The 50269-nt window shown below is 70.8% G+C and carries 42 protein-coding genes and 4 tRNA genes; 35 read left to right on the top strand and 11 right to left on the bottom strand.

Annotation, left to right across the window (positions count from 1 at the left end):
- The 8 genes from ACTIDRAF_RS34415 to ACTIDRAF_RS0207405 form a co-directional block, all read left to right on the top strand.
- The coding region (locus ACTIDRAF_RS34415) for a hypothetical protein (protein WP_026065872.1) at positions 1 to 232 on the top strand (232 nt) is incomplete at its 5' end.
- Positions 219 to 785 carry an NADH-quinone oxidoreductase subunit NuoI gene (nuoI, locus tag ACTIDRAF_RS0207435; protein WP_016698088.1) on the top strand — a complete coding sequence of 189 codons (567 nt, stop codon included), beginning with the start codon at positions 219 to 221 and terminating at the stop codon, positions 783 to 785. The genes ACTIDRAF_RS34415 and nuoI, both read left to right, overlap by 14 nt.
- The gene (locus tag ACTIDRAF_RS0207430; protein WP_016698087.1) at positions 782 to 1810 is read left to right on the top strand and encodes an NADH-quinone oxidoreductase subunit J; all 1029 of its coding nucleotides are present in this window, start codon (positions 782 to 784) and stop codon (positions 1808 to 1810) included. The genes nuoI and ACTIDRAF_RS0207430 overlap by 4 nt, the downstream gene beginning before the upstream one ends.
- A complete protein-coding gene (nuoK, locus tag ACTIDRAF_RS0207425) occupies positions 1807 to 2106 on the top strand; it encodes an NADH-quinone oxidoreductase subunit NuoK (RefSeq protein ID WP_016698086.1) in 300 nt (99 codons plus the stop codon). Before ACTIDRAF_RS0207430 ends, nuoK begins: the two co-directional genes overlap by 4 nt.
- A gap of 10 nt (positions 2107 to 2116) precedes the next feature.
- Positions 2117 to 4099, top strand: coding sequence for an NADH-quinone oxidoreductase subunit L (nuoL, locus tag ACTIDRAF_RS0207420; protein WP_016698085.1), 1983 nt, complete (start codon positions 2117 to 2119; stop codon positions 4097 to 4099).
- A gap of 142 nt (positions 4100 to 4241) precedes the next feature.
- Entirely contained in the window at positions 4242 to 5831 is a 1590-nt protein-coding gene (locus ACTIDRAF_RS0207415) for an NADH-quinone oxidoreductase subunit M (protein WP_157162905.1), read from the top strand.
- Between the two features lie 7 nt (positions 5832 to 5838).
- Positions 5839 to 7440 (top strand): NADH-quinone oxidoreductase subunit NuoN, encoded by a 1602-nt coding sequence (gene nuoN, locus ACTIDRAF_RS0207410; RefSeq protein WP_169533958.1) that lies wholly within the window; start codon positions 5839 to 5841, stop codon positions 7438 to 7440.
- Positions 7441 to 7474: 34 nt separating this feature from the next.
- Positions 7475 to 8494: a polyprenyl synthetase family protein gene (locus tag ACTIDRAF_RS0207405; protein ID WP_026065870.1), complete on the top strand. Its 1020-nt coding sequence runs from the start codon at positions 7475 to 7477 to the stop codon at positions 8492 to 8494.
- A 657-nt stretch (positions 8495 to 9151) separates the two neighbouring features.
- On the opposite strand, the gene rarD is transcribed toward ACTIDRAF_RS0207405, so the two are convergent.
- Complete coding sequence (gene rarD / locus ACTIDRAF_RS0207400) at positions 9152 to 10132, bottom strand: EamA family transporter RarD (protein ID WP_016698080.1); 981 nt, start codon at positions 10130 to 10132, stop codon at positions 9152 to 9154.
- Between the two features lie 346 nt (positions 10133 to 10478).
- On the opposite strand from rarD, the gene ACTIDRAF_RS0207395 reads away from it, so the two are divergent.
- Positions 10479 to 11942, top strand: coding sequence for a hypothetical protein (locus ACTIDRAF_RS0207395; protein ID WP_026065868.1), 1464 nt, complete (start codon positions 10479 to 10481; stop codon positions 11940 to 11942).
- A gap of 175 nt (positions 11943 to 12117) precedes the next feature.
- Here the strand turns inward: ACTIDRAF_RS0207395 and ACTIDRAF_RS0207390 are convergent, their stop codons facing one another.
- From ACTIDRAF_RS0207390 to ACTIDRAF_RS0207380, 3 genes are all read right to left on the bottom strand, one after another.
- Positions 12118 to 13182 carry a 2-oxoacid:ferredoxin oxidoreductase subunit beta gene (locus ACTIDRAF_RS0207390; protein WP_016698079.1) on the bottom strand — a complete coding sequence of 355 codons (1065 nt, stop codon included), beginning with the start codon at positions 13180 to 13182 and terminating at the stop codon, positions 12118 to 12120.
- 94 nt (positions 13183 to 13276) lie between these two features.
- Positions 13277 to 15220 (bottom strand): 2-oxoacid:acceptor oxidoreductase subunit alpha, encoded by a 1944-nt coding sequence (locus tag ACTIDRAF_RS0207385; protein WP_016698078.1) that lies wholly within the window; start codon positions 15218 to 15220, stop codon positions 13277 to 13279.
- A 342-nt stretch (positions 15221 to 15562) separates the two neighbouring features.
- On the bottom strand, positions 15563 to 16027 hold the full coding sequence (locus ACTIDRAF_RS0207380) for an Lrp/AsnC family transcriptional regulator (RefSeq protein WP_026065867.1): 465 nt from the start codon (positions 16025 to 16027) through the stop codon (positions 15563 to 15565).
- Between the two features lie 74 nt (positions 16028 to 16101).
- Between ACTIDRAF_RS0207380 and ddaH the strand changes: the two genes are divergently transcribed.
- On the top strand, positions 16102 to 17031 hold the full coding sequence (gene ddaH / locus ACTIDRAF_RS0207375; RefSeq protein WP_157162904.1) for a dimethylargininase: 930 nt from the start codon (positions 16102 to 16104) through the stop codon (positions 17029 to 17031).
- A 140-nt stretch (positions 17032 to 17171) separates the two neighbouring features.
- Here the strand turns inward: ddaH and ACTIDRAF_RS0207370 are convergent, their stop codons facing one another.
- Positions 17172 to 17417: a hypothetical protein gene (locus ACTIDRAF_RS0207370; RefSeq protein WP_016698075.1), complete on the bottom strand. Its 246-nt coding sequence runs from the start codon at positions 17415 to 17417 to the stop codon at positions 17172 to 17174.
- A gap of 255 nt (positions 17418 to 17672) precedes the next feature.
- On the opposite strand from ACTIDRAF_RS0207370, the gene ACTIDRAF_RS0207365 reads away from it, so the two are divergent.
- The 5 genes from ACTIDRAF_RS0207365 to htpX all read left to right on the top strand — a co-directional run bounded on the left by ACTIDRAF_RS0207365 (position 17673) and on the right by htpX (position 20669).
- Entirely contained in the window at positions 17673 to 18038 is a 366-nt protein-coding gene (locus ACTIDRAF_RS0207365; protein ID WP_016698074.1) for a VOC family protein, read from the top strand.
- A gap of 97 nt (positions 18039 to 18135) precedes the next feature.
- A complete protein-coding gene (locus tag ACTIDRAF_RS0207360) occupies positions 18136 to 18642 on the top strand; it encodes an NADH-quinone oxidoreductase subunit B (RefSeq protein ID WP_016698073.1) in 507 nt (168 codons plus the stop codon).
- A complete protein-coding gene (locus tag ACTIDRAF_RS34410) occupies positions 18639 to 19226 on the top strand; it encodes an NADH-quinone oxidoreductase subunit C (RefSeq protein WP_016698072.1) in 588 nt (195 codons plus the stop codon). The genes ACTIDRAF_RS0207360 and ACTIDRAF_RS34410 overlap by 4 nt, the downstream gene beginning before the upstream one ends.
- Positions 19223 to 19759 (top strand): 4Fe-4S binding protein, encoded by a 537-nt coding sequence (locus tag ACTIDRAF_RS34405; RefSeq protein WP_245533465.1) that lies wholly within the window; start codon positions 19223 to 19225, stop codon positions 19757 to 19759. The genes ACTIDRAF_RS34410 and ACTIDRAF_RS34405 overlap by 4 nt, the downstream gene beginning before the upstream one ends.
- A gap of 40 nt (positions 19760 to 19799) precedes the next feature.
- A complete protein-coding gene (gene htpX / locus ACTIDRAF_RS0207345) occupies positions 19800 to 20669 on the top strand; it encodes a zinc metalloprotease HtpX (RefSeq protein ID WP_016698070.1) in 870 nt (289 codons plus the stop codon).
- A 46-nt stretch (positions 20670 to 20715) separates the two neighbouring features.
- On the opposite strand, the gene rfbA is transcribed toward htpX, so the two are convergent.
- A complete protein-coding gene (gene rfbA, locus ACTIDRAF_RS0207340) occupies positions 20716 to 21594 on the bottom strand; it encodes a glucose-1-phosphate thymidylyltransferase RfbA (protein ID WP_026065865.1) in 879 nt (292 codons plus the stop codon).
- 197 nt (positions 21595 to 21791) lie between these two features.
- On the bottom strand, positions 21792 to 22283 hold the full coding sequence (locus ACTIDRAF_RS0207335; protein ID WP_016698068.1) for a YajQ family cyclic di-GMP-binding protein: 492 nt from the start codon (positions 22281 to 22283) through the stop codon (positions 21792 to 21794).
- 284 nt (positions 22284 to 22567) lie between these two features.
- On the opposite strand from ACTIDRAF_RS0207335, the gene ACTIDRAF_RS0207325 reads away from it, so the two are divergent.
- Together ACTIDRAF_RS0207325 and ACTIDRAF_RS0207320 are read left to right on the top strand one after the other, a co-directional pair.
- A tRNA-Tyr gene (locus tag ACTIDRAF_RS0207325) sits at positions 22568 to 22648 on the top strand.
- Between the two features lie 690 nt (positions 22649 to 23338).
- Positions 23339 to 24025, top strand: coding sequence for a haloacid dehalogenase type II (locus tag ACTIDRAF_RS0207320; protein ID WP_016698067.1), 687 nt, complete (start codon positions 23339 to 23341; stop codon positions 24023 to 24025).
- A gap of 99 nt (positions 24026 to 24124) precedes the next feature.
- Here the strand turns inward: ACTIDRAF_RS0207320 and ACTIDRAF_RS0207315 are convergent, their stop codons facing one another.
- The gene (locus tag ACTIDRAF_RS0207315) at positions 24125 to 25081 is read right to left on the bottom strand and encodes a quinone oxidoreductase family protein (RefSeq protein ID WP_026065864.1); all 957 of its coding nucleotides are present in this window, start codon (positions 25079 to 25081) and stop codon (positions 24125 to 24127) included.
- Positions 25082 to 25719: 638 nt separating this feature from the next.
- On the opposite strand from ACTIDRAF_RS0207315, the gene ACTIDRAF_RS0207310 reads away from it, so the two are divergent.
- The 6 genes from ACTIDRAF_RS0207310 (at position 25720) to ACTIDRAF_RS0207285 (ending at position 29981) form a co-directional block, all read left to right on the top strand.
- A complete protein-coding gene (locus tag ACTIDRAF_RS0207310; RefSeq protein WP_016698065.1) occupies positions 25720 to 28338 on the top strand; it encodes a putative bifunctional diguanylate cyclase/phosphodiesterase in 2619 nt (872 codons plus the stop codon).
- A gap of 80 nt (positions 28339 to 28418) precedes the next feature.
- A tRNA-Thr gene (locus tag ACTIDRAF_RS0207305) sits at positions 28419 to 28494 on the top strand.
- Between the two features lie 62 nt (positions 28495 to 28556).
- Positions 28557 to 28632 (top strand) — tRNA-Met (locus ACTIDRAF_RS0207300).
- A 72-nt stretch (positions 28633 to 28704) separates the two neighbouring features.
- On the top strand, positions 28705 to 28869 hold the full coding sequence (rpmG, locus tag ACTIDRAF_RS0207295; protein ID WP_016698064.1) for a 50S ribosomal protein L33: 165 nt from the start codon (positions 28705 to 28707) through the stop codon (positions 28867 to 28869).
- 201 nt (positions 28870 to 29070) lie between these two features.
- Positions 29071 to 29556 (top strand): MaoC family dehydratase N-terminal domain-containing protein, encoded by a 486-nt coding sequence (locus tag ACTIDRAF_RS0207290; RefSeq protein WP_026065863.1) that lies wholly within the window; start codon positions 29071 to 29073, stop codon positions 29554 to 29556.
- Positions 29553 to 29981, top strand: coding sequence for a MaoC family dehydratase (locus ACTIDRAF_RS0207285; RefSeq protein WP_016698062.1), 429 nt, complete (start codon positions 29553 to 29555; stop codon positions 29979 to 29981). Before ACTIDRAF_RS0207290 ends, ACTIDRAF_RS0207285 begins: the two co-directional genes overlap by 4 nt.
- 66 nt (positions 29982 to 30047) lie before the next feature.
- Here the strand turns inward: ACTIDRAF_RS0207285 and ACTIDRAF_RS0207280 are convergent, their stop codons facing one another.
- Positions 30048 to 31289: a pyridoxal phosphate-dependent aminotransferase gene (locus tag ACTIDRAF_RS0207280; protein WP_016698061.1), complete on the bottom strand. Its 1242-nt coding sequence runs from the start codon at positions 31287 to 31289 to the stop codon at positions 30048 to 30050.
- A 310-nt stretch (positions 31290 to 31599) separates the two neighbouring features.
- Here ACTIDRAF_RS0207280 and ACTIDRAF_RS0207275 point away from each other — a divergent pair.
- The 4 genes from ACTIDRAF_RS0207275 (at position 31600) to rplA (ending at position 33770) form a co-directional block, all read left to right on the top strand.
- A tRNA-Trp gene (locus ACTIDRAF_RS0207275) sits at positions 31600 to 31672 on the top strand.
- 34 nt (positions 31673 to 31706) lie between these two features.
- Positions 31707 to 32099 carry a preprotein translocase subunit SecE gene (secE, locus tag ACTIDRAF_RS0207270; protein ID WP_016698060.1) on the top strand — a complete coding sequence of 131 codons (393 nt, stop codon included), beginning with the start codon at positions 31707 to 31709 and terminating at the stop codon, positions 32097 to 32099.
- Between the two features lie 72 nt (positions 32100 to 32171).
- Positions 32172 to 32957: a transcription termination/antitermination protein NusG gene (gene nusG / locus ACTIDRAF_RS0207265; protein WP_016698059.1), complete on the top strand. Its 786-nt coding sequence runs from the start codon at positions 32172 to 32174 to the stop codon at positions 32955 to 32957.
- A gap of 93 nt (positions 32958 to 33050) precedes the next feature.
- Positions 33051 to 33770: a 50S ribosomal protein L1 gene (rplA, locus tag ACTIDRAF_RS0207260; RefSeq protein WP_016698058.1), complete on the top strand. Its 720-nt coding sequence runs from the start codon at positions 33051 to 33053 to the stop codon at positions 33768 to 33770.
- Positions 33771 to 33863: 93 nt separating this feature from the next.
- Here rplA and ACTIDRAF_RS0207255 read toward each other — a convergent pair whose 3' ends face one another.
- Both ACTIDRAF_RS0207255 and ACTIDRAF_RS0207250 read right to left on the bottom strand, forming a co-directional pair.
- Complete coding sequence (locus ACTIDRAF_RS0207255; RefSeq protein ID WP_016698057.1) at positions 33864 to 34298, bottom strand: hypothetical protein; 435 nt, start codon at positions 34296 to 34298, stop codon at positions 33864 to 33866.
- Between the two features lie 97 nt (positions 34299 to 34395).
- Positions 34396 to 35643 (bottom strand): hypothetical protein, encoded by a 1248-nt coding sequence (locus tag ACTIDRAF_RS0207250; RefSeq protein WP_016698056.1) that lies wholly within the window; start codon positions 35641 to 35643, stop codon positions 34396 to 34398.
- Between the two features lie 407 nt (positions 35644 to 36050).
- On the opposite strand from ACTIDRAF_RS0207250, the gene rplJ reads away from it, so the two are divergent.
- The 8 genes from rplJ to fusA all read left to right on the top strand — a co-directional run bounded on the left by rplJ (position 36051) and on the right by fusA (position 50221).
- Positions 36051 to 36584, top strand: a complete 534-nt coding sequence (gene rplJ, locus ACTIDRAF_RS0207245) for a 50S ribosomal protein L10 (RefSeq protein WP_016698055.1) — start codon at positions 36051 to 36053, stop codon at positions 36582 to 36584.
- A gap of 69 nt (positions 36585 to 36653) precedes the next feature.
- On the top strand, positions 36654 to 37037 hold the full coding sequence (gene rplL, locus ACTIDRAF_RS0207240; protein ID WP_016698054.1) for a 50S ribosomal protein L7/L12: 384 nt from the start codon (positions 36654 to 36656) through the stop codon (positions 37035 to 37037).
- A 673-nt stretch (positions 37038 to 37710) separates the two neighbouring features.
- Positions 37711 to 41205 (top strand): DNA-directed RNA polymerase subunit beta, encoded by a 3495-nt coding sequence (gene rpoB, locus ACTIDRAF_RS0207235; protein WP_016698053.1) that lies wholly within the window; start codon positions 37711 to 37713, stop codon positions 41203 to 41205.
- Positions 41206 to 41283: 78 nt separating this feature from the next.
- Positions 41284 to 45195 carry a DNA-directed RNA polymerase subunit beta' gene (locus ACTIDRAF_RS0207230; RefSeq protein WP_016698052.1) on the top strand — a complete coding sequence of 1304 codons (3912 nt, stop codon included), beginning with the start codon at positions 41284 to 41286 and terminating at the stop codon, positions 45193 to 45195.
- A gap of 157 nt (positions 45196 to 45352) precedes the next feature.
- Positions 45353 to 46585: a sensor histidine kinase gene (locus ACTIDRAF_RS31845; RefSeq protein WP_016698051.1), complete on the top strand. Its 1233-nt coding sequence runs from the start codon at positions 45353 to 45355 to the stop codon at positions 46583 to 46585.
- Positions 46586 to 47185: 600 nt separating this feature from the next.
- On the top strand, positions 47186 to 47560 hold the full coding sequence (gene rpsL / locus ACTIDRAF_RS0207220; RefSeq protein WP_016698050.1) for a 30S ribosomal protein S12: 375 nt from the start codon (positions 47186 to 47188) through the stop codon (positions 47558 to 47560).
- 2 nt (positions 47561 to 47562) lie between these two features.
- Complete coding sequence (gene rpsG, locus ACTIDRAF_RS0207215; RefSeq protein ID WP_016698049.1) at positions 47563 to 48033, top strand: 30S ribosomal protein S7; 471 nt, start codon at positions 47563 to 47565, stop codon at positions 48031 to 48033.
- An 88-nt stretch (positions 48034 to 48121) separates the two neighbouring features.
- Entirely contained in the window at positions 48122 to 50221 is a 2100-nt protein-coding gene (gene fusA, locus ACTIDRAF_RS0207210) for an elongation factor G (protein ID WP_026065862.1), read from the top strand.
- The last annotated feature ends 48 nt before the right edge of the window (positions 50222 to 50269 follow it).

Raw genomic sequence — 50269 nt, 5'->3', positions numbered from 1 at the left:
GGTGCCCGAGCGGCCGAAGCGGCGGCCGGCGGCCACCCGGACCCGCGAGCGCGCCGCGCTCGGTGCGGGCACCCCGGCGGCCGGGACCGGTACCGCGCTCGCCGACGACGAGCCCGCGGGCGGCGACGACACCGAGGGCACAGCAGCCGACCGGCCCGGCGCCGGTCAGTCCGGAGTTGGCACGCGGGATCGCGCCAGCTCCGCGAAGGAGGACGGCAATGGGACTGTTTGACCCCCTCAAGGGCTTCGGGGTCACCTTCTCGACGATGTTCAAGAAGGTCGCCACCGAGGAGTACCCGGAGGTCCCCAAGATCCCGGCGGCCCGCTTCCACGGCAGGCACCAGCTCAACCGGCACCCGGACGGGCTGGAGAAGTGCGTGGGCTGCGAGCTGTGCGCGTGGGCCTGCCCGGCGGACGCCATCTTCGTCGAGGGCGGGGACAACACGGAGGAGGCCCGCTACTCGCCCGGCGAGCGGTACGGGGCCGACTACCAGATCAACTACCTGCGCTGCATCGGCTGCGGCCTGTGCGTGGAGGCCTGCCCGACCCGGTCGCTGACGATGATCACCGACTTCGAGCTGGCCAACGACAACCGCCAGGACCTGATCTACACGAAGGAACAGCTCCTCGCTCCGCTGCTGCCCGGGATGGAGCAGCCACCGCACCCGATGCGGCTCGGCGAGGACGAGCAGGACTACTACGTCCACGGCCCCGAGCTGGCCAGGCGGGCGGGTGTCCCGGAGGGAAGCACTGTGGAGACCGGCTCTGAGGAGGCCCGGCGGTGAGCCTGGCAACACTCGCGAGTCAGCTCGGCGCGGCGGTGTCCGCGCCGGGCCCGCTGCTGGCCCAGGCCGGGACGCCGGCGTCCGGGCCCGAGGTCATCGGAATCGGCGAGACCATCGCGTTCTGGATCCTCGGTCCGCTGGCCCTGGCGGGCGCGCTGGGCATGGTGTTCGCCCGGAACGCGGTGCACTCCGCGCTCTGGCTGGTGCTGACCATGCTCTCGCTCGGTGTCGTGTACATGGTGCAGCAGGCCCCGTTCCTCGGGATCGTGCAGATCATCGTGTACACCGGCGCGATCATGATGCTGTTCCTGTTCGTGCTGATGCTGGTCGGCAGGGACAGCGCGGACTCCGTGGTCGAGGTGATCCGGGGTCAACGCCTGCTCGCGACGCTGTTCGGCGTCGGCTTCGCCGTGCTGGTGGTCGGGGCGGTCGCCCGGTCCCTCGGCACCGTCGAGTCGGCGGGGCTGGGCGCGGTGAACGCCGTGCAGGACGGCAACGTGACCGGGCTGGGCAACCTGCTCTTCACCGACTACGTGTTCCCCTTCGAACTCACCGGCGCCCTGCTGGTGGTCGCGACGGTGGGCGCGCTGATGTTCGTCCTGGCCGACAAGCGGTCGGCGCCGCCGCGCAAGTCCCAGCGCGAGCAGGCCGACGAACGCTTCCGAGGTGACCGGCCGCGTGTCTCGCCGCTGCCCGGGCCCGGTGTGTTCGCCACCGCCAACTCGGTCGCGGTGCCGGCGCTGCTGCCGGACGGGTCGGTCGCGCCGGAGTCGCTCTCCGAGATCATCGAGTCCACCGCGGTGCGCACCCTCGACGCGGACCGGGCGAGCGTCGCCGGCGGTGCCGGCGAGCCCGGCGCCCGCGCCCTGGCGACCGGCTCCCCCGAGGAGGCGGACGCCGGGGACGGGGACGCCGGGAGCACGGAGCCGACGGGGGCTGACGCGGCGGGGCCGGAGGCCCCGACGGCGGAGGACACGGACCGGAAGACCGGCTCCGACACGGGGAAAGAGGAGGGTAGGGCGTGACACCGACGTACTACCTGCTGCTGTCGGCTCTGCTCTTCACCATCGGAGCCGTCGGCGTGCTGGTCCGGCGCAACGCGATCGTGGTGTTCATGTGCGTGGAGCTGATGCTCAACGCGGTCAACCTGTCGCTGGTGACCTTCGCGAGGATCAACGGGGAGCTCGACGGCCAGATCATGGCCTTCTTCGTCATGGTCGTCGCGGCTGCCGAGGTGGTGGTCGGACTGGCGATCATCATGTCGATCTTCAAGACGCGCCGGTCGGCCTCGGTCGACGACGCCAACCTGTTGAAGTACTGAGGGGTCGACGTTGGAGACGTTCCTGGCTGTCCAAGAGCCGCTCGCCGCGTCGGGCGTGGCCGAGTACGGCTGGCTGCTGATCGCGCTGCCGCTGTTCGGGGCGGCGGTGCTGCTGCTGGGTGGCAGGCGGACCAACGCCTGGGGCCACCTGCTCGGCTGTGCCACCGTCATCGCCGCCTTCGTCTACGGGCTGGCGTTGTTCCTGTCGATGACCGGGCTGCCGGCCGACGAACGCGTGCGGGAACTGCACCTGTTCGACTGGATCCCGGTGAACGCGCTGAACGTCGAGTTCGGCCTGCGCATCGACCCGCTGTCCATGGTGTTCGTCCTGCTCATCACCGGCGTGGGTGCGCTCATCCACATCTACTCCGTCGGTTACATGAGCCACGACCAGGCGGGGCGGACCGGAGCGGAGAACACCGAGCGCCGCCGCTTCTTCGCGTACCTGAACCTCTTCGTCGGCGCCATGCTCGTCCTGGTGCTCGGCAACAGCTTCGTGACGCTGTACCTGGGCTGGGAGGGTGTCGGACTCGCCTCCTACCTGCTGATCGCGTTCTGGCAGCACCGGCCCGCCGCCGCGACCGCAGCGAAGAAGGCCTTCCTGATGAACCGGGTCGGCGACGTCGGCCTGGCGCTGGCGATCTTCCTGATGTTCGCCGAGCTGGGCACCACCCAGTACACCGAGGTCTTCGCCAGGGCCGGTGAGATGCCGACCGGTGTCCTGCTGGCGATCGCCCTGCTGCTCCTCCTGGGTGCCTGCGGCAAGTCCGGCCAGTTCCCGCTCCAGGCGTGGCTCCCCGACGCCATGGAGGGCCCCACCCCGGTGTCGGCCCTCATCCACGCGGCGACGATGGTCACCGCCGGCGTCTACCTGATCGCCCGGTCCAACCCGATCTACAACCTCACCGAGGACGGCCGCCTGGTCGTCACGATCATCGGCGCGCTCACGCTGCTGATCGGCGCGATCATCGGGTGCGCCTACGACGACATCAAGAAGGTGCTCGCCTACTCGACGGTGAGCCAGATCGGTTACATGGTCCTCGCCGTCGGGCTGGGGCCGGCGGGGTACGCGCTCGGCATCTTCCACCTGCTCACGCACGGCTTCTTCAAGGCGGGGCTGTTCCTCGGAGCCGGTTCGGTCATGCACGGCATGAACGACGAGGTGAACATGCGCCGCTTCGGCGGCCTGGCGAAGCACATGCCGATCACCTTCGTCACCTTCGGGCTCGGCTACCTGGCCCTGATCGGGTTCCCGTTCCTCTCCGGCTACTTCTCGAAGGACGAGATCGTCGCGGCCGCCTTCGCCCAGGAGGGCTGGCGGGGCTGGGTGTTCGGCGGGGCCGCCGCGCTGGGCGCCGCGCTGACCGCCTTCTACATGACCCGCCTCATGCTGATGACCTTCTTCGGCGAGAAGCGCTGGAAGGGGCAGAAGTCGGCGGACGGCCGCGAGTACCACCCGCACGAGTCGCCGGCGAGCATGACCGTGCCGATGATCGTGCTGGCCTTCGGCTCGGTGTTCGGCGGGGTGCTGCTGTACTCGGGTGACCGCCTGCTCGGCTGGCTGGAACCCTCGCTCGGCGCCGTGGCCCACCCCGAGGGCGGCGCGTTGCCGCACTCGGTGATCCCGTTCCTGGTGGTCGGGCTGTCGGCCGTCGGTGTGCTGCTGGCCTGGTTGCTGGTGGGTCGCCGCCCGGTCCCGGCCACCGCACCGGCCCAGGTGTCGTTCCCGGTCCGCGCGGCGCGGGCCGACCTCTACGGCAACGCGCTCAACGAGACGCTGTTCGCCCGCCCGGGCACCTGGCTCACCAGGGCGCTCGTCTACGTGGACAACAGGGGTGTCGACGGGCTGGTGAACGGGATCGCCGCCCTGCTCGGCGGCAGCTCCGGTCGGTTGCGACGCGCCCAGACCGGTTTCGTCCGGTCCTACGCGCTGAGCATCCTGGGCGGAGCGGTCCTGCTCACCGCGGCGCTGCTGGTGGTGAGGTTCACGTGACCGGACAAGTCAGGAGCGTCCAGCGACGCATGCGTGGTGACAGCCGGCCCGGCGCACGGGCCCACGATCGGTATCCAGTGAGGACGACGCGTCCGGGGGCCGGGTCGCCGGCCGGGGCCGGCGCGGTCGGTGGGGAGGACCAGTGAGCGGTTCGGTATTGCTCCTCGCGCTACTCTTCCTGCCCCTGCTCGGCGCGCTGGTCGTGGCGTTCCTGCGCTCCGACGACCGGGTGGCCAAGGGTGCCGCGCTCGGCTTCTCGATCGCCGAGCTCGCCCTGGTCGTGGCCGCCTGGGCGGCGTACGACCCGGCGGGCGACCGGATCCAGCTGGGCAGTTCGGCCGAGTGGATCCCGCGGTTCGGTGTGCACTTCGCGGTCGGCGTGGACGGCATCGCGCTGGTCATGATCGCGCTGATCGGGATCCTGGTCCCGATCGTCATCGGCGGGTCGTGGAACGACCGGCTCCCCGAGGAACGCACCGCGGCGGGCTTCTACTCGCTGATCCTGCTGATGCAGGCGCTGATGGTCGGCGTGTTCGCCGCCACCGACGTGCTGCTCTTCTACGTGCTCTTCGAAGCGGTGCTGGTGCCGATGTACTTCCTCATCGGCCGGTTCGGCGGGGCGCGGCGGCAGTACGCGGCGGTCAAGTTCTTCCTGTACTCGCTGCTCGGCGGTCTGATCATGCTGGCCTCCGTGATCGGCGTGTACGTGGTGAGCGGCAACCAGCTCGGCAGCGGCACCTTCGACTGGGAGACGCTGGTCGCCACGGTGTCCACGGCGGACACGAGCACCCAGATCTGGTTGTTCCTCGGCTTCTTCATCGCCTTCGCGATCAAGGCGCCGCTGGTGCCGCTGCACACCTGGCTGCCGGACGCCGGTGCCGAGGCGCCGATCGGCGTCGGTGTGCTGCTGGTCGGCGTGCTGGACAAGATCGGCACCTACGGCTTCCTGCGGTACTGCCTGCCGATGTTCCCCGACGCCAGCCGGGAGCTCGCGCCGCTGGTGCTGGTGCTCGCGGTGGCGGGCGTCATCTACGGTGCCCTGCTCGCCGTGGGCCAGGACGACATGAAGCGCTTCGTGTCCTACACCTCGGTGGCGCACTTCGGTTTCATCGCGCTCGGTGTGTTCGCCTTCACCAGCCAGGCCCAGGCCGGCGCGGTGCTGTACATGGTCAACCACGGCATCGCCACCGGCATGCTGTTCCTGGTGGTCGGCATGGTCATCGCCAGGGGCGGCTCCCGCAACATCAGCGACTACGGCGGGTTGGCGAAGCTGACCCCGGTGCTCGCCGGCATGTTCGTCGTCGCCGGTCTCGCCTCGCTGGCCCTCCCGGGTACCAACTCCTTCGTCAGCGAGTTCCTGGTGCTCATCGGCGCGTTCCCGACCCAGCCGGTGTTCACGGTGATCGCGGCGGTCGGCATGGTCCTGGCGGCGTTGTACGTGCTGTGGGTCTACCAGCGGGTCATGCAGGGCCCGCTGCGCGGCAACGCGGTCCTGGGGCTGGCCGGCGGCCCCGGCGCGGCCGGGGACCCGTCCTCGGAGGGGCTGGCCGCCAGGCTCGCGAGCAAGGTTCCGGACCTGAGTCGTCGGGAGCTGGCGGTGCTGGCGCCGTTGGTGGCGCTGGTGCTGTTCCTCGGTGTGTACCCCCAGCCGGTGCTGGACGTGATCACACCTTCTGTTGACGCGACGCTGACGGAGCTCGGCGTCACGGACCCGGTGCAGGAAGGCAACTGACGTGGGGATGAGCCTGTCACCAATGTTCCAGGCCACGCTCGGCTCCCAGGATCTCGCGCAGTCCGCGGTGAACATCCCGGAGATCGACTGGCAGGCGATCTCGCCGGTCGTGGTGGTGTTCGTCGCCGCCTGCCTGAGCGTGCTGGTCGAGGCGTTCCTGCCGAGGGAGCGCCGGTGGTCGGTGCAGGTGACGCTGTCGCTGCTCACCGTCGTGGCCGCGGGTCTCGCGCTCGGCCTCTACGTGAACTCGGACGCCGTCGTCGGCACCGGGGGCATCACGGTGGCGGGGCAGGCCGTCCCGTTGTTCTCCGCCGACTACCCGGCGTTGTTCCTGTGGGGCACCCTGCTGGCGCTGTCCTTCGGGGCGCTGTTGCTGATCGCGGACCGCTCGGTGGACGGCGGGGCCTTCGCCAGCCCCGTCCCGCCGGCCCCCGGGGGTGACGCCGTCCAGTACCAGGCACCCGGCCGGCAGACCGAGGTGTTCCCGCTCGCGCTGTTCGCGCTCGGCGGCATGATGGTCTTCCTGGCGGCGAACGACCTGCTCACGATGTTCGTCGCCCTGGAGGTGCTCAGCCTCCCGCTCTACCTGATGTGCGGGCTGGCCCGGCGCCGGCGGCTCATCTCCCAGGAGTCGGCGGTCAAGTACTTCCTGCTGGGCGCGTTCTCCTCGGCGTTCTTCCTCTACGGCCTCGCGCTGCTCTACGGCTACGCGGGTTCGGTCCGGCTGGTCGACATCGCGGCCGCCACCGCCGGTACCGACCGCCCGGAGACCCTGCTCTACGCCGGGTTCGGGCTGCTGGTGGTCGGCCTGCTGTTCAAGGCCTCCATCGGCCCGTTCCACGCCTGGACGCCGGACGTCTACCAGGGCGCGCCGACCCCGGTGACCGCCTTCATGGCCGCCTGCACGAAGGTCGCCGCCTTCGGCGCCATCCTGCGGGTGCTGACCCTGGCGTTCGAGGCGAGCAGCTGGGAGTGGCGTGGCGTGCTGTGGGCTGTGGCCATCGTCTCGATGCTCATCGGCGCGGTGCTCGGCCTCACCCAGACCGACATGAAGCGGATGATCGCCTACTCCTCGATCGCGCACGCCGGGTTCCTGCTCGTGGGAGCCATCGCGATGACCGAGGACGGCCTGTCCGGCACGATGTTCTACCTGCTGGCCTACGGCTTCACCACGCTGGCGGCCTTCGGGATCATCACGCTGGTCCGGGACGGCAACGGCGAGGCCACGCACCTGTCCCAGTGGGCGGGGCTGGCGAAGCGGTCGCCGCTGGTCGCCGCGACCTTCGCGTTCCTGCTGCTCGCGCTGGCCGGGATCCCCCTGACCAGCGGCTTCATGGGCAAGCTCGCCGTCTTCTCGGCCGCGATCGCGGACGGGATGGCTCCGCTGGTGGTGGTCGCGCTGCTCGCCAGCGCCATCGCGGCCTTCTTCTACCTGCGCGTCATCGTCCTGATGTACTTCAGCGAACCGGCCCAGGACGGTCCGACGGTCAGTGTGCCCGGTGCCTTCACCACGGCGGCCATTACCCTCGGGGTCGTGGTCACGCTCCTGCTGGGCGTGCTCCCGGCGTTCGCCCTGGACTGGGCAAGTGTGGGCGGGTTCGTGTCGTAGGCGCGCGGGCCCCTGGTGAGAAGGCGGCGTTGACGTGTCGAGTAGTGCGCAGACCGGTTCGGGCGGCGAGAGATTCTCCACCCTGAACATCGAGGACCCAGGGCTCTCCTCGGCCCTGGGTTCCGGGCTGCGGGAAGTGGAAGATCTCCTCCGGGGGTTGTTGCGCAGCGAGGTCACCCTGATCTCGGAGACCTCGCACCACCTCTTCGAGGCGGGGGGCAAGCGGTTCCGGCCGCTGTTCACCCTGCTGGCCGCCCAGTTCGGTCGGGGCATCAACGAGGACGTGGTCAAGGCCGCCGCGGCCGTGGAACTCGTGCACCTCGCGAGCCTGTACCACGACGACGTGATGGACGAGGCGAGCATGCGGCGCGGGGCGCCGAGCGCCAACGCCCGCTGGGACAACTCGATCGCGATCCTCGCCGGGGACTTCCTGTTCGCCAGGGCCTCCTACCTGGTCGCCGACCTCGGCGTGGAGGCGGCGAGGATCATCGCCTCGACGTTCGGGGAACTGGTCACCGGGCAGATGCGGGAGAGCACCGGCCCGGCCGCCGGGGTGGACCGGGTCTCCCACTACCTCACCGTCATCGCCGAGAAGACGGGGTCGCTGATCGCGACCTCCGGGCAGTACGGCGGGATGCTCTCCGGGGCGGGCGAGGCCGAGGTCCGGGCGCTGCGCCGGCTGGGTGAGCTCGTCGGCAGCATGTTCCAGATCTCCGACGACGTCATCGACATCGACTCGCCGGCCACCGAGTCCGGGAAGACGCCCGGAACGGACCTGCGGGAGGGCGTGCTCACCCTGCCGATGCTCTACGCCCTGGGCGACGAGAACGGCAACGGGCGGTTGACGGAGCTGCTGCGGGGCCCGCTGACCGACGACGCCCACGTGACCGAGGCGTTGGACCTGCTCCGCGCTTCGGACGGCCTGAGCAAGGCCCGGGAGACCCTCGCCGACTACGCCCGCCAGGCGCGCGCCCAGCTGGCCACGCTGCCCGGGGGAGCGGCGAACGACGCGCTGGGTGGTCTGATCGACTACATGCAGGCCCGGACGAACTGACGGGAGCCGACGGCCCGCGGGCCCCAGCCCCCTGAGGGTGGTGCCCGGTGCCTCCCGCCGGGTGGGCGCTCCGGTTCGGTGGCCGGTGTCCCGCTCCTCCGGACGGGGTGCTCCGACCCTGGCTGCCGGAGCGACGGGACCAGCCCGGGCCGCGCCCGGGGACGGCGAACAGGCCCGCAGCCCGGGGCGGCGCGTCGTACCCCGTGCGTCGGCGGGAGGCGGGAGCACCAGGGTGAGGGGCCCGGCGGGTACGGGCCGGGGAGCCCGGTAGGGGCGAGGACCAGCTCCGCTCCGGGCCGGTGGGCGGCCGTTCCCGGGCGTGCGACCCGGCTCCCGGGACGGCGGCGGGACCGGGGCCCAGGAGGACGAGCCCCCGCCCCCGCGTCGTTCCCCGGCACGCACCGAGTCGGTCCTCCCCCGTCCCGCCCGGGCACCGTGCGGCGGTGGTCCGCCCAGCACGGGCGCTCCCCGGCGCTGGTCCTGCCCTCCTGGACTTCGACCGCCGGTCCGGGTGCCGCGCTGGCCACGGGGAGCCGAGCCGCCCCGTCCGGGGGTACGACCAGGTGCGGCGCCGGTCCTCGCGAGCGGCGGAGGTCCCGGCGGCGGGAACCGGGGTCCGCGTCGGAGCGCCAGGAAGGTGAGCTGCTCGCCGCCCGTTCACACCGGCGGCAGCGTGGACGTCGAGGCCGTCCGGTTCCTCCTCCTGGTCCGCCGCGAGGCCAGCAGGCTGTCCACCGTGAACACCAGCAGCGCCAGCCACACGATGGCGAAGCCCAACCAGCGCGCCGCCGACATCGGTTCACCGTCGACGACGAGGCCGTAGACGAGCATGAGGGTCGGCGCCAGGTACTGGAGCATGCCCAGCAGCGTGAGCGGAATGCGGCGGGCCGCCCCGTTGAACAGCAACAGCGGCACGGCGGTGGCCGGGCCGGCGAGCACCAGCAGCAGGGCGTGGCCCACCCCTTCCGAGAGGAACGTCGCCGAGCCGGCGAGCTGCGCCCACACCAGGTACCCGAGCGCCAGCGGTGCCATCAACGCGCTCTCCGTCATCACGCTCGTCGCGGCGCCGAGCGTGACGGTCTTCTTCAGCAGCCCGTAAAGGCCGAAGGTGATCGCGAGGCTGACGGCCAACACCGGCGGACGGCCGTAGTCGAGGGTCAGCACGAGGACGGCGCAGAACCCGGTGCCCAGCGCCACCCACTGGCCGGCGCGCAGGCGCTCGCGGAGCACGGCCATCCCCAACAGCACGCTCACCAACGGGTTGATGAAGTAGCCGAGGGAGACGTCGACGGTCTGGCCGGACTGGACGCCGACGACGTAGAGCCCCCAGTTCACCGTGATGAGGGCGCTCGCCCCCAGGACCATCGCCCACTGGCGCGGGGGGAGCGTGCGCAGCGGCCGCCACCACCCGAAGACCAGGCCGGCCCCACCGAGCAGCACGAAGGTCCACAGGAGGCGGTGCGCGAGCACCTCGACGGAACCGGCGGCGGCGAGCAACGCCCAGAAGGCCGGCAGGACTCCCCACACCAGGTACGCGGAGACGCCGAAGAGGGTACCGCCGCGGATCGTTCCGCCCCCACCACCGCGACCGCCGTGGTCCGCGGCCCGAGTTCCACCCTCCACGATGCTCGCTGACACCGAACCAACATACGCCTGGAGGAGGAAGCGTCGCTCGTCCCGGTGGGAGGGCCCGGCGGGCTGGAGGCCTCTGAGGTGGGGTTTCCGGTGGATTGCCTACTCACTGGTGCGCAACTCACACCTTCGAGTGAGATCAACAGCGCGTTGGGTAGCGTATGCGGGGCCTTGCGGGTTCGGGTCCCGCCGACGTGGCCGTCGCCGTCCGACCCCGGGTGTCCGGTTCGAGGGGCCGTCGGACGCGCGGAGCCGCCGTCGACGCGGGCCGAACGCGCGGAGCCGTGTTGGCGCGGTGCGGTGCCGGCGCGGTGGGGGTGCCAGCGTTGCCGTGCGCTAGGAGGAACTTCCTGTGACGTCGATTTTCGGGCAGGTCTGGCTGTGGAGCCTGCTCGCCTTCCTGCTGGGAGCACTGGCCACCTGGCTGTTGCTCGTGCGTCCCGTGCAGCGGAGGCTCAACCGGATCACGAGCGGTGGAGGCGCTCACGGGGACGGGCAGTCCTCGACGGACCCGCCGTCGGAGGTGGAGATCAGTTCGGACGACGTCTTCGCGGGACTGCGCGAGGCACCGTCCCAGGCGGCGGCGCCGGACGAACCGTTCGAGGACCCCTGGGAGAACGAACGGCAGCCCGCGCCCGGTGGTGGCGGGACGGACCAGCGTTCCGGGGGTTCGGGAACCCTGGTGTCCTCGGCGCCTCCTCCCGAGGGTGCGCCCGTGCCCGAGGAGCGGCGGAACCCCGGCACCCTGGTATCCCCACCGGCGTCGACCGAGCCGGAGGCGCCGGCCGCCGGTGCGCGTCCCACCGAGCGCTGGGCTGGCGAGGACACGGCGGCGCGGTCCGAGGACGCGGCACCCGCACCCGCGGCCGCCGAGCAGACCGCCGTCATCCCCCCTGTACCCGCCGACGACCGCCACGCCGGTTCCCCCGCGCGGACCGGTCGTGCAGCGCAGGACGAGGCGGAGCGGACCGGACGGTTCTTCCCCGCCGCCCGAGGCGGGGAGCGCCCCCTGGAGACGAGCGGGCGCACCAGCCGCCTGGACACCCGGTCCCGCCCCACCCGCAGGACCCCGGTGGACGACCCGGCGGACATCGAACTGTCGGACCCGAACCCCGGCGGCGGGGCGGAACCGGAGTTCCCGACGACCGAGCCGGCGCCGGCCGCCGCCCCGGTCGACGGCGACGATCTGGACGCCGCCTGGCCCGCGCACGACTACGAGCCGACCGGAACGCCGGACCGGCCGGCGGCCGACCCCGCCGAGGGCCGCACCGACTTCTTCCGCCGCCCGGACTTCCCCGAGGACGACACCGGCGGGCCGAGGGCCGCCGCGTCCGCGGTCAGCGAGGCCGACGAGGTCGAGGAGATGGCCTGGCCGTCCGAGGACGACGACGCGCCCGCCTTCCCGGGGGCGGAGGCACCGGAGGGCACGGCCGGCCCCGTGCCGGGTCCGCCCGGTGACCAGGGGGAGACCAGCGTCATCCCGGCGATCCGGGAGGACGTCGCACCCGAAGCGCCACGACCGAACCCGACGTCGCACGAGGAGCGCGGCGGGAACACCCACCAGCCACCCCGCCCGGGCGCCACCGGGCCGAACCGAACGGACGACGTGGAAACCCAGCACACCACCGCCCCCGCAGCCGACCCGGCCCCGAGGGAGGCGCCGCGCGACGGGGAACGGGCGCGCAGCCTCTTCGAGCCGGTGCTCGATCCGGAGGAGTTCGCGGACTCGGGCCTGCCCCGCCGCGCCGGCGACGGCAACCCCAACCCGGCGCCCGGTGGTGACTTCATCTGGTTCGACAAGAAGGACCAGGACTGAGGTCCGGCCGGCTCCGGCGGGACCTCAGGACCCGGGTCGGGGGCGGCGGGAACACCGCCCCCGACCCCGCCGCCACTCGAGGCGGCGACACGTTCTCGGGAGCACCCACGTGCCGACACGCCGGTGCCCGGCCGACGGCACCGCCGCGGCGAGCACGACGACCGCCCCCGGCTGGTCAGCCAGGCACCTGCCAGGTGTCGTTGCCGCGCAGCAGCGCCGCCAGGTCGGCCGGCCGCGACTCCTGGGCCTGCCGCACCTGTTCCCGGGCCAGGTCGTCGTAGGTGGGACGGCTCACGGACCGGAAGATCCCGGTCGGCGTGTGCTCCAGGTCCTGCCCGCCCAGCCGGGAGAGCGCGAAGGCGTAACCCGGGTCGGTGCGGCTGGCGTCGTGCACGACCACGGCGTCCTCACCGACCTCGGAGACCCGGCGAACGCGCAGTTCGAAGCCGTCCTGGACGACGCCGAACTCGCCCTCCGGCCCGAACCGGATCGGCTCACCGTCCCGCAGCGGGACGATGCGCCGCTCCCGCTCACCAGGCTCCTTGAGCACGTCGAACGCGCCGTCGTTGAAGATCGGGCAGTTCTGGTAGATCTCGACCAGGGCGCTGCCCCGGTGCTCCGCCGCCGCCCGCAGGACCTCGGTCAGCTGTTTCCGGTCCGAGTCCATCGCCCGGGCCACGAAGGTCGCCTCCGCGCCCAGCGCCAGGGACACCGGGTTGAACGGGTGGTCCAGCGAACCCACCGGGGTGGACTTGGTGACCTTCCCCTGCTCCGAGGTCGGCGAGTACTGGCCCTTGGTGAGCCCGTAGATCCTGTTGTTGAACAGCAGGATCTTCAGGTTGACGTTCCTGCGCAGCGTGTGGATCAGGTGGTTGCCACCGATCGACAGGGCGTCGCCGTCACCGGTGACGACCCACACCGACAGGTCGGAGCGCGAGGTGGCCAGCCCGGTGGCGATGGCCGGGGCGCGGCCGTGGATCGAGTGCACCCCGTAGGTGTTCAGGTAGTACGGGAATCGCGAGGAACAGCCGATGCCGGAGACGAATACGGTGTTCTCCCGCTTCAGCCGCAGCTCCGGCAGGAAGGACCGCACCGCGGCGAGCACGGCGTAGTCCCCACAACCCGGGCACCAGCGGACCTCCTGGTCCGAGGTGAAGCTCTTCGCGGTCTGCTTCTCATCGGTGGTGGGGACTCCGGCGGTGCCGCCGATCGAGGGCAGGCCGAGATCAACCGTGGTCACGCGTCCTCCTGACGTGATCCTGCGTGCCCGGTCCGGTGGACCGGGCGGCCCGGAGCGGGCCGGGCCGGTGTGCGGTGGGGTGCGCCGGTCCCGTTCACGCGTGGACCTCCTGGAGCACCTGGTCGAAGACCATCTGGAGTTCCTCGGCCTTGAACGGGAGGCCGGCCACCTTGGTGTGGCTGACCACGTCGACGAGGTACCTGGCCCGCAGCAACGTCGCCAGTTGCCCGAGGTTCATCTCCGGCACGACCACCCGCCGGTAGCGCCCCAGCACGTCGCCGAGGTTGGACGGCATCGGGTTGAGGTGGCGCAGGTGGGCCTGGGCGATGGGGGTGCCGGCGGCCCGGACGCGACGGCAGGCCGCACCGATGGGCCCGAAGGTGGAGCCCCAGCCGAGGACCAGCACGTCGGCCACGCCGGAGGGGTCGTCGACCTCGAGGTCGGGCACGGTGATGCCGTCGATCTTGGCCTGGCGGATGCGCACCATCCGGTCGTGGTTGTCGGGGTCGTAGGAGATGTCCCCCCGTCCGTCGGACTTCTCCAGACCGCCGATGCGGTGCTCGAGGCCCGGTGTCCCCGGCACGGCCCACGGGCGGGCCAGGGTCTCGGGATCCCGCAGGTAGGGCCAGAACTCGCCGGACCCGTCCGGGGCGTTGGCCTCGGACGCGAACGGCACGCGGAGGTCGGGCAGCTCCGCGAGGTCGGGCAGCAGCCACGGCTCGGAGCCGTTCGCGATGTAGCCGTCGGACAGCAGCAGCACCGGGGTGCGGTAGGTGAGCGCGATCCGCGCGGCGTCCAGCGCGACGTCGAAGCAGTCGGCGGGCGAGGACGGGGCCAGCACCGGAACGGGAGCCTCGCCGTTACGGCCGTACATGGCCTGGAGCAGGTCGGCCTGCTCGGTCTTGGTCGGCAGGCCCGTGGACGGACCACCACGTTGGATGTCGCAGATCAGCAGCGGGAGCTCGGTCATCACGGCCAGCCCGATCGTCTCCGACTTGAGGGCGATGCCGGGCCCGGAGGTCGTCGTCACGCCGAGGGCGCCGCCGTAGGAGGCGCCGAGCGCCGCCCCGATCCCCGCGATCTCGTCCTCGGCCTGGAACGTCGTCACCCCGAAGTTCTTGTGCTTGCTCAGCTCGTGCAGCACGTCCGAGGCGGGGGTGATCGGGTAGGTGCCGAGGAAGACGTCAAGACCGGACCGCTGGCCGGCGGCCACGATCCCGTAGGCCAACGCCAGGTTCCCCGTGATCTGCCGGTAGGTGCCCGGTGGCAGCTTCGCCGGCGCGACCTCGTAGGTCACCCCGAAGGCCTCGGTGGTCTCCCCGTAGTTCCAGCCGGTGCGGAACGCGAGGACGTTGGCCTCGGCGATCTCCGGCCGCCGCCGGAACTTCTCCCGGAGGAACCGTTCGGTGCCCTCGGTGGACCGGTTGTACATCCAGGACAGCAGGCCGAGCGCGAACATGTTCTTCGCCCGCTCGGCGTCCTTCTTCGACAGCCCGGTCTCCTCCAGGGCGCCCCTGGTCAGAGTCGCCATGGCGACCTCGTGCACCTGGAACCCGCCGAGTGAACCGTCCTCCAGCGGGTTGGAGGAGTAACCGACCTTGGTCAGGTTCCGCTTGGTGAACTCGTCGGTGTTGAGGATCAGGATGCCGCCCTGTGGAAGGTCCCGGATGTTGGCCTTCAGCGCGGCCGGGTTCATCGCGACCAGGACGTCGGGGCGGTCCCCCGGGGTGAGGATGTCGTAGTCCGCGAAGTGCAGCTGGAAGCTGGACACCCCCGGGAGGGTGCCGGCGGGGGCGCGGATCTCGGCGGGGAAGTTGGGCAGGGTGGCGAGGTCGTTGCCGAAGGCAGCGGCCTCCGAGGTGAAACGGTCGCCGGTGAGCTGCATCCCGTCGCCGGAGTCGCCCGCGAACCGGATCACCACCCGGTCGAGTTTGTGAGCCTCTTTCGAGCGGGGCGGTAGGCCGCCCTGGACGCCGTCCGGGAGCGCGGCTGCGCCGTTCCCGGCGGGACCGTCGCCGCCGTGGCCGGTCACGGTCATGTCTTCGCAGTCCTTAGCGTTGTTGGGGTTGGCGGCCCTCGCCGCTCTCGACGCGTTTCCTCCGGTCGAGAGTAGCCGCTGATCGGTTGGCCACCGGAGGCCGAGCAACGGTTCGTTCACCATCCGGACACCCCCGTGTCCGGCAACGCCACGGCCCACCGCCGTGACCAGCCGGGCCCCCGGCTTCGTCCATTGGCACGATAAGGACAACCTTACTAGCCAGCCGGGTTAGTGAATCCGGTCACTTGCTCGACTGACGTGGTCACCCTCGGCGTTCGGATCCGGTCGGTGGGCGGGCGCCACCGCACCGGGGAGGGCGGGTGGTCGCCGCCGGCGCTCGCCTCAGGGGGACAGCCCGGTGCGCCCCTCGGGTTGCGGCGGCCGCTCCAGGAGGGTCGACAGCACCACGGTCGAGACGGTGCGGTCGACGATGTCCACCGCCCGCAGCCGTTCCAGGGCCGTCTCGAGGTGGTGGATGCTCGCGGCCCGCAGGTGGACGATGGCGTCCGCCGCTCCCGACACGGTGTAGGCCGCCACGATCTCCGGCAGCGGTTCCAGGCTGCTCCTGATCCGTCCCGGGGTCACGTTGCCGTGGCAGTGCACCTCGACGAAGGCCTCCGTGCCCCAGCCGAGGGCCTCCGGGTCGACCACCGCGGTGAAGCCCCGCAGGATGCCCAGGTCGAGCAGTTTGTCCACCCGCCGTTTCACCGCGGGGGCCGACAGCCCCACGACCGCGCCGATGTCCGCATAACTCGATCGGGCGTCGGTAACCATGCACGAAACGATTCGCTGGTCGATCTCATCCATGCGAAACATTCTGCCGGTAAAAACGCAACGCAGCGGCGTTGTTCGTAGTATATGGCGGGATTTACATTTCGTTCATGTCGTCCATCACGTCCGGTGCTCCCGTGCCCTCCGCCGCTCCGCTCGTGGGCGGCGCCACCCCCGGCCAAGTACTGGCCCAACCGGCCGAACGACCGAGCGCGACGACCGGTCGCGACGCGACCCCGCGCCGCTATCTGATGTGTCCCCCCAGCCACTTCGAGGTGACCTACGCCATCAACCCGTGGATGGACCCCACGGCCCCGGTCAGCAGGGAACGGGCCCTGGACCAGTGGCACGCGCTGCGGCAGGTCTACGAGGGGCTCGGGCACCGGGTCGAGGTGATCGACCCCGTCGAAGGGCTGCCGGACATGGTGTTCGCGGCCAACTCCGGAACCGTCGTCGGCGGACGGGTGCTGGGCGCGCGGTTCCGGTCGGCCGAGCGGGCTCCCGAGGCGGAGCACTACCGGCGCTGGTTCGAGGACAACGGCTACTCCGACGTGACGATGCCGGAGCACGTCAACGAGGCGGAAGGGGACCTCACCTGGACGGGGCGCCTGCTGCTGGCCGGAACCGGGTTCCGCACCGAACTCGCCGCGCACGCGGAGGCCCAGGAGACCCTGGGTGTCCCGGTGGTGTCCCTGCGCCTGGTCGACCCCCGGCTGTACCACCTGGACACGGCGCTCTTCGTGCTCGACGACCAGGGGTCCGACCCCCTGATCGCCTACTACCCGCCGGCGTTCTCCCCCGGATCACGCCGGGTCCTGGAACGCCTCTTCCCCGACGCCGTGATCGCCGACGACACCGACGCCCGGTGCCTCGGGCTCAACGGGGTGTCGGACGGACGGCACGTCGTGCTGCCCCTGGAGGCCACCAACCTGGCCGCGCGGCTCGCGCTGCGCGGGTTCGACCCCGTCCTCGTCGACATCAGCGAGCTGCGGAAGGCGGGCGGGGGCCCGAAGTGCTGCACGATGGAGCTGCGGGACTGAGGTGCGCTGGTGCTCCGGCGCCGGGTTCGGCCCCCCCGGGGGGAAGCCGGTGCCGGTTCGCCGGAGCGGATCGGGACGCCGACCAGGTGGTCGACGTCGGGAACGGGCCGGCCGGCCCGCGCGCCGGCCGGCCACACCCGTCAGAGCATGCCCGCCTCGGCCAGCTTGTCGGCCAGGCAGGTGTCGTACACCGGGTCGTACAGCTTGCCGCCGGTGACCGCGCCGACCACGACGGTGGTCGCGCAGACGTGGTTCTCCACCTCGGTCTCCAGCCGGTCGAGAGCCGGGTCCAGCCGGTTGCCGGCCTCGGCGGCGAAGGCGGCCGGGGCGCCGGCGGCGAGCAGACCGGCGACCGTGGCGGAGACCGTTCCAAACTGCTTCAACACTGTGATGACCTCTTCGTCCGGGACATGGCCACGCCGCCATCCGGCGGGAAGCCCTGGATGATCAAGGGGTCAAACGTAGTGGCGGCTGGCCGTCCCCCGGCCGGTCCTGACCACATCGAGTGGACCTCTTCCCCCAGTCAGGTGAGGAGTGGAGGTTGGGGCTCCCCGGCTCCCCGGCTCCCCGGCTCCCCGGCTCGCCGAACCCGGGCCGTCGCGTTCCGACCCCTGACGGGCGGCCGTGAGAGGCTGACCGCCATGGTCACCGCCCGCCGCATCGCCCCGATCCTCCCCGTCCGCGACCTGCTCGCCGCGATGGAGCACTACCGGACGCTCGGCTTCGAGGTGGCGGCCTACGACGACGCCAGCTACGCCGTCGCCCAGCGGGACGACGTCGAGCTGCACCTCAGCCCGACGCCCGGGCACGACCCCGGGACGGGCGGGAGCGCTGCCTACCTCCACGTCGACGACGCCGGCGCGCTCGCCGCCGCCTGGGAGGCGAGCTCCTCCGGCGGCACCACCCAGCCGCCGGTCGCCACCGACCACGGACTGCTGGAGGGCGCGCACACCGACCTCGACGGCAACCTGATCCGGTTCGCCTCCCCCCTTCCGACGCCGGAGTGAGCCAACTCCTCCCCGCCAGCCGTCCCCTGAACGGCCGAGCGGTCGGACGGCTCACCGCCGCGCCACCGTCCGCCCACCCCGCCTACGCTGTCGCCTCGTGACCACCACCCCGCTCCGACTCGGCCCACCCACGCCACGACGGACGTCGCTGTCGTGGGAGGGGCTGTTCCGGGTCACGGTGCTCGACCTGGGGCTGGCCTGCTGCGGCGTCGAGGTGATGGCGGCCCTCCACGAGGAGGGCGCCCCCGCCGAACCGGCCGCCGCCGATCCCCCGGACCCCCCGGCCGGTTGGGTGCTGGTGGTGTCGGGAACGGTCACCGACGTGATGCTGCCGGCCGTGCTGGCCGCCTACGCGGAACTGCCGGAGCCCCGCTACGTCCTCTCGGTCGGGGCGTGCAGCAACACCGGCGGCCCCTACTGGGACTCCTACAGCGTCACCAAGGGCATCGACCAGCTGCTCCCGGTCCACGTCGCCGTCCCCGGCTGCCCGCCCCGCCCCGACGCGGTGCTGGGCGGACTGCGCGCCCTCCAGCGGATGCTCGCCGAGGACCAGGGGCCCGGCACGACCGGCGCAGCGAACACGACGAGCGAGGACACCGCATGAGGGCCGGATCGGCCGCACTCGCCGAGGAACTGTCGCGACACCTGCCGGACGCCGACGTGGCCGCGGAGTTCGGCCAGCACGCGGTGTCCGTCCCCCTCGCCAGCTGGCGCGACGCGGCCCGCGCCGCCCACGGCGCTCTCGGGTGCGCCCTCTTCGACTGGCTGGGAGCCGAGGACGCCGGGGGCCCCACCGAGGAACCCGGGCGGGCCCACCGCGTCACCCTGCACGTCGTGAACCCCTCCCGCCGGCTCGGGCTGCTGCTCCGCACCCGGGTGCTGGCCGGCGAGGCCCTGCCCAGCCTGCACCAGGTGTGGGACGGGGCCGCCTGGCACGAGCGGGAGCTCGCCGAGATGTTCGGCCTCGACGTGACCGGGCTCGCGACGCCTCCGCTGTTGCTGGCCCCCACCTTCGTCGGCCACCCCCTGCGGAAGGACTTCGTGCTGGCCTCCCGGGCCACCCGGCCGTGGCCCGGAGCACCGGAGCCGGGGGAGTCCGCCGCCGACGCCGCGACGGGTGGGAGACGGCGCGGCACCCCACCCGGCGTACCGGACCCGTCCTGGGGACCTCGGAGGGAACGATCGTGAGCAGCGCGCGGCCAACACCAGACGGCGCCACCGGCCCGGGGCACACCCCGGGCGGGAGCCCGGGAGTACCGGCACGGTCCCGGGGCGCCCTCGCCCTCGTGGAGGCGAACTGCACGGTCTGCATGTTGTGCGCCCGCGAGTGCCCCGACTGGTGCATCCACATCGAGTCCCACACGGAGACGGTCCCCCAGCCGGGACGGGCGCGGGACCGCCGGCAACCGGTCCTCGACCGGTTCGCCATCGACTACGGACAGTGCCTGTACTGCGGGATCTGCGTCGAGGTCTGCCCGTTCGACGCGCTCCACTGGGCCGAGACGCACGACTACCCGGGCACCGGTGGCGTGGATGGCCTGGGAGCCACGTCCGAGCTGGTCGCCGAGCGGGAGGACCTGATGGCCTCGGTCGCCGCCGTGCCCCCTCCACCCCCGCTGGACGACGGGGCGGAACCACCGCCCGAGCGAGTGGGATCCCGGTCACGGAAAGTGAGTGGGGGAACGTCCGGTCGGCCCAGCACGTTGTTCGGACGGACGTAACCGCACCGGCAGTCGAGTGATCCGGCGGAGGCGATACGACGTGCACAAGCATTGGAACGGGCTGAAGACCGCGCTGCTCCTCGGTGGCCTCAGCGCGCTCATCATCGTCGTCGCGGGTGTGATCGGAGCGCGGACCGGTCTCCTGATCGGCCTGGTGCTGGCCCTGGCCGTGAACGGCTACGCCTACTTCAACTCCGACAAGCTGGCGCTCCGGGCGATGCGGGCGAGGCCGGTCTCCGAGGCGGAACAACCGGCGATGTACCGGATCGTCCGGGAGCTGGCCACCGGCGCCCGGCAGCCGATGCCCCGGCTCTACGTGAGCCCCACCGAGGCGCCCAACGCCTTCGCCACCGGCCGCAACCCCCGCAACGCGGCGGTCTGCTGCACCACCGGCATCCTGCGCCTGCTGGACGAACGTGAGCTCCGCGGCGTGCTGGGGCACGAGCTCTCCCACGTCTACAACCGGGACATCCTCATCTCCTCGGTCGCGGGCGCGCTCGCCAGCGTGGTGACCTTCCTGGCGAACTTCGCGATGTTCTTCGGCGCCTTCGGCGGCAACGGCAACCGGTCGAACCCCTTCGCGCTGCTGCTCATCGCACTGCTCGGCCCCATCGCGGCCGCCGTCGTCCAGATGGCGGTGAGCCGGTCGCGCGAGTACCAGGCGGACGCCTCCGGCTCGGAGCTGACCGGCGATCCGCTCGCCCTCGCCTCCGCGCTGCGGAAGCTGGAACGGGGCACCCGGGAGGCGCCGCTCGCGCCCGAACCCCGGCTCGTGTCCGAGTCGCACCTGATGATCGCCAACCCGTTCCGCCCGGGGGAGGGCATGGCCAGGATGTTCTCCACCCACCCGCCCATCGACGACCGGGTCCGCCGACTCGAGCAACTCGCCGGTCGACAACTGCCCTGGTGAGTCCGGTGGGCTCCGAGGCCGCCCCGGCCCGACCCCGGGGGAGGCGTCAGCCGTCGAGGACGCCCCGCGCGACGTCCATCACGTAGCGGCCGTACCCGGACTTGGCGAGGGCGGCGCCCAGCGCGTGGCACGCCTCGGCGTCGATGTAGCCCATGCGCAGCGCGATCTCCTCGAGGCAGGCGATCCGGACGCCCTGCCGGGCCTCCAGCACCTGGACGAACTGCCCCGCCGCCAGCATCGCGTCGTGCGTCCCGGTGTCCAGCCACGCGAAGCCCCGGCCCAGGTCGACCAGCCTGGCCCGGCCCTCCCGCAGGTAGGCGAGGTTCACGTCGGTGATCTCCAGCTCGCCCCTGGGCGAGGGCGTGAGCTGTTTGGCGATCTCGATCACGTCGTTGTCGTAGAAGTACAGCCCGGTGATCGCCTTGTTCGACTTCGGCGTGACCGGTTTCTCCTCGATGGAGAGCAGCCGGCCGTGCGCGTCGACCTCGCCGACGCCGTACCGCTCCGGGTCCTGCACCGGGTAACCGAACAGCACGCACCCGTCCACCGAGGCGGAGTGCCTGCTGAGCAGCCTGGGCAACCCGTGGCCGTAGAAGATGTTGTCGCCGAGGACCAGGGCGACGTCGTCCTCACCGATGAAATCGGCCCCGATCAGGAACGCCTCGGCGAGCCCGTTGGGCTCCGGCTGCACCGCGTACTCGAAGCGCAGGCCCAGCTGCTCGCCGTCGCCCAGCAGCCGGCGGAACAGCGGGAGGTCCTGGGGAGTCGAGATGATCAGGATCTCCCGGACTCCGGCGAGCATCAACACCGAGATCGGGTAGTAGATCATCGGCTTGTCGTAGACCGGCAGCAACTGCTTGGACACCGCCTGGGTGATCGGATGCAGTCGGGTACCGCTGCCGCCGGCAAGCACAATCCCCTTCACGGTGCCAGGACGTTACCCGCTCACACCGCCTCGCGGCACCGCATGATTGCTGATGTCACCGCCCGCCGGGTCAACGGGCGCTGGGCACGAGCGCCGGGCCACCGGACGGTCGGGTCCGGTGGCCAGGACGACGCCGCATCCGCTCGTGCCGAGCCGGCCGCGCCCCGCGCGGCGCGTCCAGCCGGCTGGGCGCGCTCCTACCGGTAGTTGGTGAACTGGAGGGCGATGTCGAAGTCGGCTTCCTTGAGCAGGCTGATGGTCTTCTGGAGGTCGTCCTTCTTCTTGGCCGACACCCGGAGCTGTTCACCCTGGATCTGGGCCTGCACGCCCTTCGGGCCCTCGTCCCGGATCTTCTTCGCGATCTGCTTGGCCTTGTCGCTGGCGATGCCCTGGATGATCTTGCCCGTGACCTTGTGGACCTGGCCGGACAGGGCGGGGTCACCCACCTCGAACGCCTTCATCGAGATGCCCCGCTTGATGAGCTTCTCCTTGAAGACCTCGATCGCGGCCCGGCAGCGCTCCTCGGTCTCGGACTCGATCGTCACCGCCTCCTCGCCGGCCCAGGAGATCCTGGTCCCGGTCCCTCGGAAGTCGAAACGGCTCGACAGCTCCTTGGCCGCCTGGTTGAGCGCGTTGTCCACCTCCTGGCGGTCGACCTTGCTCACGACGTCGAATGACGCGTCCGCCACCTGGCCCCACCTCCGCGGTCGTGTGCCGACACGGCAGGGCGCCGCGTCGCCTGTGGTGGCGCAAACCTACTAGGCGCGCCTCGCCTGACCGCGTCGCACCCGCCCCCTCCCGCCAGGGGCGATGCCATGCGCGGCACGGGGCTTTCCGCGCGGGAGGGGTGGTGCGTGGTCGGGCTTCCCCGAGCCGTGGCAGAGCGGGCGACACGCCGACCACAACCCCCGTGCGGGTACCACCGGTGGTGCGTGTATGCTCTGTGGCGTCGGATCGGGTGACGGTTCGGCAAGGCGGGTTGCCCGAGCGGCCAAAGGGAGCGGACTGTAAATCCGTCGCGCAAGCTACGAAGGTTCGAATCCTTCACCCGCCACACCAGCCAGAACGCCCCGGTGAGCTGCGAGAACAGCCCACCGGGGCGTTCGTACGTCGTCCGGCTGTGAACAGCCTTCTACGGGTGTCTGTGCCGAATACGTGCCGAAGTTCTCGGCCGCTCGGCGCCTGCGCGGCCCAGGCGGGGCCTCCGGCTCCCCCGTCCACGTCCGTGCGGAGAGCCGGCGGAGCGCTCGGCCGCCCCTGCCCGCTGCGACCCGGGCGGGGCTCCACGCGGCCGTCCAGCCGCGTACAGGGTGGCGCCCTGGTCCGCAGGCCACCGAGTTCGGGAGGTTGAGGGACGTCCGGCGTGGAGGGCCAAGGGGCGAGCTCGTCCTGATCGCGGGGAGGCACGGGTGGCGTGCCTCGGCCCGAGAGGGGCGGGAACAGAGCCTCGCCGAGGACATGGCCGCTGGTCCCGCCCCACCGGAACCCTCGCGGCAACGCCGGGACGCCCTCCTGACGGCACCAAGGTCGGGATCGTCGCGGCGCCGTCGTGCCGGGCGCCCGACCACGGGACCCGGCAGCCACCCAGCGCGCGTGCGGTGCGGCGTCGCGGACCCCCCGCGTTCGCGTTGGTGCGTCAGGCCGGCCAGCCGCGATGAGGGCGTCCTCCGGGGAACACGGGTGTGCTCCGCGCGGTTGTGAGGGGCGATGTCCGTCACGCCCTACTGCGCTCGGGAGGTCCCGCATGCCACATCCGCGAACGGACGCCATCGTGTTCGATGTGCTCGGTACGCTCGTCGACGAACCGGCCGGTATCCGCGCCGGTATCCGCGAGCTCGACCCGTCGCTCGACGACGCCAGGACGGAGGAGCTCCTCTCGCTGTGGCAGCGGCACGTCGAACGTGAACAAGGTCGCGTCCTCGACGGCGCCCGGCCCTACGAACCCAGCGATCGACTCGACCGGGAGGCAGCCGAGGTCGTCGCCGAGGCAGCCGGAGTCGACGACCCGGCGGCCGTCGCGCGGCTGGCGCTGTCCGCTCGGCGGCTCACGCCGTGGCCGGACACGGTCGCGGCGCTCGCCCGGCTTGCCGAACGGTTCCCGCTGATCGGGCTCTCCAACGCGAGCCGCACGGCCCTGTTGGAACTGAACGCCCACGCCGGACTGCGGTGGCACCAGGCGCTCTCAGCTGAGGAGGCGCGGACGTACAAGCCGGATCCAGCGGTCTACCAGCTGGCGGTCACCGTGTCCGGGCTGCCGCCGGAGCGGTTGCTGATGGTCGCGGCGCACTCGTGGGACCTGCGGGGAGCGCGGCGCCTCGGTCTGCGTTCCGCCTACGTCGCCCGACCCGTGGGGGACCCGCCAGCCTCCTCCGACCGGTTCGACCTGCACGCCGAGGGGCTGGCCGACCTGGCCGACCGGCTCGGCGCCTAGCCGTGGGCCTCGCGGGCCTGGCCGACGGTGGCGGGTGAGCCGCGCCGAGGCCAGTGCCCTCGGCGTGATCCCGGGCGGCGCCGGTGCTCGCAGCCGCGCTCAGGGAACCATGATGACGCGGCCGAGCCGCCCCCGTTCCTCGGCGCGGGCGTGGGCGGCGGCGGCCTCGGAGAGCGGGTAGACCCGGTCCACCGGAGCGGACAGCGTGCCGGTGGCGACGTCACGGAGCATCGTGTCGAGCAGGGTGCGGGTCGCTGGTTCCGCCATGACACCGCCGAGGAAGCAGCCGATCAGCGTCAGCCGCCGGGCGAGGATCTGGAGGGTGTCGATGGCCGCCGATCCGCCGGACCTGCCGCCGACGAGCACGACACGACCACCGTCCTCGACGGCTCCGAGGCCGGCCAGCAGGGCGTCGCCCCCGACGGTGTCGATGAGGACGTGCGCCCCGTGGTCGAGCACGGCCCGCACCTGGTCGGCGATGGCGTGGGGACGCGGGACGACCGCGTCGGTGAGGCCGTGAGGGCGCAGCGCGTCGAGTGCGGCCGGGTCGCTGCCCGTGCCGAGCACCCTGGCTCCGGCTCGGTGGGCGAGTTGGACGAGGCCGACGCCGACGCCCCCCGTGGCACCCTGCACCAGGACGGCCTCGCCGGGCTGGATCGCGGCCTGGGACACGGCCAACGCGGCGGTGCCGAGGCCGATGAACGCGGCGGCCGCCGTCGTGCTCCCCACTCCGTCCGGGACGGCCCAGGTCGTCGCGGCGGGCGCGGCGCGGAGTGACGCGTGGGAGCCCTCGAAACCGAAGGTCACGACCCGTTGGCCCACCGAGAAGCTGGTGACCGCCGTCCCCAGGGCCACGATCTCGCCGGCAGCCGCGTACCCCACGACCCGTGGGGGAGAACCCGGGTCGACGGCACGCCGTGCCTGGAGGTCGCCGCCCTCGATGCTGATCGCCTCGACGCGCACGAGGACCTCGTCCTCGGCGGGCTCGGGGTCGGGGACGGTCTCGACGCGCAGCACCTCGGGTCCGCCGGGAGCCCGGTAGATCGCAGCCCTCATCGTCCCCGCCCCCGCTCGGTCCGGTCGGTCGACCGGCCACATCCTAGGCGTGGCGGGGGACGCGGTGGCGACCACCGGCCACGTGGATCGGTCGACCGGGCGGCCCGGGTCGCGTGCCAGGTGGGAACGGGCGCCCGGGTCGTCACGAGGAGAATCCACGAATGGAATTCGACAACGAGTCGATCGATGTGCGGACCGCCGACAACGGCGGGTAACCCGGCGCCGGGTCGGCGATTAACGGATCCGATATTACCCATCGTGATCTGGGGCAGGCGGTCGTGACGCGGTGTCGACCTCGCGGGCTCCGCTGCGGAGCCGGCATGGAGGTGCGGCGCTGAGCTGTGGTTACGCATGGCGTCGCGGGTCTCACCCAGCGTAGGAATGGCAGGAAGAATGGGTGCTGGTCTTTTCGGGCCCTTTGTCGGTAATCGCTTTCCTGTTGGCTTCGTCGCACCGCCGTTCACTTTTCGGCCTCGAAGACGAAAAGATCGCCGAGGAGCGTGGTAGAACTGGATCAGCCCGTCGGTCGCCCCTCCTGGTCGCCGATCGCGACCACGGTTTCCGCCGGCCGGCGTGCTCCACGGTGGCACCGGGTGCACAACCGGGGTGCGCGGTGGGGGCAGGGAAGGGGAAGTCGCATGTCCGACGAGACGGGTGTGGCGCGGAGTCAGGACACGGACACGAGGGGCACGCGCCAGCGTTCCTTCCGGTTCTTCGCGTTCCTGGTGTTCGCCGCCGGCGTGCTGGCCTCCCTGGCGGTCGGGTGGTCCGGAACCGGCGTCGCCTCCTACGGGGAGTCGATCTGGTGGGTCGGCCCGCTCCTGGGCGCGGGTTTCCTGCTCGCCGAGCGGTTCACCATCCACGTCGACGTGAACCGGGTCGGCTGGACGGTCTCCTTCACCGAGATCCCCCTCGTGGTCGGTCTGCTGGTCGCGCCCTTCGAGGTCGTGCTCCTGGCCCATCTCCTGGCGGGGATGGGCATGCTGATGGGCACGCTGCTCAGCCGCCGGGCGCTCAGCCACGGCGTCTACAACGCCGGCGTCATGTGCCTCGAGGTGGCGATTCCGTTCGGCCTCGTGGCGCTGCTGAGCGGTCCGCTCGGGGACGTGGGGCCGGCGTGGCTGCCCGTGTTGTTGGGTGCGCTGTCCTCCCCGCTGGTCAGCGCGGTCCTCGCGCTCGGCGCGATGCGCGTCCTGGGCGGTGAGGTCCGGCTCTCCGGGGCGGTGCGGATGGCGTTGTACATCCTGGTGATCGGCCTGCTGAACACCTCGGTCGCCCTGGTCGGCTACGAGGTCGCCGTCGCCCAGCCCTGGGGGTGGGCACTGGTCGTGTTCCTGTGCGCCACCGTCGTCGGGCTCTACCACGCCTACTCCGGTCTGCTGCGGGAGCGCCGCGACCTGGAGGCGCTCAGCGAGGTGAGCCTGGCCGTGGCCCGCTCCGGGCAGGAGGCGATCAGCCGGCCCGCCTCCGCGGTGTCCCACTCCCAGGCCGATCCGGTCGACTGGCGACGCGTCACCGATCGCATCCGCGACCAGCTGAACGCCAACCGCGTCGTGCTGCACCTGTTCCGCGACGGCCCGTCCGAGGTCGTGACCACGGTGTCGGGGGAGGACCAGGACGGGGAGCCGGCGCGGGAACGCCCGTGGGCGACCCGGGGCGATCCGCTGCTCCAGCTGCCTGGATCCCAGGTGCGGTACTTCAGGGCCGCCGACGCCCCGGAGGACGTGCGCGACGCACTGCGGGCACGCGGTGCGAGCGAGGCGCTCGTCGTGCCGCTCCACGGAGCCCAGCAGGTCCTCGGGACGGTGGAGGTCCACGACCGGATCAGCCGCTGGCGGGGCTTCGGCCTCGCCGACGTCCGGTTGCTGCGGACCCTGGCCAGCCACCTCGCCACGGCCCTGGACAACCGCCAACTGCTCGGGAGGCTGCGCCACGACGCCTACCACGACCCGCTCACCGGCCTGCTCAACCGCCAGGGCTTCCGGGAGCTCACCGCCGACCGGTTGCGCTCGGCGCAGCGGCTCGTGCTGCTCCGACTCGACCTGGAGGTGCTGTCGACGGTGAGCGAGGCGCTCGGGCACGCCTGGGGCGACCGGATGGTCGTGGCGGCCGGGCGGCGCATGCGGGACGTCTTGGGGCGGTCGGCGGTGCTCGCCCGGCTGGAGGGCGGCTCCTTCGCGGTCCTCCTCGCCGGCCAGACCGACGAGGAGGTCTCCCGCCTCGCGGAACGGCTGCGGGCCGAGGTGGCGGCGCCGTACCCCGTCGACCGGTTGACGGTGGAGGCGGGAGCCGTCGTCGGCTACGCGGTCGCCGGGGTGGACCCCGAGGTGCGGGACGACGCCGACAGCATGCTCCAGCACGCGGACGTGGCGTTGCGCGCCGCCCGCAACGGCGACGCGGCGGTGCGCGAGTACGTGCCGAGCATGGGGCAGATCTTCCTGCGGCGGTTCCAGCTCGTGACCCACTTCCGGCAAGCCCTGGACACCGGTCAGGTCGAGGTGCACTTCCAACCGAAGATCGCGTTGCGCGACCGCGAGGTGATCGGGGTGGAGGCTCTCGTGCGCTGGTCCCACCCCGAGTTCGGGCGACTGGACCCGGACGAGTTCGTGCCGGCCGTGGAGGCCACCGGTCTGGTCGACGCGCTGACCTGTTTCGTGATGGAACGGGCGCTGGAACAGGTCAGGGGCTGGTTGGACCGCGAGTTGCGCCTGTCCGCCTCGGTGAACCTCTCGGTGCGCAACCTCGCGGACGAGGACTTCCCGGACGTGGTGGCCGAGGCGCTCGACCGGACCGGGGTGCCACCGGAGCTGTTGACCTTCGAACTGACGGAGTCCGGGGTCATGGCCGACCCGGAACGGGCGCTCCCGGTGCTGCGGCGGCTGCACGCGCTGGGGGTCGTCCTCGCCGTGGACGACTTCGGGACGGGCTATTCCTCACTGGCCTACCTGCGCCAGTTGCCGGTGGACGAGGTCAAGATCGACAAGAGCTTCGTCTTCGGGATGGGCTCGGACCTCAGTGACATGGCCGTGGTGCGTTCGATCATCGAGCTCGGGCACTCGCTCGGCCTGTCCGTGGTGGCGGAGGGGGTTGAGGAGGACGCCGTCCGGGACCAGTTGGTGGGGATGGGCTGTGACACGGCGCAGGGGTACCTCATCTCGCGTCCGCTGCCCCCGGACCGGTTCGAGGCGTGGCTGCGGGCGAGGACGGTGCGGGCGAGGGGAAGCCGCGACCGGTTGGTGTTGACCCTGGTCAGCTGACCCGAGCGGCTCGAGGCACCCCCCCGGTTTCACCTTCGGGACGGGGTTGTGTAGAGTCATCATCGCTCAAGGCGGAGCAGGCCCCAATAGCTCAGTCGGCAGAGCGTCTCCATGGTAAGGAGAAGGTCTACGGTTCGATTCCGTATTGGGGCTCCACGAACTCCCGCAGTGCCCGGCAGTGGCACTGCGGGTGTATCGTGTGTGTGGTTTGCCCGCGTGGCGGTGTAGCTCAGTTGGTAGAGCAAACGGCTCATAATCGTTGTGTCGCGGGTTCGAGTCCCGCCACCGCTACCAATCGGTCCCGTCGATCCGGGCGCGACCGGGATCACAGACCGACTCAGGACCCTAGCTTGAGAGGGAGGCACCGTGGCCGCCACGGACGTTCGCCCCAAGATCACGTTGGCGTGCGAGGAGTGCAAGCACCGCAACTACATCACCAAGAAGAACCGTCGGAACGACCCCGACCGGCTCGCGGTGAAGAAGTACTGCCGGAACTGCAACGTGCACCGCGTGCACAAGGAGACCCGCTGACTCCCGGCCTGGCGCCGAGGAGCTGAGGCTCACGGAAGGACCTGACCCCACGGGGTCGGGTCCTTCCGTCTTCTCCGGGCACCGCGCTCCGGGGTCTTTCCCGGCCCCGGGGCCTCGCCGGTGCCCGGGCCTCGGCGGGGTGGGCGGCGGGACCAGGGCCGCCGGGCCGGCCCTGCGACGGTCTCGGCTACGGTGGCCGCCGTGGGGCTTGACCAGAGGTTTGTTGGACGTGCTTACCCGCCGACCGATCCGTACGAGGTGGGCAGGGAGAAGATCCGGGAGTTCGCGGACGCGGTGGGAGACCCGAGCCCGGTGTACCGGGACCCGGCCGCCGCCCGGGCCGCCGGCCATCCGGACGTGATCGCGCCGCCGACGTTCGCGTTCCTGCTCTCGGTTCGGGCGAACGAGGTCATCGTGACCGACCCCGAGCTGGGGTTGGACTACGGCACGGTCGTGCACGGGGACCAGAGCTTCGAACACCACCGCCCCATCAGGGCGGGGGACAGGCTCGTGGTGACGGCGCACGTCGACGCCGTGTCCAGCCGGGCCGGCAACGAGTTCCTGACCCTCAGGTCGGAGGTCACGACCGAGGACGGTGAGGCCGTCGTCACGGCTCGCACCATGCTCGTCGCACGGGGGACGGCCGACAGCCCGGCGGCCGCCGAAGCGGAAGGGGTGACGGCGTGAGCCGGCTGCGGGTGTCGGAGGTCTCCAGCGGAACCGTGCTCCCCGAACTGAGGGTTCGGGTGACGAGGGAGCAGCTGGTCCGCTACGCGGGCGCCTCCGGGGACTTCAACCCGATCCACTGGAACGAGCGGTTCGCCCGCGAGGTCGGGCTGCCGAACGTGATCGCCCACGGCATGTTCACCATGGCGCAGGGCGCGCGTCTCGTGGGGGAGTGGGCAGGGGATCCGGGTGCCGTGATCGAGTACGGCGTCCGGTTCACCAGGCCGGTGGTGGTCCCCGACACCGAGGAGGGCGCCCTCGTGGAGTTGACGGGCAAGGTGACCGGCGTCGACGAGACCGGTGTCGCCAGGGTCACCATCACGGCCCGCAGCGCGGGCCAGAGCGTCCTGGGCAAGGCGGTCGCCCGGGTTCGGCTGGCGGACTAGCCCGGGAACGCGGCCAGGGCCCCGGGCGGGGCCCTGGCCGGGAGAGCGGCTCGGCCGACCTGGGGCTCAGCGCATCTCGCCGAGCAGCGCGGCGACGCGGCCCACGCCCTCCTCCAGGTCCGCGTCACCGAGCGCGTAGGAGAGGCGGAAGTAACCGGGGGTCCCGAAGGCCTCGCCGGGCACCACCGCCACCTCGGCGTGTTCCAGGACCAGCTCGGCCAGCTCGACGCTGGACCGGGGGGTGCTCCCCCGCAGCTCGCGGCCGAGCAGGTCCTTCACCGACGGGTAGACGTAGAACGCTCCCTGGGGGACGGGGCAGCGCACGCCCTCGATCACGGACAGCATCGACACGATCGTCCGGCGCCGGCGGTCGAAGGCCGCCCGCATGTCGTGCACGGCGTCCAGCGGCCCGCTCACCGCCGCGAGCGCGGCGCGCTGTGAGACGTTCGCCACGTTCGAGGTCAGGTGGGACTGGAGGTTCGACGTGGCCTTGATCACGTCCTGTGGGCCGATCATCCAGCCGACCCGCCAACCGGTCATCGCGTAGGTCTTGGCGACACCGTTGAGGATCACGCACTGGTCGGCGAGCTCGGGCACCGCCACCGGCATCGACACCGCCGTGGCCCCGTCGTAGGTCAGGTGTTCGTAGATCTCGTCCGTGATCACCCAGATGCCGTGCTCGAGGGCCCACCGGCCGATCGCCTCCACCTGTTCCCTGGGGTAGACGGCGCCGGTCGGGTTCGACGGCGAGCAGAAGAGCAGCACCTTCGTGTTCGGGGTGCGGGCCGCTTCGAGCTGTTCGACGCTGGCCAGGTAGCCGGTCGTCTCGTCGGTGGGGACGACGACGGGCGCACCCCCGGCGAGGGTGATCGCCTCCGGGTAGGTCGTCCAGTACGGGGCAGGCAGCAGCACCTCGTCGCCCGGGTCGAGCAGCGCGGCGAATGCCTGGTAGACGGCCTGCTTGCCGCCGTTCGTCACCAGGACCTGGGCGGGCTCGACCGCCAGCCCGGAGTCCCGCAGCGTCTTGGCCGCGAGCGCCTCGCGCAGGTCCGGCAGCCCCGCGGCGGGTGTGTAGCGGTGGTTCCTCGGGTCCGCGCAGGCGGCCTGGGCCGCGGTCACCACGTGCTCGGGGGTGGGGAAGTCGGGTTCGCCGGCCCCGAACCCGATGACCGGGCGCCCTGCCGCGCGCAGCGCTTTCGCCTTGGCGTCCACCGCCAGCGTGGCGGACTCGCTGATGCCACCGACCCTCGCCGAGACGCGGGGGCGGGAGGACGGGGCGGGGACGGTGCTGGGTTCGGATACGGCCATACCCCAGATGGTGTCAGACCAGGTCGAGGGAGGTTCGGTCCGCCCGGAGCGTGGGCCGGTGCCCGGGGCGCGGCCGCCCGGTGCGGTGCGCGGCAGCTCGGGCCGGCGAGGGCGGTCCAGCAGCGGCCAACAGTGCCAAGCCCTGGCTCAAAAACCCCTTCTGACCTCGGGAGTTGGAGAAACCCGCCCTCAATGCAATAGACTGCGCGCACTGAGATTCCTGCTTGCCCTCCCGCAAGTCGCGTGGGAGGCTGTCCGGCGTCTCGGGACTGTGGTGGTCACACCGGGCGACCGGTCGGGGCCACCGCAAAGGGGTGTAGCTCAATTGGCAGAGCAGCGGTCTCCAAAACCGCAGGTTGCAGGTTCAAGTCCTGTCACCCCTGCGTCGAGAATCGACGGCGAGCGGAGGAACCAGGCGTGAGCGAGGACCGCGAGCAGCAGCGGGGTGAGGGTGGCGACGCCGAGCGCCCCTCCAGTGCCGCTGAGCGTCGTGCACGCCGGGCAGCCGCACGCCCGTCCGGTCGGAAGGACCGCGCCGAGGGGGTCAGCGGCTCGGCCGGATCCGCGGACGCCGGGAAGGGCCGTCCCACGCGAGCGAGGGACGACAGCGGCAAGCGCCCGTCCTTCCCGCGCCGGATCGGCAGGTTCCTCCGTGAGGTCGTGGCCGAGCTCCGCAAGGTCATCTGGCCAACGCGCCGTCAGATGGTGACCTACACGCTGGTGGTGCTGGTCTTCGTATCCTTCGTCGTGACGCTGGTGGCGGGACTGGACATCGCCTTCAGCCAGGGTGTGCTCTGGCTGTTCGGCTGACAGCGGTCCCGTGCGCGGGCCGTGGGGTCCGCCGGGTCAGGCGCACGAGCACGAGAGGAAGCGAGACCGACTGTGACCTCCCATGAGGACGGCCAGAACCAGACCGGCTCGTCCGACGAGCAGGTGACCGCCGCGGCGGCGTCCGAGGGCTCCGAGCAGGAGACGTCGGGGGCCGAGGCCGTCGAGACCACCGCCGCGGAGGGCACCGAGCTTCCGAGTGAGGCGGACGCCGTCGACGAGGAGACCGAGTACGACCCGGTCGCCGAGATGCGCGCGGCGCTGGCCAGCGCCCCGGGCGAGTGGTACGTGGTGCACTCCTACGCCGGGTACGAGAACAAGGTGAAGGCGAACCTGGAGACCCGGGTGCAGACCCTGGACGTCGAGGACTTCATCTTCCAGGTCGAGGTGCCGGTCGAAGAGGTCACCGAGATCAAGAACGGCCAGCGCAAGCAGGTGCAGCGCAAGGTCCTGCCCGGGTACATCCTGGTCCGGATGGAGCTCAACGACGCCTCGTGGAGCGCGGTGCGCAACACCCCCGGTGTGACGGGCTTCGTCGGCGCCACCTCGCGTCCGTCCCCGCTCACGCTGGACGAGGTGCTCAAGTTCCTCGCTCCGCAGGTGGAGGAGACCAAGCCGGGTAAGGCGGGTGCTGCGGTGAGCGCCCAGCCGTCGAAGTCGACGATCGAGGTCGACTTCGAGGTCGGCGAGTCGGTGACCGTGATGGACGGGCCGTTCGCGACGCTGCCCGCGACCATCAGCGAGGTCAACGCCGACGCGCAGAAGCTGAAGGTCCTCGTCTCGATCTTCGGGCGCGAGACGCCGGTTGAACTGTCGTTCAACCAGGTAGCCAAGATCTGAACGGCGGCGGGGAGTACCCTCGACCGTTCTGACCGCGTGGGAGGGCGAGCGCTCGCCCGGCACCACTACTGATCCAGCAGACAAGGAACAGACATGGCAAAGCGCAGCAAGGCCTACCAGCGGGCCGCGGAACTCATCGACCGCGACCGCCTCTACAGCCCGTTGGAGGCCGCGAAGCTGGCCAAGGAGACCTCCAAGGTCCGCCTGGACGGCACCGTCGAGGTCGCGATCCGGCTCGGCGTCGACCCCCGCAAGGCCGACCAGATGGTCCGTGGCACGGTGAACCTCCCGCACGGTACGGGCAAGACCGCCAGGGTCATCGTGTTCGCGACGGGCGACAAGGCCGCCGAGGCCGAGGCCGCCGGTGCGGACGCCGTGGGTGCGGAAGACCTGATCGAGCGCATCCAGGGTGGCTGGCTGGAGTTCGACGCCGCGATCGCGACGCCCGACCAGATGGCGAAGGTCGGTCGGATCGCCCGCATCCTGGGCCCGCGCGGCCTGATGCCGAACCCGAAGACCGGCACCGTGACGCCCGACGTCACCAAGGCCGTCAACGACATCAAGGGCGGGAAGATCAACTTCCGCGTCGACAAGCAGGCCAACCTGCACCTGATCATCGGCAAGGTGTCCTTCGACGCCGAGAAGCTGGTGGAGAACTACTCCGCCGCGCTCGACGAGATCCTGCGGGCGAAGCCGTCCGCGGCGAAGGGGCGGTACCTGAAGAAGATCACTGTCTCCACCACCATGGGCCCCGGTATCCCGGTCGACCCGAACCGGACCCGCAACCTGCTGACCGACGAGGCCGCCGCCTGATCCAGGGCGCCCGCGTCACCGGCATCGAACGCCGCTCCAGCCACCGGCCGGGGCGGCGTTCGTCGTGCCGGCGGGTGGTCTGGTCGGGACGGATCAGTTCCCGCTTCCCGCGCTCCCCCGGCGTTTCGCGGTCTTCAGCGGGGTGACGGGCCGGGTGTGGTCGCCCAGCGAGCAGTCCGCCGGGCTCACCGCCTCCACGGCGAAGGTGGTGTCCAGCCTGATCCCGGTGTAGATGGACTCCCCGCGCGAGGCGAGGGACTCGTGCACCCGGAAGGAGTCCCCGAAGTCGCGGTCGTCCTTCGCGCGTTTGCCCGTCTCCTTGTTCGCCGGCGCCGTGGCGCGCTTGAGCTGGGTGTCCAGCCAGGTGGCGACGTCCTTGGGGGTGAGGAGCACCTGGTCGGGCTCGCCGTCCAGCCGCTCGCGCCGCGACCTCGCGGAGGCCATCGACTGGTCCTCCACGTACGCGTGCCAGTGGAGCTCCCTCGTCGCCCACTCGTTCTCCACCGGCCACTGCTCCGACGCGCTCATGTAGCTAGCCTCCCCCGAATCGCCTGGGTACCGATCAATGATGCACTCCGGACCCCCGGCGGTCGGCAGGCACCGGGTGGCCGGTGAGGGGTCCGGGTCAGCAGGTCTCCGCGTGGTGGTCGACGACCAGCCAACGGCCGTCGGGCTGTTCAGCCAGGTCGAGGGTGCCGAGCCGGGGGCCGCCCACCACCTCCAGCTGGCAGGAGCTGATCGACGTCTCACCGCCAGCCGGCGGGTCCCGGTGCTCGGAGGGGAACCCCGGGTCGGAGTAGGCGTCGGGGTCGGTGACCTGTCCCGCCAGCTCCTCCACGGCGAGGTGGCAGTACATGGCCCGGTGGTTGGCGCGGAAGGCGTCGTTCGCGCGGCCGACGAGCAGCTGGCACGCCTCCCGGGAGCGGTTCTCCGCGACGAGCCCGTACAGCTCCCGGACCGTCGCCTCCGGGCCATGGCCGTCGGCGGTGACGGGCGGGGCGCCCTCGGCCGACGGCGCCGGTGAACCGGAAGGAGGAGGCGCGGGAGCTGAGCACGAGTCCTCGGTCCGGTGTCCGGTGATGACCCAGCCGCCGTCGTCGCGCAGGTCGAGCTCGAACACCCCCAACGGGGGGCCGCCGCGCACGTCGAGGTCGTCGCACGAACTCACCACCGTGCTGGAGCCGTCCACGCCGTTGATGGCCGCGGCGACGGCGGGACTGGCCTGCGTGGGGTCGGCGTAGGCGATCGGGGTGGTCACCTCCTCGGCGAGGGCGACGGCCGCCTGCTGGCAGTCCTCGGCGTCGTTGTTCCGGGCGAACTGGGCCGCCGCCTCCTCGGTGAGGAGGGTGCAGGCACTGCGCTGCTGTTCCTGCTCGGGCGCCGCGATCCTGCTGTAGACCGCGATCACGCTCTCCGAGGGGTTGGCGGAGAAGACCGGGCGGCGGGCGCCGAGGCCGGGGCTCTCCCCGCCGTACTGGTCACCACCGGTGCCGAAGAAGTGGTCCCTGGCCAGCGACAGCAGGAACAGGACGAGGATCAGGAGGGCGATCCTGCGGACCCACCGCCGCCGGAGGAACCGCTTGAGCCACGGTGGCCACGGACCGCCGGGGTCGGCCTCCCGTTGCGCCCGCTGGTGGTCCTGGAACCGTTGGAACTCCTGGAACTGCTGGAACTGCTCGTACCGCTGGCGCTCGTCGTGGCTGAGTTCGGTGCCCGGGGCGGGGGTGCCCTCCGGCGGTCCGGGCAGCGGCCGGGTCCGTTCCGGCAGGCCGGGCTCGCCGTCCTGGCCCGGTGCCCCCGGCGCCGGGGGGGACGGCCGCGTGCGGGGGACGAGCTCTCCGGACGGTTCGTCCGGGCGGTGCTGATCAGCCACTCCGCCATCATGCCGTGTCCGGGCGACCGCGTGGAGTGCCCGGGGATTCTTCCCGTCCCCCGCGGGGACGGCCGCCTGCGCACGCTCCCGCGCCGTGCGCGCGGGGCGGTGTGCGGAGCCGGCGCCCGGTCGCCGGGGGTGGGCGCGGGGCGCCTCCCGGCTTGGGTAGACTCGTGCCAGTTCCACCCAAGACCGCTGGTCTTCAGCCCCTGCCCGCAGGTGCTGGACGAAGGCCCCGCAGTACGCGGGCGGCCCGCGCAGGAGGACGAGGCAAGTTTCCCGTGTGCGTGGCACACGGCTGTTCCGCGCCCCGTGCCCTGCTGCGCCGGGGCGTTCGTCGTCTCTGGGGTCTGACTGTCAACCAGCAGACCCGAGCTGTCCGTTCAGCTAGAGAGAGGAGGCGACACATGGCAAGGACCGACAAGGTCGACGCGGTTACCGAGATCTCCGACCGGTTCCGCAACTCGTCCGCCGCGGTGATCACCGAGTACCGCGGTCTGTCCATGGAGCGGCTCACCGAGCTGCGTCGCGCTCTTGGCGAGGGCGCCACGTACCGGGTCGCGAAGAACACGCTGGTGAAGCGCGCCGCCGAGGACGCGGGGATCGAGGGTCTCAGCGACCTGTTCATCGGCCCGACCGCGATCGCCTTCGTCGAGGGCGAGCCCGTCGACGCCGCGAAGGCACTGCGTAACTTCGCGAAGGACAACAAGGCGCTCGTCATCAAGGGCGGGTACATGGACGGCCGTGCGCTGTCCGTGGACGAGGTCAACCAGATCGCGGACCTCGAGTCCCGCGAGGTCGTGCTGGCCAAGCTGGCCGGTGCCCTCAAGGCGAACCTGGCCCAGGCCGCCGCGGTGTTCGCCGCGCCCGCCTCGAAGATGGTCCGCCTCGCGGCCGCTCTCGAGGAGAAGAAGGCCGGCGAGAGCCCGGCCGAGGGCTGACCGCCCTCACCCCCACCCCCAGCGCCCTGGAGGACCAGGTCGCCCCGAGCTAGGAAGGAAGACGTCACCATGGCGCAGCTGACCAACGAGGAGCTGTTGGAGCACTTCGGCGGCATGACCCTGCTGGAGCTCTCCGCCTTCGTGAAGGCGTTCGAGGAGAAGTTCGAGGTCACCGCTGCCGTCGCCGCCGCCGCGCCGGCCGGTGCCGCGGCCGCCCCGGCCGAGGCCGTCGAGGAGAAGACCGAGTTCGACGTGGTCCTCGAGGCCCCCGGCGACAAGAAGATCCAGGTCATCAAGGTCGTCCGTGAGGTCGTCACCGGCCTGGGCCTCAAGGAGGCCAAGGAGCTGGTCGAGGGCGCGCCGAAGCCGATCCTGGAGAACGTCAAGAAGGACGTGGCCGACCAGGCCAAGGAGAAGCTGGAGGCCGCTGGCGCGACCGTCAGCGTGAAGTGATCCCGGCGGCCCGAGGCCGCTGATCACCCGCGGAGGGGTGGTTCCGTCAGGTGACGGGGCCACCCCTTCGGCGTGGGTAGGGGTGGTTGCCGTCCGGATCGCGGTGCGGCCGCCGGCCGGGGGTGTCCTCGGCCGGTGCGGCCGACCGACTGGCCCACCGAAAGTGAGCAATGTCTCACTCTCAGCCAGCCCTCCTCGGGCGCGTCCCGGCTCGTCGTGGACCGGGTGCGGCGCTGGCCAGTGCTTCTCGTCTCTCCCGGTGGTCGGGCGCGGGGTTCCGGCGCCCTCGGCCCCGGGTGTCGCCGAGGAGCGAGGGGTGGCATCCTGTCGGCGCTGCCAAATAAGATCGGAAGCGCCAGATGGGCGGGCCAGTCGCGCGGACCGCCCGTGGTCACGAGTCGTAACACCACGTTCCACCACAGGGGTGATCGAGGCGAAGCGTCTTGACTGAGCGCCCTCCCGCGGTCAGTCTGTTAGCAACGCGAGTGGCGGGCTGGCCGCCCCCACTCGACAGTCGCCCTCTTCGCGGCTAGACTGCTTCTTTGCGCTGCCCTCGTTCTGCTTGCCCTGGTTTCGGGCGTAGGATGCGGGCACCACTGCACCCTTGACAGCTGTGTTAGCCGGCTGCTAGCGCCGCTGCTTAGCCAGCTACCAGTCCCTGGAAGGACGCATCTTGGCAGTCTCCCGCGCGACCAAGGCCACTGCTGCGACCAACTCCACGTCGGGGATACCCGGGGCACCCAAGCGGGTCTCGTTCGCGAAGATCCGTGAGCCGCTCGAGGTGCCCGACCTGCTGGACCTCCAGGTCCAGTCGTTCGAATGGCTCACCGGGGCCGACGAATGGTTCCAGCGCCGCATCGACGCCGGAGAGGACGCCCCCGTCGGCGGCCTCGAGGAGATCCTCAACGAGATCTCCCCGATCGAGGACTTCTCCGGTTCGATGTCCCTCTCCTTCTCCGACCCGCGCTTCGACGAGGTCAAAGCCTCGGTCGAGGAGTGCAAGGACAAGGACATGACGTACGCGGCCCCGCTGTTCGTCACCGCGGAGTTCACCAACAACACCACCGGCGAGATCAAGAGCCAGACGGTGTTCATGGGTGACTTCCCGATGATGACGAACAAGGGCACGTTCATCATCAATGGCACCGAGCGGGTCGTTGTATCCCAGTTGGTTCGTTCCCCCGGCGTCTACTTCGACCACGCGGTCGACAAGACGACGGACAAGGACGTCTACAACGTCAAAATCATTCCCAGCCGGGGCGCCTGGCTGGAGTTCGACGTGGACAAGCGCGACACCGTCGGTGTCCGCATCGATCGCAAGCGCCGTCAGCCGGTCACCGTCCTGCTGAAGGCCCTCGGCTGGACGACCGAGCAGATCCGCGAGCGGTTCGGGTTCAGCGAGACCCTGGTCGCCACGCTCGACAAGGACCACACCGCTGGGCAGGACGAGGCCCTGCTGGACATCTACCGGAAGCTGCGGCCCGGCGAGCCGCCGACCCGGGAGAGCGCGCAGACGCTGCTGGAGAACCTGTTCTTCAAGGACAAGCGGTACGACCTCGCGAAGGTGGGCCGCTACAAGGTCAACAAGAAGCTCGGTCTGAACCTGCCCGTCGAGTCCGGCACGCTGACCGAGGACGACATCGTCACCACCATCGAGTACCTGGTCCGGCTGCACGCCGGCGACACCAGGATGACCAGCGGTGAGGGCGAGGAGGCGACCGAGGTCCCCGTCGAGGTCGACGACATCGACCACTTCGGCAACCGGCGGCTCCGCACGGTCGGCGAGCTGATCCAGAACCAGATCCGGGTCGGGCTCTCCCGCATGGAGCGCGTCGTCCGCGAGCGGATGACGACCCAGGACGTCGAGGCCATCACGCCGCAGACCCTGATCAACATCAGGCCGGTGGTCGCCGCGATCAAGGAGTTCTTCGGAACGTCCCAGCTCTCGCAGTTCATGGACCAGACCAACCCGCTGGCGGGGCTGACGCACAAGCGCCGGCTCTCCGCGCTGGGTCCGGGCGGTCTGTCCCGGGAGCGCGCGGGCATGGAGGTCCGCGACGTGCACCCGAGCCACTACGGCCGGATGTGCCCGATCGAGACGCCGGAAGGCCCGAACATCGGCCTGATCGGCTCCCTCTCCTCCTACGCGCGGGTCAACCCGTTCGGCTTCATCGAGACCCCGTACGCGAAGGTCGAGGGTGGCCGGGTCACCGACCAGCTGGACTACCTGACGGCCGACGAGGAGGACCGCTTCGTCATCGCGCAGGCCAACGCGCCGGTGGGTGACGACGGCAACTTCCTCGAGGAGCGCGTGCTGGTCCGCCGCAAGGGCGGCGAGGTCGAGTTCATCAGCCCCGAGGGCGTGGACTACATCGACGTGTCGCCGAGGCAGATGGTGTCGGTCGCCACGGCGATGATCCCGTTCCTCGAGCACGACGACGCCAACCGCGCGCTGATGGGCGCGAACATGCAGCGCCAGGCGGTGCCGCTGCTGCGCAGCGAGTCCCCGCTGGTCGGAACTGGCATGGAGCTGCGGGCCGCGGTCGACGCCGGTGACGTGCTGGTGGCCGAGAAGGCCGGCGTCATCGAGGAGCTGTGCGCCGACTACGTGACGGTCATGGCCGACGACGGCACCCGCCAGACCTACAAGCTGCACAAGTTCCGCCGCTCCAACCAGGGCACCTGCATCAACCAGAAGCCGATCGTCGCCGAGGGCGACCGGGTCGAGGTGGGGCAGGTCATCGCGGACGGCCCGTGCACCGAGAACGGTGAGATGGCGCTGGGCAAGAACCTGCTCGTGGCCATCATGCCGTGGGAGGGGCACAACTACGAGGACGCGATCATCCTGTCCCAGCGCCTGGTGCAGGACGACGTGCTCACCTCGATCCACATCGAGGAGCACGAGATCGACGCCCGGGACACGAAGCTGGGTGCCGAGGAGATCACCAGGGACATCCCGAACGTCTCCGAGGACGTGCTGGCCGACCTCGACGAGCGGGGCATCATCCGCATCGGAGCCGAGGTGCGGGACGGCGACATCCTGGTCGGCAAGGTCACTCCCAAGGGTGAGACCGAGCTGACGCCGGAGGAGCGGCTGCTGCGCGCCATCTTCGGTGAGAAGGCCAGGGAGGTCCGCGACACCTCACTGAAGGTGCCGCACGGCCAGAACGGCAAGGTCATCGGCATCCGGGTGTTCAGCCGGGAGGACGAGGACGAGCTGCCGCCCGGGGTCAACGAGCTGGTGCGCGTGTACGTGGCGCAGAAGCGGAAGATCCAGGACGGCGACAAGCTCGCCGGCCGGCACGGCAACAAGGGCGTCATCGGCAAGATCCTGCCCGCCGAGGACATGCCCTTCCTGCCCGACGGCACCCCGGTGGACATCATCCTGAACACCCACGGTGTTCCGCGACGGATGAACATCGGCCAGGTCCTCGAGACCCACCTCGGGTGGATCGCCAAACGGGGGTGGAGCATCGAGGGCGACCCGGAGTGGGCGGCCAAGCTGCCGGAGGACCTGCGGCAGGCCGACCCGGGCACCAACACCGCGACGCCGGTCTTCGACGGTGCCAAGGAACACGAGATCACCGGTCTGCTCGCGTCCACCCTGCCCAACCGGGACGGCGAGCGGATGGTGAAGGCGGACGGCAAGGCACAGCTGTTCGACGGTCGGAGCGGCGAGCCCTACCCGTACCCGGTCGCGGTCGGCTACATGTACATCCTGAAGCTGTCCCACCTGGTGGACGACAAGATCCACGCCCGGTCCACCGGCCCGTACTCCATGATCACCCAGCAGCCGCTCGGCGGTAAGGCGCAGTTCGGTGGTCAGCGCTTCGGTGAGATGGAGTGCTGGGCCATGCAGGCCTACGGCGCCGCGTACACGCTCCAGGAACTGCTCACCATCAAGTCCGACGACGTCCTGGGCCGGGTCAAGGTCTACGAGGCGGTCGTCAAGGGCGAGAACATCCCGGAGCCCGGTATTCCGGAGTCGTTCAAGGTGCTGCTCAAGGAGCTGCAGTCGCTGTGCCTCAACGTGGAGGTGCTGTCGAGTGACGGCGCTGCGATCGAGATGCGCGACGGTGACGACGAGGACCTCGAACGTGCCGCCGCCAACCTCGGAATCAACCTGTCACGGTCCGAGTCGCCCTCCGTCGACGACGTCGTGAACTGACCCGCGCTGCTCACCTCCGACAGCCGCCCCCACCAGGCCGTCACGGCCTGAACCAACGATCAGGGGAGAAGAACCGACGTGCTGGACGTCAACTTCTTCGACGAGCTTCGTATTGGCCTGGCCACCGCTGACGACATCCGCCAGTGGTCCTTCGGCGAGGTCAAGAAGCCGGAGACCATCAACTACCGCACGCTCAAGCCCGAGAAGGACGGCCTCTTCTGCGAGAAGATCTTCGGCCCGACCCGGGACTGGGAGTGCTACTGCGGCAAGTACAAGCGGGTCCGGTTCAAGGGCATCATCTGTGAGCGCTGTGGCGTGGAGGTCACCCGCGCCAAGGTCCGGCGGGAGCGGATGGGCCACATCGAGCTCGCGGCCCCGGTGACGCACATCTGGTACTTCAAGGGTGTGCCCAGCCGGCTCGGGTACCTGCTCGACCTGGCGCCGAAGGATCTCGAGAAGATCATCTACTTCGCCGCCTACGTCATCACCTCGGTGAACACCGAGCTGCGCCACAACGACCTGTCCACGCTGGAGAACGAGTTCAGCGTGGAGCGCAAGCGGGTCGAGGAGAAGCGCGACGCGGACATCGAGGCCCGGGCGCAGAAGCTCGAGACCGACCTGGCCGAGCTCGAGGCCGAGGGTGCCAAGAGCGACGTCCGGCGCAAGGTCAAGGAGGGCGGCGAGCGCGAGATGCGCCAGCTCCGGGACCGCGCGCAGCGTGAGCTGGACCGCCTGGACGAGATCTGGGAGACCTTCACCAAGCTGGAGCCCAAGCAGCTCATCGCTGACGAGCTGCTGTACCGGGAGCTCTACGACCGGTACGGCGACTACTTCACCGGCGGCATGGGCGCGGAGGCCATCCAGACCCTGCTCGGCAACTTCGACATCAAGGGCGAGGCCGAGAACCTGCGGGAGACCATCCGCAGCGGCAAGGGGCAGAAGAAGCTGCGTGCCCTGAAGCGGTTGAAGGTCGTCGCGGCCTTCCAGGCGACGGGCAACAGCCCGCAGGGCATGGTGCTGGACTGCACCCCGGTGATCCCGCCGGACCTGCGTCCGATGGTCCAGCTCGACGGTGGCCGGTTCGCCACCTCGGACCTGAACGACCTGTACCGCCGGGTCATCAACCGGAACAACCGCCTCAAGAGGTTGATCGACCTCGGCGCGCCCGAGATCATCGTCAACAACGAGAAGCGGATGTTGCAGGAGGCCGTCGACGCGCTGTTCGACAACGGCCGCCGAGGGCGTCCGGTGACCGGCCCGGGCAACCGGCCGCTGAAGTCGCTGTCCGACCTGCTGAAGGGCAAGCAGGGGCGGTTCCGGCAGAACCTGCTCGGCAAGCGCGTCGACTACTCCGGCCGGTCGGTCATCGTGGTCGGCCCGCAGCTCAAGCTGCACCAGTGCGGGCTGCCCAAGAAGATGGCGCTGGAGCTGTTCAAGCCCTTCGTGATGAAGCGGCTGGTGGACCTCAACCACGCGCAGAACATCAAGTCCGCGAAGCGGATGGTGGAGCGGTCCCGCAGCCAGGTGTGGGACGTCCTGGAAGAGGTCATCACCGAGCACCCGGTCCTGCTGAACCGGGCGCCGACCCTGCACCGGTTGGGCATCCAGGCCTTCGAACCCCAGCTGGTCGAGGGCAAGGCGATCCAGCTGCACCCGCTCGTGTGCGAGGCGTTCAACGCCGACTTCGACGGTGACCAGATGGCGGTGCACCTGCCGCTGTCGGCCGAGGCGCAGGCCGAGGCCCGGATCCTCATGCTGTCCAGCAACAACATCCTGTCGCCGGCCTCCGGCCGGCCGCTGGCGATGCCCCGGCTGGACATGGTGACCGGTCTGTTCCACCTGACGAAGCTGCAGGAGGGCGCCGTGGGAGAGGGCCAGGCCTTCTCCTCCCCGGCCGAGGCCATCATGGCCTTCGACCGCAAGGCGCTGTCGCTGCACGCGAAGGTCAGGATCCGGTTGCTCGACCAGGTCCCGCCGCGGGGCGCCGAGCCGGAGGGGTGGGAGCCCGGGGAGCCGTGGCTGGCCCACACCACCCTGGGCCGGGTCCTGTTCAACGACCTGCTCCCGGCCGACTACCCGTTCATCGACGAGGTGCTGCCCAAGAAGCGGCAGGCCACGATCGTGAACGACCTGGCCGAGCGGTACCCGATGGTCACCGTGGCGCAGACGCTGGACAAGCTCAAGGACGCCGGCTTCTACTGGGCCACCCGGTCCGGGGTGACGCTGGCGATCTCCGACGTGGTCGTTCCCGCCAACAAGCAGGAGATCCTCGACAAGTACGAGCGCGAGGCCGACCGGATCGAGAAGCGCTACCAGCGTGGTGCGCTCTCGCACGCCGAGCGGAACAGCGAGCTCGTGAAGGTCTGGCAGCAGGCCAAGGACGAGGTCGCCGAGGAGATGGAGCGGAATTTCCCCGAGGACAACCCGATCCCGACGATCGTGAAGTCCGGGGCCGCCGGAAACATGACGCAGGTCGTGCAGCTCGCCGGCATGCGCGGGGTCGTGTCGAACACCAAGGGCGAGTACATCCCGCGTCCGATCAAGTCCAACTTCCGCGAGGGCCTGTCGGTGCTGGAGTACTTCATCTCCACGCACGGCGCCAGGAAGGGTCTGGCGGACACCGCGCTGCGGACCGCCGACTCCGGTTACCTGACCCGTCGTCTGGTCGACGTCTCGCAGGACGTCATCGTGCGGGAGATCGACTGCGGCACGGAGCGCGGCATCTTCATGCCGATCGCGACCCGGGCCCACGACGGGACCCTGGTGCGGGACAACCACGTCGAGACGAGCGTGTACTCGCGCAGCTCGGCGGAGGACGTCACCGACGCCGACGGTGGGCTGCTGCTGGCCAGGGGCGCGGATCTCGGTGACACCGCGATCGACGCCCTCACCAACGCGGGCGTGACGCGGGTGAAGGTCCGCAGCGTGCTCACCTGCGAGTCCGCGATCGGCGTCTGCGCCACGTGCTACGGCCGGTCGATGGCGACGGGCAAGCTCGTCGACGTCGGTGAGGCGGTCGGCATCGTCGCGGCCCAGTCGATCGGTGAGCCGGGTACGCAGCTGACGATGCGGACCTTCCACCAGGGTGGTGTGGCCGGCGATGACATCACCACCGGTCTGCCGCGTGTGACCGAGCTGTTCGAAGCCCGCATCCCGAAGGGCAAGGCCCCGATCTCCGAGGTCGACGGCCGCGTCCAGATCGAGGAGGGCGAGCGGTTCCGGAAGATCACCATCATTCCGGACGACGGCAGCGAGGAGATCGTCCACGACAAGCTGTCGCGGCGGCAGTGGCTGGCGACGGTCTCGCGGGACGGCACCGAGCGGCCGTTGCAGGACGGTGACCACGTCACCGTCGGGCAGCAGCTGCTGGAGGGCGCGGTCGACCCGCACGAGGTGCTCCGCATCATGGGGCCGCGGGAGGCGCAGCTCCACCTGGTGCGCGAGGTGCAGCGGGTGTACCGGACGCAGAGCGTGGCCATCCACGACAAGCACATCGAGGTGATCGTCCGCCAGATGCTGCGCCGGGTGACCATCATCGACTCGGGGTCGACGGAGTTCCTGCCGGCGTCCTGGGCCGAGCGGAGCGAGTTCGAGGCCGCGAACCGGCGGGTCGTGGCCGAGGGCGGCGAGCCCGCCTCCGGCCGGCCGGTCCTGATGGGGATCACCAAGGCATCGCTGGCCACCGAGTCGTGGCTGTCGGCGGCGTCCTTCCAGGAGACGACCAGGGTGCTCACCGACGCCGCGATCAACGGCAAGAGCGACAAGCTGGTCGGCCTGAAGGAGAACGTGATCATCGGCAAGCTGATCCCGGCCGGTACGGGCATCAACCGCTACCGGAACATCCAGGTGCAGCCGACGGAGGAGGCGCGGGCGGCGGCGTACGCCATCCCGTCCTACGACGACGGCTACTACACGCCGGACGTGTTCGGGACCGGCACCGGTGCCGCGGTGCCGCTGGACGACTACGACTTCGGTCGCGACTACCGCTGAGCGTTCTTCAGCGGAACCGGAAGTGCCTGACCCACGGGGGGCGCGCCACAGGGCGCGCCCCCCGTGGCGCGTTCCGGGGTGGGGCGATGGCGGCGGTCATCCCGGGCGGTGAACGGAACCGGCACGCGGCCGGCCCGGTGGTCGCTACGGTGCCGGGGTGACCGCAGGCCAGCCCCTCGACGTGCTGCGCCGTCGTTCCCGGAACGCGGTGCTGAGCTCCGCCCTCGGTTGGGGCAGCGTGCTCGCCGTCCTGGTCGTCCTCCAGCCGGTACCGGACGGGCCCCAAGCGGTGCTCCTGACCGGGGCCGCGGTCTTCGCGGTGCTGCACGCGGCCTGCGTGCGCCACGCGCTCCGGTCCCCGACGGCCAGGGTGCCGGTCAGGTTGTCCGGTCCCGCGCTGGCGGTCGCGGTGTGCCTCGGCGTCGTCGGAGGCGGGTTCGCCGCCGTGGCCGGGGTGGACGCCCCGCCCGGCGGCTGGGGAGCCGGTGCTGGCCTGCTCTGGCTCGCGGTGCCGGGCATCGCCGTGGCGGACGTCGGCGTTGGACGTTCGCGGCGCCAGCTGACCAGCGCCACGGCCGCCGTGACGGGCGTCGTGTGCCTCGGCGTCGTCGTGGTCACGCTGGTGCTCGGCGGCGCCTCGGCGCCCTGGGGAGGGCTCGCGTTGCCGGTGGTGTTCGGGGTCCTGGCGATACCCCTGGTCGTCTACTCGGACTTCCGCGTGCTGGAGTCGTGGCGGTCGGCGGCGGAGCTCGACCGCGCCCAGCGGATCGCCGTCGAGATGGCGGGGCACCGGGAACGGATGCGGCTGGCGGAGGACCTGCACGACATCCTGGGGCACACCCTGGAGGTGGTCGCGCTGAAGAGCGAGCTGGCGTTGCGACTCCGGGAGGTGGATCCGGAGCGGGCCGACGCCGAGATCGCGGAGACGCACCGGCTGGCCAGGGACGCGCTGCGGGAGGTCCGGGACGTGGCCAGGCGACGCCGGGGAACGGAGCTGGGCGCCGAGATCGTGGCCGTCACGCACCTGGTGGAATCGGCCGGGATCCGGGTGACGACGGCCGGCACCCGAGCGGTTCCCGGGGCGGGGACACCGTCCTCAGCGGTCCTCGGCCGGGTGCTGCGGGAGGCGACGACGAACCTGCTCCGGCACTCCGACGCGAGCTGGTGCGAGATCACGGTGCGGGAGGACGACGGGGGAGTCGAGCTCGTCGTCCGCAACGACGGCGTCCGGGCCACCCCGGGGGAACCGGCGTCGGGAGGTGGCCTCGAGGGCCTGGGGCGGCGGCTCGGCGAGCTCGGCGGGCGGTTGACCGCCGGTGCGGCGGGGGACGGCGTGTTCGCGCTGGCCGCGCGGGTACCGTCCTCGGCGTCGGTCCGGGGGGCGTCGTGATGGTGTGCTGGTCGCCGATGGCGTGCCGACCAGGGGCAGCGGTGGCACGCCCCGCTGGACGTGGCGGGCACCGCCGTGGCGGTGGGGCAACGCGGGGCGGGAGCGGCTCCCCGCCGGGCGGCGAACGGATCGTTGCCCGGTCGTGGCGGCGTGGTGGTGGCCGGATGAACGGGGTGCGGGGTGGTTGGCCTCGCGTGGCGCACGCCACGGCTCGGCGCGGATCCGGGGGGTTACGGCCCCGCGTCCCGCCGGTAGGCTTGGCGGCAGAGTCCCGACCCGGTGCGAACCAGGTGGTATGTGGTACCCGTTTTGACCCCGCGTTCGGGCAGCAGGTATCTTTGCCACTCGGGCCCAATGCGCATTGGGTCGGTCCGTGTGCCTGTGAGCGGCGGTATTGAGACCGTGGTCGTCACTGCACAGCGGAACTCCTCCCGACATCCCGCAGGGGAAGCTTCACGCCACGGGACCGAGAAGAGGGCGACACGCCCGACCTCGGGTTACGGGGGAGGGCGAACTACACAGAGCCATACATACCGCCTGACGTGCTCAAACGTACAACAGCGAGCACCTAGGGCCGCGAACGGAAGAAGTAGCCGGTCCATGCCCACGATCCAGCAGCTGGTCCGCAAGGGCCGTGAGGACAAGGTCGCGAAGACCAAGACCGCGGCGCTCAAGGGGAGCCCGCAGCGGCGCGGCGTATGCACCCGCGTCTACACCACCACCCCCAAGAAGCCGAACTCGGCGCTGCGCAAGGTGGCCCGTGTGAGGCTCACGAGCGGCATCGAGGTCACGGCCTACATCCCCGGTGAGGGCCACAACCTCCAGGAGCACTCGATGGTGCTCGTTCGCGGTGGCCGTGTGAAGGACCTCCCCGGCGTGCGCTACAAGATCATCCGCGGTTCGCTCGACACCCAGGGCGTCAAGAACCGCAAGCAGGCCCGCAGCCGGTACGGCGCGAAGAAGGAGAAGAGCTAAAGATGCCCCGCAAGGGTCCGGCCCCGAAGCGGCCGCTGATCTCCGATCCCGTCTACGCCTCACCTCTGGTGACGCAGCTCATCAACAAGGTGCTCAGGGACGGCAAGCGCTCGCTGGCTGAGAAGATCGTCTACGAGGCCCTGGAGGGCACCCGGGAGAAGACCGGCACCGACCCGGTCGTCACGCTCAAGCGTGCCCTGGACAACGTGAAGCCCACCCTGGAGGTGCGCAGCCGCCGCGTCGGTGGCGCCACCTACCAGGTGCCCGTGGAGGTGCGCGCCGGTCGCTCCACCACGCTGGCTCTGCGTTGGTTGGTGTCCTTCGCCCGGCAGCGCCGGGAGAAGACGATGGTCGAGCGGCTGATGAACGAGCTGCTGGACGCCAGCAACGGCCTGGGTGCGAGCGTCAAGCGGCGCGAGGACACCCACAAGATGGCGGAGTCCAACAAGGCGTTCGCGCATTACCGCTGGTGATTGGAGTAGCTCGGCGCGTACCCGCGTCGGGTCTTCGACCACCCCACAGACAGCTAGGACCAGCTGATCAAGAACGGGGAAGAGTCTCGTGGCACGCGAAGTGCTGACTGACCTGGCCAAGGTCCGGAACATCGGCATCATGGCCCACATCGACGCCGGCAAGACCACCACGACCGAGCGGATCCTGTACTACACCGGGATCAACTACAAGATCGGCGAGGTGCACGACGGCGCGGCGACGATGGACTGGATGGAGGAGGAGCAGAAGCGCGGCATCACCATCACCTCCGCCGCGACCACCTGCTTCTGGGGCGACAACCAGATCAACATCATCGACACGCCTGGCCACGTGGACTTCACCGTCGAGGTCGAGCGGTCCCTGCGGGTGCTCGACGGCGCCGTCGCCGTCTTCGACGGCAAGGAAGGCGTCGAGCCGCAGTCCGAGCAGGTCTGGCGGCAGGCGGACAAGTACGAGGTTCCGCGCGTCTGCTTCGTCAACAAGATGGACAAGCTGGGCGCCGACTTCTACTTCACCGTCCGCACCATCGAGGAGCGCCTCGGCGCCAAGCCGCTGGTGATCCAGCTGCCGATCGGCTCGGAGAGCGACTTCGCCGGTGTCGTCGACCTGGTGGAGATGCGCGCGCTGACCTGGCGCGGCGACGTCCAGAAGGGCGAGGACTACACGGTCGAGGAGATCCCGGCGGAGCTCGCCGAGAAGGCGGCCGAGTACCGGGAGAAGCTGCTCGACGCCGTCGCCGAGACCGACGACGAGCTCATGGACGCCTACCTCAATGGCGAGGAGCTGACGGTCGAGCAGATCAAGGCCGGTATCCGCAAGATCACCTGCGCCCGCGAGGCGTACCCGGTGCTGTGCGGCTCCGCGTTCAAGAACAAGGGCGTCCAGCCCATGCTCGACGCGGTGATCGACTACCTGCCCTCGCCGTTGGACGTCCCCGCCGTGCACGGCACGCTCCAGGACGGCGAGACGCACGCCGAGCGCAAGGCGAGCGTGGACGAGCCGTTCTCCGCGTTGGCCTTCAAGATCGCGGTGCACCCGTTCTTCGGCAAGCTGACCTACGTCCGGGTCTACTCCGGCAAGGTGGCCAGCGGCACCCAGGTGGTCAACGCCACCAAGGAGCGCAAGGAGCGCATCGGGAAGCTCTTCCAGATGCACTCCAACAAGGAGAACCCGGTCGACGAGGCCAGGGCGGGCCACATCTACGCGGTGATCGGTCTCAAGGAGACCACCACCGGTGACACGCTGGCCGACCCGCAGGCCCCGGTCGTGCTGGAGTCGATGACGTTCCCGGCTCCGGTCATCGAGGTCGCGATCGAGCCCAAGACCAAGAGTGACCAGGAGAAGCTCTCCACGGCGATCCAGAAGCTCGCCGAGGAGGACCCGACCTTCCAGGTCAAGCTCGACGAGGACACCGGTCAGACGATCATCAAGGGGATGGGCGAGCTCCACCTCGAGGTGCTGGTCAACCGGATGAAGAGCGACTTCAAGGTCGAGGCCAACATCGGCAAGCCGCAGGTGGCCTACCGGGAGACCATCCGGAAGACCATCGAGAAGTACGAGTACACCCACAAGAAGCAGACCGGTGGTTCCGGTCAGTTCGCGCGGGTCATCATCAAGCTCGAGCCGCTGGAGAGCACCGAGGGTGCCCTGTACGAGTTCGAGAACAAGGTGACCGGTGGCCGGGTCCCGAAGGAGTACATCCCCTCGGTCGACCAGGGCGCGCAGGACGCGATGCAGTACGGCGTCCTCGCCGGGTACCCGCTGGTGGGTGTGAAGCTCACGCTGCTCGACGGTGCCTACCACGAGGTCGACTCCTCGGAGATGGCGTTCAAGGTGGCCGGCTCGATGGCGTTGAAGGAGGCGGCCCGCACCGCGAGCCCGACCCTCCTCGAGCCGATGATGGCGGTGGAGGTGACGACGCCCGAGGACTACATGGGTGACGTCATCGGTGACCTGAACTCCCGCCGTGGGCAGATCCAGTCCATGGAAGAGCGCAGCGGCACTCGCGTCGTCAAGGCGCTCGTCCCGCTGTCGGAGATGTTCGGGTACGTGGGTGACCTGCGGTCGAAGACCCAGGGTCGCGCCAACTACTCGATGCAGTTCGACTCCTACGCCGAGGTTCCGCAGAACGTCGCGAAGGAGATCATCGCGAAGGCGACGGGCGAGTGATCCAGCCCACCTGAGCGGAGGGCCGCCACCGTCGGCCGACGGTGGCGG

The organism is Actinoalloteichus spitiensis RMV-1378, assembly GCF_000239155.1.
GTDB classification, from domain to species: domain Bacteria; phylum Actinomycetota; class Actinomycetes; order Mycobacteriales; family Pseudonocardiaceae; genus Actinoalloteichus_B; species Actinoalloteichus_B spitiensis.
The sequence above is the reverse complement of the archived record's forward strand: the minus strand, read 5'-3'. Positions and strand labels throughout refer to the sequence as shown.

Excerpts from the sequence above, each read along its gene's own strand:
- ACTIDRAF_RS0207380 (WP_026065867.1), bottom strand. The coding sequence starts at position 16,027 with ATGGATGAGATCGACCAGCGAATCGTTTCGTGCATGGTTACCGACGCC.
- ddaH (WP_157162904.1), top strand. The coding sequence starts at position 16,102 with ATGTCGTCCATCACGTCCGGTGCTCCCGTGCCCTCCGCCGCTCCGCTC.
- ACTIDRAF_RS0207280 (WP_016698061.1), bottom strand. The coding sequence starts at position 31,289 with ATGGCCGTATCCGAACCCAGCACCGTCCCCGCCCCGTCCTCCCGCCCC.
- ACTIDRAF_RS0207365 (WP_016698074.1), top strand. The coding sequence starts at position 17,673 with ATGGTCACCGCCCGCCGCATCGCCCCGATCCTCCCCGTCCGCGACCTG.
- nuoN (WP_169533958.1), top strand. The coding sequence starts at position 5,839 with ATGAGCCTGTCACCAATGTTCCAGGCCACGCTCGGCTCCCAGGATCTC.
- ACTIDRAF_RS0207255 (WP_016698057.1), bottom strand. The coding sequence starts at position 34,298 with ATGAGCGCGTCGGAGCAGTGGCCGGTGGAGAACGAGTGGGCGACGAGG.
- ACTIDRAF_RS34410 (WP_016698072.1), top strand. The coding sequence starts at position 18,639 with ATGAGGGCCGGATCGGCCGCACTCGCCGAGGAACTGTCGCGACACCTG.
- rplL (WP_016698054.1), top strand. The coding sequence starts at position 36,654 with ATGGCGCAGCTGACCAACGAGGAGCTGTTGGAGCACTTCGGCGGCATG.
- rplJ (WP_016698055.1), top strand. The coding sequence starts at position 36,051 with ATGGCAAGGACCGACAAGGTCGACGCGGTTACCGAGATCTCCGACCGG.
- ACTIDRAF_RS0207310 (WP_016698065.1), top strand. The coding sequence starts at position 25,720 with ATGTCCGACGAGACGGGTGTGGCGCGGAGTCAGGACACGGACACGAGG.
- ACTIDRAF_RS0207320 (WP_016698067.1), top strand. The coding sequence starts at position 23,339 with ATGCCACATCCGCGAACGGACGCCATCGTGTTCGATGTGCTCGGTACG.
- ACTIDRAF_RS0207385 (WP_016698078.1), bottom strand. The coding sequence starts at position 15,220 with ATGACCGTGACCGGCCACGGCGGCGACGGTCCCGCCGGGAACGGCGCA.
- nuoI (WP_016698088.1), top strand. The coding sequence starts at position 219 with ATGGGACTGTTTGACCCCCTCAAGGGCTTCGGGGTCACCTTCTCGACG.
- rplA (WP_016698058.1), top strand. The coding sequence starts at position 33,051 with ATGGCAAAGCGCAGCAAGGCCTACCAGCGGGCCGCGGAACTCATCGAC.
- ACTIDRAF_RS0207315 (WP_026065864.1), bottom strand. The coding sequence starts at position 25,081 with ATGAGGGCTGCGATCTACCGGGCTCCCGGCGGACCCGAGGTGCTGCGC.
- rpsG (WP_016698049.1), top strand. The coding sequence starts at position 47,563 with ATGCCCCGCAAGGGTCCGGCCCCGAAGCGGCCGCTGATCTCCGATCCC.
- rpsL (WP_016698050.1), top strand. The coding sequence starts at position 47,186 with ATGCCCACGATCCAGCAGCTGGTCCGCAAGGGCCGTGAGGACAAGGTC.